Genomic DNA, 54,285 nt, shown 5'->3' with positions numbered 1-54,285 from the left:
AACGTGTCGTATCCTGCGTTTTCTGAGCTACAGAACATCACCCGTGGCGGTTCGATTGATCCTGAATCCATTTCCCATAATTCGGGTGATAAGTCAGTGCTATTCGGTACCGTAAAGGTGAAGTCATCTACTCGAGTTGGTGTGAGTAGCCCTACCGCACTGCCATCTTGTAACCGAAATAACACTCGCGGATTAGAGAATGTCCAGTCAAGGCGCTCCGATGTCTCAATCGTCACTAGTGAATCGGTATATTGCATACCGACCACTAAACAACTAATCGTATTACTACCGGGGATATCATCGGTCATTACCACCCTGTCACCGTAGCGATAACACAGCGCGTCGAGTTCAGTGGAGGTTGAATAGGTGCAACGCTGATAGATGTATTTCATCAAGCGGCGCATCCCAATACGATAAGCTCTGTCCGCAGTCACTACGCCATCAAGCTTATAGCTCTCAACTTTATTCGGAGTTGGATTATCCGAAGTACGGCACTGCACCGTTTCCTCAGCCCATGTTAATGAGCTGATATAGGTCACATCAACGCCGTCATAATCATCCGATGTAGATGCCTTGAATGCGGTAGTCAGCTCCTCGGTAGTTTCCTGAGGTGTGATAACGCCGCTCCAGTTCTTTACACCTTCACGCCCGACCGTTGCTAGCCCATCACTAAGATGAAAGTACCCCATCCCCGCAGTCGCAATCTTTTGCAAGATATCGAGCATAGAGGTGCTGTCACTATTAGTCGAGTAATCGAAGGACTCTTTACGAGGAGTCCAGCAATTGGCCTCCAGTGCATTGATTGCAGCGGTATCAATCTGCGCATCTGTCGTGGAGAGTAAATGGTTAAGCGCCCCGCTGATGCTTCTAGATGGGTAACCGTCATAAAGGCGTGTAGCAACTACGTTTACCCGTCGGTCAGATTGCGCTGCTAGCCGGGTGCCGGTGCGAACGGTCACTGCCATAGTGGTAATGTCTGCATAGCTATTAGGACGTGCGGTTAACTTGGCTCGCATGGCTTGCCACATAATCGAATCGCGATCGGAACCACCTGCCACCTCGCTGATACGCCGAACACGAAACTCGTGCTGACCTTTAGTGGGAAGTGTGAAAACCTCCGTAAAGCCAATCTCGTTAATCGTACTTGAGCTATACCGCTTAGTAATTTCAGTCCAGCTACCACCAGTGATGCGATACTGAATAGCAATGTCAACTGAGTTGCTTTTTATGTGTCCTTTTTTACTTATACTGGCCAAGCCATTAGGAAAGACAAAGTTCATCTCGACTGTTGACGTGGTCTCACCGTCTGGACAGCAAAGAAAAGGCCCCATCCAGTTATAATCGTCGTTGTCTCCGGTCACGCTTGAATCAAGTAGTGTGCGCTCAGTGAAACCGGGCCAATTGGCATCTACGACTAAGGAAATGGCATCACTGTTTTCGACTAGCCGCTCAACAGTAATGGTCAGACCATCAATCGCAGTGATGCGATATTTATTACCCCTAGCTCCGATTGATGCGCGAATGCTTCCCGTTGGCACACCGTTAAATGGTGTGCTTAGGTTACGATCGTAAGCTAGGGTGATTGATGGTAATACTTCTGGTGTGCCGCCTGATGAAGCAACACCGTTAACGATAACGGGTGAATTACCAAACAGTGATGCGGGCAAGACAGTGTACCCAATATTATTGCCGCTATAAGGGCTGCTTTTCTCTCTAATCGCGAGCAGTGTATTGTCGCCTGAAGCAATTAAACCCGAACCGGTCAATTGGTCGGTAATTTCGTCGGTCAGTCCCTGCATCGTTACATAGTTAGCCGTGAGGCTAATGACATAACTAGCCTCCGCCCAAGTAAGCGTGAAAGAGACTGCTTGTGAGCTAAAGTCATAGGTGGTCGGCGCTGAGTTACCAGTAATGCTAGCCGCATTGCCGCCCTCACCCGGCACGGCCGCAGAGCCTTTATTGTATGAAGCAACATAAAGGTCATACGAGTAATCATTCCACACCGCTGTCACAGGGAAGTTAACGTATGGCGCTAACTCGTTGAAGTCCCCATAAATCACAGAATGACCGCCCTCACTCGCTGCCGTATAAGTATCAGGTGCTTCAATAATAATGTCTGCGCCTACCTTCCAGCTATCTGGCACACTGCTGTCATCATTGGTGTCGTCATCGTCATCTGAGGTTTCACCGACCAATGTGATGGTGTTGCCCGACACGACAACAGCGTCAGAATTTATGCTGACACTGCTCGGCCCCGTAGAGGCTAAATCAAGGCCAGAGGTACCCGATGTGGTATTACCTACCTCTGTAGAGTTGTACCAGTTATCAGCCCTCACCTCGCCACTAATATCAGCACCAGGAGGATATATCTTTACAGAGATATCATCACCGAAACTCGCTATCGGCGTATTACCGATTTTGATATCGCTCTGACTGATTTGCAGGTTTCCAACCCCAAGGCTTAGAAACATTTGGGTGCGGTATATTTGCCTATCGTTGCTATCAAAGCGACTAACCGGCTGCACAAGATAATCAGGGTAAACTCGGTATTTACCGAATATTTCCCGTATCGGGTCGCCAAGTTTAGCCGTGTTCGCCTTGGCAGGATTTAGATCTAACTGGTCACCATTTGCTGAACTGCCCCCCATGGTATTCATCTGCGACATCATGTAAATCGAGTAAGCGGCGGAGGCGATCGCCACACCGACTGCAACCCATGCCGCGATTTCTAATCCGGTACCGTAGGGCTTTGGGTAGACGCAGACATTATCATCATGCGTAATTTCGAATTCAGGCCAATTATCACTCTGAACTGGATGCCCGTTCACCTCAATAACGATTGGATGCTCATCACGTTCACTAAACCCTGTGACATTTTGAGTCAGCCATTTATCTATCGTACAGTTTGAATGCTGATGAGTCTCAATCGGCTCACCGGGCAAGCGTGACGGATAAATACGAATCGTCATTTCCAATACTCCACGCGATGGTAAAGACCTTTTAAACGAGACAACGGCATAAAAGTGACATTACGCTTCGGATTACACTCGGCAATACTCAGCTCACCATCGATTAATACAACAATACCGACGTGGGTTACCAGCCTACCTGTAAAGCACGCAACCCCAGCCCCGACTTCCGGCTCACAACGCGTTAATGTCGTCATGAATTTTTTCGCTTCACTATCCAGACCATTATCGTCTTTGGTTATGCCCGCGAACTCAGGCCATTTAGGAAGTGATAGGTCGCTGCGAATTTCATTAATTAAGCCAAAGCAGTCAATTTCAGGGAATACGCGACCGCCCTTCAGCCATTTAGCCGAGAGGTATTTATCAGGAGTAAACATGAATTATCCTTATTGCAGGTGACGTAGTCCGGGATGATTAACGAGGTTATATCGGTTACGTGGCCACGCACTATCGAGCCAGTTCATGTAACCTGCGGTGATTTGTGCTTGTAGTGATGTCCACTGCCCTGACTTAATCGCCATGGTATAAGGCACTGACGAGGGACTGCTCAAATCAGTTGAGATGTACTGCCGATAGGTCACTGTAGCCCTCATTTTTGTGTTTACGGCCTTACGAATAGCCGTCGACACTAATCCGTCAACATTACTCAGCGCAAACTTAAGATCTTGAGTACCATCAGTGTTACGCTTAGGTAGTGCTATATCCATGGGGCAGGCTATAAAGGTTACCTTTTCGCCCGCTTCCGTGGTCGCGGTAATATCGTCATACCCTTGGCAAAGCAGGAACACATTATCACCAACATTAATCTGCAGTGTGTTGATGATAACCTCCGGACCAGAAGAAGCGTAAAGGCGATTTAACACTGTCATGCTTGTGGCCACTCCCTGTTAATAGCGATATCGATGATATCCGAACCGATAAGTAACTCTGGGTAATTACCCCAATCGACAGGCGGCAAAGGTCTTTCCCATAGCTCGATATTGGCTGAATAGCGCCAATAAATGCCTCCTTCGGGCGTGGGACCTTCGTAGATATCGGTAAAACGGCACAGATAGTTTTTATTACCAATAGGTGTGAGCAATGGCATATTGAACCAAATCGCACCGTCTTTCAGCGCATCACGGAACCAAGCTTCAAATACTTGCGACTGCTTATCATCAAATATCCATTGGATATCGGTAACCGTTGGTGTTGATGTGTACTTCCTGCGTTGCCTAGCTCGACCAGAGGTTAAGTCTGTTCTTCGTAAAGGTGAGACTGGCTTAAGCCCAAAACTATCTTTTAACGGGCAAGGTAGGTATTTAGTCGGGTAATAAACATTGCTGGTGATAGCCATTATGTCTTTTTAACCCCCGCATTAGTTTTAGCCATCATCGCTTTATGTAAACTTCCCGATTGAGTGGCGATTGAGTTAACTGACATCTGGTAGCCTTGCCTCGCGCCATCGGAAGCAGCTTTCTTCATCATCGCTATTTGAGCATCCGAAGGATTGCCATTAACATGAAAAGTCATGTTAGGAGAAAAAGTTGATGATGGCCTAGACTCTGAGGCTACACGATTTAAAGAATTAGAGACTCTGCCACTGCGCATAGCTTCAAGCGTTCCAACACCGATCCTACTCGTGCTAGCCGCGTCAAAAACGAACTCTTTACCGTGAACAATACCAGCCACCTGACTAGGATCCATTGATCCAGTAAATCCCCCATCAGAGAAACCGGGAAGATTTACACCTAAATCAAGAGAGCTGCCAATACTACTAACAGCTGTTCCAGAGTAACCAGCGGCAGCGCCACCACCAAACAATGAACCACCAATCCCCATTATTGCTTTGGTGATTAGCGCCTGAGTTGCCATTTGAATAAGCGTATGAATAACATTTTGCCCAAGCTCACTAATTAAACTGGACATTCCTTTTTTAAATGACTCAGTTCCATTAAGAATGCTTGTGAAATTATCAGTAATGCTTGAGGAGAGTCCGTTCAGAATATCGCTAGTAGCGTTGGTAGCCATCTGCATATAGTTAGAATTTTCATCAACAAAATTCTTTAACCCATCCGTTACGCCATCCTGCCAATTATCACTTAACTTATCGATGTTGTCGTAATAGTCTTGCTGATCTTGAAGTCTCTGCTCAAGAGCACTTTTAAGCGCAGCAGACTCTTTATCGTAGGCATCTTTATTTCCGTCCTCACTGTATTGCTTATTTAGCTCAAATTGCTGATTGGTGAAGTCCTGGCGAATTGAGGCTAATTGCTTAAGGCGATCACGTGTTTTATCACCCATTCCGGCACCAATAAAGTCAGCATCAAGCCCCTGCTTATTATTGGCGTTGCTTTCATTGAGCGTTGCTACATAGGCAGCAACCTTAGCATTATCCTCGTTGGCTTTTTTGACAGCATTAAGACGATCAACCTCTGCCGCTAATGACTGTAGCCGCTTTTGCTGAAGGTCATTAAGCCCAGCTAGCTTCCCGGTTGATAAATCAAAAGCTAATTTTTGCTGCTCGGTTACTACTGCTGATTTTTTCCCAGTGGTGTCGATAAGCGCTATCTGTTTGAGATAGGCTTGTTCAGTACTGGCGAATGAGTTGTCTAACTTTAGTGCTGCGTGGTCAACCTTAGGCTTTGGTGGTTTTGGTGGTTTACCGTTGGTATCGCCTTTTTTCAGCGAATATGGGTTATCATCATTAATCCCCATATCCTTTAGCATACTCTGTAGGCCCTTGGCCGCATGAGCTGCCTGATTAGCGTCTTTAATCTTACCAGGTAAAGCATTTAGGAAATTTAATCTATTTTTTAACCTATTTGCTTCGTCAGAGTCACCGCTTCCCGTTGCATCAAGAAACTCAATCCTTTGCGAGACTTGGCCTTTATCTGACTCATTAATTTTCCCAGATAGAGCTGCTGTTCTTTGACCTGTGAGTTGAGCTATGTTTCCTAGTCCCGCCGCAACCTTTGAGACAAAATTAGCTAAATCCAAAGCCCCGCTAACCAGATTTGACATTCCTTGTAACGTGGCAGGGTTTGTTAGAACACTCTCAATATTATTAAGCGATTCATTTATTGGAGATAAATCAATTTGGCTTAATGCAACAACGAATCTATTTTTAAATCCATCAATGCTATCCCCCCAATCCTGAAAAACTTTATTAACTGCCACAAGCTTTTCAATATCTGCATCATCAGGGGCTATACCCAAGTCTGTTGCTTTAGTCTTAAGATCATCAAGTCCTTTTGCTCCATCATTAAGTAACGGCATCAGTTTAGTTAAATCATTCCCTAAACTTTCGTAGATGTTCGTTTTTTCTGCTACATTCATGCCGTCCATTGCTTTCGCTATTGCTAGCAGTGCCTTATCTGGGCCGATATTTTGTAGCTTCTTTGCTGATAAACCAAGAGTGTCTAAGGCCTGAGCTGCTTCGCCTGATTTATTTAAAACTGCATCGCCAATTTTATCGTTAAGATCCTTGAATATATCGGCGATGTTATCGCCAGATAATCCCGCCTTCTCTGCTGCGTACTGCCACTGCATGAGGGCTGATGTTGATACGCCAAGCGATTTAGCCCAGCGGTCTGTTTCAGTAACATGATCGGATGTTGACTTTATAAGTGAGATCGTTCCGGCAGCGACTGCTGACACCGCCGCGCCAATGGCTGTTCCTACGATAGCGGCATCTTTAGAAATTTTCTTTTGCCAGGCATCAGATGCTCTTTCAGCTTTATCCATTCCTCTGACAAATCCACCAACCTCAGCAATGAGATCTATTGTCAGTGTTCCTAATGATTTGCCAGCCATCGGTTTACTCCAAAAAAAACCCGCTCAAGGCGGGTTAAAATTTACATATTTGCTCTATATCACTTAGACTTTCTGGGTCTAGTGAGTTCACAAATAGTGGGGATAATTCTTCGTGTTGTATGCCAAAGAATGGTATGTAATAAAGCGTTTTAGCTCTAACTAAAATGGCAAATTTCTGATAACCATCGTAGGCACCAAATCCATTTTTTCCATTTACCTCGCCACAGACAAACCCCTCTTTCTGGAGGTGTGCTTCACTTTTAAGTACGAACTTAACATTACGGAATTCTGCGCTACTTGGATCTTTTAAAGATGCCTCTACAGCATTCTGTCCCTGCCTTTTTAATTGGTTATCTAGAGGCTTACACCCAGACGCAATCAGTGTCACAAATAAAACGGTAAATATCTTTTTCATCACAATAACCTCGTTATTCAACTTGGTTAATCGTATCTGCAAAAGTATCCTAAAGAAAGCTAGTCCCAGTTTCGCTTAGCATCCCCTAGTGATATTTCTTCCGTTCCCTTATCGCCGCCAATATGAGGGGCAAAGTCAGTTAAGGAAAATGCGGGGGCCTTTTTATCTCGGTAGATATTTGCAATAACCGAAGACACCAACGCAGCCCCCCATTCGGTACGCATCACTGGATTAAGCCCACCATACTTCTGGCGGTACAATAGCCAGGTCTGGTATTCGGTAACCGACATTCGTTCCTGAGCTTCTGCAATGGTGCGGCCCCCAATGCCGTTCATGACGAACTCACACCATATTTCGTCTTCTGCAGTTAGCTCTTTGTCTTTCCCAGATCGTTGACCTGACTAATCGCGATCAGCAAAGCCACTGTTAAATTACCATCGAGAGCGCCGCGCTCTGGGTCAGCTTCACCGGTAATATCTTCAGCAGTAAAAACTGGATGGCCTTTTTCATCACAAATCGAGGCCGCAATACGGCCAGCCACATTATCCACTTTGCCATTACTGGACAGAATATCTGATTTAGCTGAGTGGTAACCAAGAGGACGGATATAGACGGTTGCTACAATGTCGTTCTCACCCTGCTTCCAAGTAATTTCTTTCTCTACCGGGCGGCCGGTGAACGCCCCTGTTTCTTTTAAGCTATCAAGAGTCAGTTTCATGAATTTATCCTAAGCCCGATCGCTCGGGCCTTTATTAAGCTGATTTAGTGAGCCAAGAACCTTTACCAGTGCGCTGGATACTTGCAGAGGTTGTTACTACAGCGTTCGCCTGGAAATCGAAGGGGAAATCTGCCGGGTAACCTTGGAAAACATAAAATGTACGATCAGTCGGGTAGACAATCCCGCCAATGGCGTTATTGGCATCTGCCGCGGCAACCGTTGGCAGCGATGTGCCGTCTGCCCATGCCACAATCCATGTTAATGGCGTATCGTCATCGGCCTCAGCCAGTTGACTCAACATAATGTGGCTTTTATTTTTAGGATCAGCATTCAGCGTTACTGTAGCTTGGCCGGGTGTTTTCAAACCTTTTTTGTAAGTTCGAGAGTCACGCACAGATAAGCAAGTGTCTTCAATTTGGTCTGCTGGGTTCCCACCGGGAGTAAAACCAGTAATACATTCAATTTCTGTGATCACGCCAGCGCTGAGAACTAAAAGCTGTGTCCCCTGGGTTAATACAGACATAGAGATTTCTCCAATAAAAAACCCGCCGTAGCGGGTTGTGTAAGAGTGAAGTGAAATTAACGATGAACAAGCCAATCAATATCGAATGAATAGCGGTACTTCTTAGTTTCACTGTCCATAGTTTGCTGGCCCCACCGAACGACATACGCGACAACTTCAAGTGCATCGCGGATTGCGCTGGCCACGGCTAAAACTTCAGAGTCGCTATTAGCATAAACATCGATCTGGATACTGAAGCGATCAATATCAGGACGATTACCCAGATAGTTCTCAGGCTCTCCACCCACGTTCTGCCATACTACGTAGGGGTAAACCACGTTGTCATAGTGCTGGCCAAAGGGATAGAGCCTGACTGGTGAGGTCCCTAATAACTGCTTAACAGTTGCGTCTTTACTGCAGACAGCAAATATTGGCGCAATCATGGGTCAACTCCCTTTTTCTGTGCTCGCTTAATCGCGCGATCGATGCCTTTTTCATACTCGGTGGTAAAGGTTGAAATAACCTCATTAACACTCGATTCGATGGCCGGGCGCATAATCGGCTGAGCTTTCATTTTCTCGGTACCAAACTCAAGTAATCGCCAGTGCGGTGTGGGTGCGTTCATCCCCTTATCAGGATGATTTTTCAGTACCGCGCCGTGCAATACGCCGACTCTGAAACCAAGGTTACCAGTACGCTTAAATAATCTACCGTTCCAGCGCAAAGCGATGTTATCGGCAATGCTACGACCCGTGTGAGGATCATCGACACGTAACGCATTACTTCTTGCTTTGGCAGCAATAACGTTAGCAGCCTTACGCAGCGCAGCTCTTCCGCTTTTTCTGCGTAAGTCGTCCGATATCTCGCTAAGTTTACCCTTTAGCGCTGCAAGCCCATCGATTTTAAGTTGAACACCATCAGCCATCACTCACGCCCTCCTTTATCGCCAAGGTGAGGTATTCGATGCCGCTTTCGGGATCAGGAAGTACACCAATAATGTCGTAAACTTTACCGCGATAAACAATACGGTATTTATTGGTGATATCGGGACGATAACGAAGCGTGATACGCCCTGTTACTTCGCTCTGCTCTGATTGTGCAGCAATAAACTCACGCACGGAGGATGGGACCACTTCAGCCCAGAGTTTAGCGACTGTACTAAACCCTCTAATGACAGCTCCCGTTTCAGGGTTTTGAGTTTCAATAAATCTCTGTAGCTCAACACGGTGACGGAGTTTTCCAGCGTTCATCTACCGACCTCCTAATGGCCTTTGGACGTGAAGGTAACCTTGTTGCGCTGCATCCGACGTGGCTTTTCTGATCTGAGAAAGTTGCTCTTCTGTTGGCTGACCGTTCAAATAAACCTGAACACGATTCGGTTCGTCTTCCACTACTTCAGAATCATCAATTAACAGGCCTATTAGTTGCTGGTTAGATTCAGCCAGTGCCAGTATTGCCTTTGTCTGAGCTTGCTGGGCTTTCGTCTGTTCGTTTATCGCTAGAATTAGCGCTTCGACCATGGAGTCGTTCATTAGCTAACCTCATCATTTCTTTAACCCACGCGCGGCGGCGCTCACAACCAGCACAAGCCATGAGCTACACTCCGTAAATACGATAGGGTTGGAGTAGTGAATCAACAGCGAGATCGACGGCTGAAGAGCTACCATTGGTGATAACTGCTTCTCTGTTTGCGTACCAGTGCCCCACCAGCATAAGCATTGCAGTCTCAATATCAGCATCATAGAGAAGGCGAAACGGTTCACTCAGATAGTTAACATCGTCTGCTGAGTCGAATAGCTTCCTGCGAGTGTAGGTTTCGACATAACGAGAGGCTGCCTTTATTCTTGCCGAGATCCATTCGTCTTCGTCAGTATCACTACCATCGATTCGGCAATGCAGCTTCACCTGCTCAACTTTCAGCATCATCTACCGCCTTTTTGACACGAACACGTTGTGATGGTTTTGTTACGGAGTCATTCTGGGTAACGATCTCGACCTTTTTGCTATCCGCTAGGGTTGCATAGCCGAGTAAAACAAGTTCACGTCCACGCTGTTCGGTAACTGTGAATAATTCACCTTCAGCGATAACGTCACCTGCTACTAACAGTGGTTTTTTCGCTAGTAGTTTCATAGACCCTCGCTTAAAAGGCGGCAGACTGCCGCCTATCTATCATTACTTCCCGGATGAATTACCAGAAGCTGCCGGTACGGTGAAGTCACCGTAAATGAATGCTTCAGGGCGCTTCACTGCAAGAGCCAAACGTTCTTCGCAACGAATCGAGATCATGTTTTTCTCGAAGTCGTCGGAGTTTTCGGTTGAGATAACGACATTCGCATCTTCACGGTCGAACAGTTGCGCTGCCGCGTTAAATGCACCGGTTAGGAACTTCCCTTGGAAAGCCGCAGCCTCGGTGGCGACAACAGGTAAGCCCCATAACGTTGGTCCGGTTAACGCGGATGGGTTAGCCAGAATGTAGCGACCTAAACTGTCTTTAGTCAGTTCGATTTTCGCCCAATCGATAAAGTGCAGTACATGACCCGAGGCAGGGAACCGTGCAAGCTGAGCTTGTAACATCGCAAGACGCAGATCATCGATACCATTCTGACTCGCAACGGTAAATTGCGCCGCAAACTTAGAGGCTTGCGGGACGATACCTTTTAAATGAGCGCCAGTACCGTCACCGAACAGAATCTCTTGCTCTTCAACATACTTCAGCCCGTACTGCATCTCAGCATCGACAGTTGACTGTAACTGCGCAAAATCATCAAGGATCTGCTTAGATGCTTTAAACATATGAGCGATGGTGGTGACTGGCGTAATCTGTGTTTCAAACTGGATGTCGCTGTACGGCTTAGTCGTACCCTCTGGTACAACTGCCGCTTTATTAGTAAAACCAGTTTGTTGGACCCAGAAGATAGCCGGTGCGCTGGTACGTCCTGGAGCGATAAGGTCGCGAATGAAGAGCCGCTGTTTAGGTGCAGTGTCGATACCAGGCAAACGTTGCGGCTGGACAACATCCTTCGCGACGTCAGTAGACAAAAGTGCTGCGTTAATCGGGACATTAACCCGCTTTCCACCTTCGATACTTGCTGCAAACGCCTTGAGTGCCTCAGAGCTAATGACCGTCTGGCCAACTGTCTGGACAACTTGCTGCGCGTTTGCAAGTGGCATCTGAGCCACATGCTGTTCTAAATCACCGACTGATGCCTTAAGCGTTTTATTCGCTTCTTTTAGTGCGTTAAATTCAGTCGCCATCTTATCCACGGCGTCTTTTGTCTCAGAAGATAATGTGCCAGAAGCTTGCGCTTCCTTCAGTGCTGCCTCTGCTTTTTTGCTATATTTTCCGTCAACTTCTTCCAGTTTTGCGGAAACTTTCTTCAGTAGTTCATTAATATCAGACATAGCTAATCCTTATTGACCAAACGCGGCTAGTGCGTTTTCAAGTTGTTCGATTGATTCGGGATTGATATTTTCGGTAGCGCTCGGCATACCCTCGGGAGTGGCAGCAGCGCCCGGCTTGCTGCCTGCTAAAGCTTTAAGAAGTTTTCGACGCTCAGATCGTGGTGTATCAGATTTAGCTAGCAACGCATCAATCTTGCGCAGTGCTGCACTCGGGCTATCGTCTCCATCGGAGATCTCATCGGCTGATAACAAGCGGTCAGCGAAACCTTTCTCAACTGCATCGCTGCCGCCGATATAGGTCTCTCCGTCCATCATGTTGGCAATATCCTGATTACTTAGGCCAGTGCGGGCAGAATAGATATCGGCCATTGCTTGGTCGAAAGGCTCCATATCGCTCGCAGCCTGAGATAAGTCATGCCTGTTACCCATAGCAATGACCCAGCAATTGTGGATCATCAAAAAAGCCCCTCGTCCAATTTGGATATCGTCACCAGCCATAGCGATCACCGATGCCGCGGATGCGGCTAGCCCCAATACCTTTATGGTGACTTTTCCTTGGTATTCACGAAGCAGGTTATATATGGCTAATCCCTCGAACATATCGCCACCGGGTGAATTGATATTTACCGTGACATCGGCTCCACCAAGCGATCGTAGTGCGCCAGCGATACGGCTAGCTGTTACACCGTCCCCCCAGTAGTCAGCACCAATCACATCGAAAATTGAAATACTGTTGTCATCAGTATTGGCAGCTTTAATCGAACCATCCCAACGCGCCAAAGTTGCAGCAGGTAGATCACGATTTTTAAGCGCAGCAGGTCGCCCCACCGGTGCAGCCGGTAGGCTTTTTATTGTCATGGGATTCGCTCCTATGCCGCTTTATTCAGCGGTGATTGCTCGAAGGGTATATCTGGAAAAAGATAACTGTGTAGTGCCTTAATTTGCTTTGCCTGAGCTGCCTGGCTGTTCTGCTTAAGATCTTCCAATGGCGTTAAGTTAAGCTGCACAGTATAAATATCGCCGCCTTCAATTGGCGGTAGGTTTTCAAGTCGGCGCACGTCGTTACGTGACATCCACCCATTTTGAAGGGCAGTAGTGTAGTAGGCAGAGCGCCCTGCACTATCAGCACGCAATAAACCTTCTACTGAAAACTCGGCAAACAAATCATCGTCACTATCTAGGAGGCAGCGAGAGATTTCTTGCTCAATATTTACTAGCATCGGGCGCAGTGTATTGGTGAGAAATTGTAGGTTCATACCTTCAACACTGGATGCCCAACTACTCTGTTTATCAGCGTGGCCAACCATAAAGGGGGGAACTCTGAACCAGCGGCAAATCTCTTCAATACTAAAGGCTCGTGACTCTAGCATCTGTGCATCTTCAGGATTCATCGTGACGTTTTGATACTTCAACCCACCTTCCAGTACCATTATCTTTCCGGCATTTTTCGACCCGGTAAATGATGCCATGTAACCGCGAAGTCTTTCTCTCTGATCTTCATTCAACGGCTGTTCGGAAGATAGAAAGCCAGAACTTTGCAACCCATTATCAAATATTTTAGCTGCTGATTCTTCTACAGCCATTGCAGAACCAATAACATCACGACCAGTCTTCATTGGCATCATTCCGCAGACGCCATCGAGCCCAAAACCACGAATGTGCATCAAGTTCTTAATAGGTATCACGCGTTCCCCATTACCATCGGTATAGGTATACTGCAATAACCCATTGTCCAGACGCTTTACCACCATATTTTGTGGCAACAGCGGGACAAGCGACACCAACTTAGCACCGATCATTTTCTTTTCGATGAAAGCATTACCTCTTAAACACAGGCTAGCGACTAACATCAACATGAAACGTGACGGTGTCATTTCTAAATTTGGTCGCCTGCAGAGGATTTTGTATGCTGGATGATCAAGAGCAACTTTACGCGAGCCATCAGCCTCTCGGTGGTAAATCTTTAGCGGCAATGTTGATATTGATTCACTGAGCAGTCGCACGCAGGCCCATACTGCAGAAAGATGGATAGCCTTCTCAGCCGATACAACCTTACCGCTACTACTCCTCCCCATCCATTCCTGCCAAAATGTACCGGTGGTTAACTCGATAGGAACCCCCAGCCAGTCCAGCAGTGCACTCTTTAATTTTCCGGGCTGTTTATGTGTTTTCATCAGAAACCTATCATTATCGGGTTATCAAAAAATCCGCTGAGATCAGGCTTATCGTCCCCGCCGTTCAGTATTAAACGGCTTAATCCTGTAAACATGGCCACAGGGCCGTCGATTTTAGCCTCCGGAGTCGACTTATTCGGGAATACGTTGTCGTTTTTATCTGTCTTCGCTGTCACGTTGCTCATCATCCAATTCATCACTGGGTGGTTATCGTGGTGAATTTTTCCAGAAAATGTTAGTGCTTCAACTTCTTTCATCGCTTCTGAGAGATTACGAACCGTCTGGGCAACTTCTACCATTGGTACACCTTCATCGGCCATCGAAAGGCTAAACTGCACGGCACCCCATGGGTCAAAACCGACCTCGCGAAGATTTTCGCCAGCAAGCCAAGCAATAAGGTCCTCTTTAATCACTGCGTGATCCACAACATCACCGTCGGTAAGAGTCAGTGCGCCGGTTTCACTCCAGTTACGATAAAGCTCAGCCATCTGTCGAGAGCACCGATCTAACCGCCCTTCCGGTAGCCAAAATTTAAAATCAGCGTGAACGTGTCCATCGGGTGATCGCCACGTTTTGACAGCCGCGCAAATATCGATTTTGTTTGCCAAGTCCACGCCGACCCACAGTGGATAGGATTTCAATTCATGTTCTGGTGCAAGAGGCGGGCATGCCTCCCACTTCATAATATCCATCCAGGTTGTTTCTGCCGTTACCCAGATATTTAAGTGCTTAGTTAAAAAGTTATTACGCGCTGAGACCTGTTCGCGGGCTTTTTTTGCCAGCCGACGCATATCATCCCAACGCTTACAGATACCTAGCCCTGGGTTAGCCTTAGGCCATAAGGTTTCATCGAAAGGATCATCCTCTTCGTCTAGCGTGTAGATAATCCCGAAAAAGGAGTCATCATCCACCAGCCCGCCAAGGACCTTGGTTGCATAGTCCCTAATTTCGTAACAAATGCCCTCTTTGTTAAAGCCTGAAGTAGTGATCCCAAATAATAATGGCTGTGAACGCGCACCAGTAGCCGTTTCAAGAACATCCCACACTGCCCGTGTTTTATGTGCATGAAGCTCATCAACAATCGCGCAGTGAATATTCAAGCCGTCGAGGTTATTTGCATCACTGGACAATGGTTCGAACTTGGATGCGGTACGCTCTTGGAATATCGCCAGTTTATTGAATTCAAAGAGCCGACCGAGCGCTGCTTTCGACTGCTTGATCATGTTTACCGCATCATTAAATACGATACGAGCCTGATCGCGCGTCGTCGCCGCTGAATAAACCTCTGCGCCACCTTCACCGTCTGCGCCAGCCATATAAAGCCCAATACCTGATGAGAGCGTAGATTTTGCATTTTTACGGGCAACTTCGCTGTAAGCTGTGCGAAAGCGACGAACCATTACCGGTTTACCGCGCTCGTTTACCACCTGCTTTCCTGTCTGCTCGTTAATCAGCGGCGTAATAAAGCCGAAAATATTGATCAGAATAAAAATATGCCAGTCCATCAGGTCTATGGGTCTTCCAGCCAGATCGCCCTTAACATGAGGTACAAATTTATAAAAATTAAGGATGTGTTGCGCACGGCTTTCACTAAAGAAAATATCTCGTTCTTCACCATGCTGGATATCGTTCAGAAAGCGTGAGCAGGCTTGTTTAACATATTTTCCAGCAACGATATCGCCCGCCACGACTCGTTCTGCGTAGCGTATTCCATCAGCAACTTTAGCCATTAGTCTCTCGCTTTAAGAAATTCTTCCAGAGGATCTACCTCACTCGGAGTATTAGCATTCACTTTACTACGCGCCGCTGGAGTCATGCCAAACTCTGACATCATCCCCCGCAACCGCTTCCAAGCATCCGCCATCATGCCGACCCGAGGATGAGCCTTAATCAACTTATCGCCTGTCATGGTGGTAGTTGTGTAAGTTTCGCCTTCCTCATCGAGCACATCGCGGTGTGTTCGCCACTCAACGTAGGCACCGATAAGTAACTCCAGCGCCATACCATCAAGCGTGGTGATAACCCCCATGCAATCAAGCTCCTCACCGAGTCGCTTGAACCAGTATTTTTCTTGTTTGCTGAAATGCTTCGGTGTTGGGGGTACCCCAGTCGGCGGTTTTGGTTCGCTTTTATTTATTGGGCGCTTTGATGGGTTACCATTAATCACCCTCAATGGTGTCGGGGTTTTCGGCGGTCCTGGCATAATCGAAAACTCCTATTAATGATTGATTGGGGATCCCCATAAAAAAGTTTTCTAACCTGCGGCGATGCGAAAAAAGGTTAGGCGGCGGTCCCAAAGGCCTAAAGCCCTGAACTTTCGACCCGCCCTCCCCCGCAGGCACCTAAATGATATTAATTATCATTTCTAATGTTTTTTCGATGTTTTTGCCCCCAACGATGATAATGATTATCATTTGATGGTGGTTTTCATCCTTTCGCGGCTGGTTTTCGCCTTGTGGCAAGGCACGCAGAGGCTTTCGAGGTTGTCCGGATGATCGGTACCCCCATGTGCTTTCGCCTTGATATGGTCAACGGTTGAGGCTGGTGATGGATGTCCATCACGCAAGCATTGCTGGCAGATATAACGATCACGCTTCAACGTTTCGGCTCGGAGTCTTGTCCAGGATGAGCCATAGCCACGCTGATGCCTTGATTGTCCACGTTGATGCTGTGACCAGCTCTCGCCTATATGTTCTGAGCAATAGCCTGAGCGGTCGGTAGTTGTACCTCGACAGCCACGCTTACGGCAGGCGCGTGGGATTAAAGCTGGCATTTAGACTTATATAGGTCGACTCGAACAGGATTCTCTGTCATCTCGGCATCAAGGTGGAACACTACAGTAGCCGTAGGTATCTGCTCTGGATTTGACGAGATATCTATAGATGCCTGCCCATCGATTACCTCACCATTAACTGCTAATCCATATCCCATAAATTGATTACCATCATAAAGATGTGCTACCTGTACTTTCATAATAAGACTCCGTGAATCAGTATTATCGAGCACTCAATTATGAATGCTCTGTAATATCAACTCGCTTGGCTGCTATCACTAGCGGTCGTCGTTGATGTTGTAGTCACTCCTAATGCGGCAAGGGATTCTTTGGACTCTTGCACTGCTTTAATAGTACGTGCAACAACGTCAGACTCAGCATAAACACGACCATATTGCTGAATGAACAGCTTATGTTTGAATGTGTCGTTCTGAGTAAAAGACAACGCCTCGGTTACTGCTGCTGTGTCGTAGTTCAACGTCTGCAGCAACTCTAGCTGATTCTGTTGAACAGTAGTGACTGTCGTGTCTGTCATCTGTTATTGGCCTTCTGTTTTGCTGGTGTCTTTGGCTGCGGCCTTGGCTGCAACCGCGCTTTCAAACTTCGCTGCGATAAAGTTACGGATCACTTTGTACCCGCCGCTAATCAATAACAGCGCAGATACAGCCGTACTAAAACACAGCATTAATAGCTGGATGCCGGTCATTATTGTTTCCCTTGTTCTTGAAGTTGCCGAATGGCAGAGAGTTGGTTGTTGGCCTGCTCAATAGCTGCCAGTAATGGATTAATCCAGAGCACAGCTTGGCAGTAAGTCATTTTGCCGGAGGCAGCGGGGCCAGTACCTGGTCCGTTAGGCTTGCTGGTAGGGCCTGACACTGCGCTGGCACGTAAACGGTTCGTGTACTGGAGCAACCCGTTAGCAATGCCAGCAGGCACAGCGTAATCACAGGTCTTTTCAAGTCGTAACGTGTCACGATATTTAACCACCACATTATCTGAATTAACCTTAACGGCTTGATTCTCGTTACTGGTCGTCTTGGCTTGCTCATTGAACAACACCTGCTGCGTTTGCTGGGCTTGAATCACCGTACCCTGTAGCGCTACTTGACCAACCGCCTCGTTTTTCTGGTCGACTGCTGCTTTATAACGATACGCAGCACCAGAGCAAACGAGGATAGCGATAACAATCAAAGCCATAATGGCTGCAGCGATCAGTGACTCAGTCTTCATAATTAAGCCAATACTGATTGGGCGATATTGAAACGCCGCTTGCGATCATCAATCCCGTTATGACCGCCATTAATGATAAGAGTCACTCGCTCAACATCGCCGCTATAAAGCATGCAACTCTCACTGGTAAAGAACCAGGCAGCAGATCGTGCCGCATTAATATCGCTCTCAAGTAATTGAGGTTCAGACAGTAAATCAGCTTTAATTCCAGCACCGCACTTGGCGTAATTCTCTAGCCCAGTAATCTGGATTAGACCCCGACCTCGATACTTCCAACCATCATCGCGAGCCTTATTACCCATGCGGTTGTAGTAAACAAGGTTAGCGATCGCTTCTTGCTTAGCTGGTTTGCCAGAAGAGCGGCCCAGTGCATAAGCTTGCTGATTGGTAATTCGTGAGCCGAATGTGGTTAATAAGGTTGCAGGCGTGTAATTAAAGCTCTCTTTTACTGCGGTAAATCCACCTGATTCATGCCCAACTTGAGCAATAAACATGGCCTTGTCAGTTCCTGCAGTAATCCCAAACTCGGCCATTGCATCAGTGATAGGTTGAAACCAACGCGTGGCTAATCCGGCGCTGATATTAGCCGCCTTCTGAAATTGTTGAATATTCATCTTAGATTCTCAGATCAACAATCCGCGCCAAGTTACCCCGTACCCTGAATACGGTGACACAGACTATTAAGTTTACGAGGACAATGGCCCAATGTGTGTGGTGGTACAAGCCAACCAAATAACGGATCGGCACGTTGCCGTAGATAACGACCACCAGCCAAGCCAGCCATGAGATATACGGGCGATGGTTAGCATCGCCGCGACGATAGAACGAGATGGCCAACACAATTAATAGGCTTAAGATCGCATTAACCATCGCTGGATAATCATTTATTGGCATTGCCACTTCCTCCGCGGAATCGCCCAAGGAAATTGGTAAGGTCGTAATTACTGATTGCCGTCAGTGCTTTGATTGCTAACGCTGAGACAATTACCGCTCCCAAGGCATCTAGCTTTTGATCGGTGTAACCTGTCCAGTGAGTGAGGTATGAGCCCACCAGCCCTGAACAAAGCACGCCAGATAAATACGAGACAAAGAAATAGGCGATGCGGCGTATATGGCTGAGATCAGTTGTTGATGCGATATAGTACGTCGCGCCAACAAAGGCCCCAAACAACACGCCGTAATCAGCGCCAGTAAGTAAGCCATAGAGACTTACCCCGGTAAGGGCTGTTGCAGCAGCTCCGGTACCGGATATAGGTTCGGACATTACGCCCCCTCAATGTGCGGTGTGTTCATCCCGCTCGGGTGAGGGGAATAATTACCCTTTGTCAGGGTGGAGTGTGGAGAGTAGGTCCTGAACTTCTTCAACCGTGGAGTTAAAGCGTTCTTCTTCAAGTTCAACGCCTATTACATTTCTTCCGGTAGAAAGAGCTGCCTTTAACGTTGATCCGGAACCCATGAAGAAATCTGCTACCAGGTCGCCGGGGCGGCTACTGGCTTCAATAATTTGTTTCAGCATGTCTGCTGGCTTTTCACAAGGGTGCTTGCCCGGGTAAAACTGGACGGGCTTGTGATGCCACACATCTGTATAGGGAACGTTTACGGTTACACCAAAATAGCGTCTTAGCTGTCGATATTCCTCAACTAGCTCACGATACTGTTTAGACAATGATTGATAACTCTCAAAGAGTGGGTCATGCGAAGAGTCTAAGGGGTTTTCAGTATTCCGTTTTGCCGCTAATTCGTTAAAGTAGGACTGCAGCTTTAAGTAATCTTCCTCGTTGGGTAGCTGCCACTGGCTTCCACTAAACCAATGTGAAGCCATATTCTTTTTACCTGTGACGGCTGCAATCTCTTTAGTGCTGATCCCTAATGACTGTTTAGCATTACGGAAGTAATCAATAAGAGGCGTTAAGATATGCCTCTTAAGGTCATCACACTTAGCTTGGTATTCATTATCTTTACCGCGATAAGGGCCGAGATAATGTTCAGCGAAGATAATACGTTCTGTTGCAGGGAAGTAACTCCTCAGGCTTTCTTTATTGCACCCATTCCAATGGCCACTGGGTTTAGCCCAGATGATATGGTTTAGGATATTAAAGCGAGATCTCATCATTATCTCTGTATCTGCCGATAGCCGGTGACCACAGAATAGATAAAGACTTCCTGCTGGTTTAAGAACGCGCCAGAACTCAGCAAGGCAGCTATCTAACCACTTTAGGTAATCTTCATCACCACGCCACTGGTTATCCCAGCCGTTAGGCTTAACTTTGAAGTAAGGGGGATCTGTAACTATCAGATCGACACAGTTATCAGGCAGAGATTGGAGAACTTCTAAGCAGTCAGCATTAAACAGCTTTCCACTGTTTATTTTTACAGTATTTTTCATAGATCAGTCAGCATCAACGTGATAGGCTCACTACGCTTTTGCGCGAAAGCAGTGGGCCTTGGTTTGCTTGTGATCCGACATTATGAGCAGATGGCTGGTTGAGTGCGTCAACACCCTTCCAGCCGCCCATTCCACAAAGATAAAGCCTTATTGGCAACGTATGAAACATCCTTCTTCTTTAACCACCAGCCCGGCCATTTCCATCTGAGTTAAAACCAAATCACAGTAAGGCTCACTAAAGCCTGTTAGCTTAGTCAGCTCAATAACAGTTATAGGGTTTTGGTTAATCTGGCAAAGTACAGAAATTGCCTCTTTTGTCATGCTTTGCGTAGTCATCATTTCATCACCTTTTAAATAAGTGACGTACAGATAACTCTGTTCTGGAAGCACAGCAAGATAAGAAGTAGATGTTGAAATTCAGAAGGCTAATAAGTGCCCTGGATGGTATTAATCAAAGTTTAGGTATAAAAAAAACCCGCAATGAGCGGGCTTTAGAATTTTGTTGCTTCAGCTAGATACAGCACTGCAAGCATACGTATATATGACCATTTCTTGGTTCAAATATCAAGCTTTATTTTTATCAAATGCATCAGATAAAGGCTGGAATAAAGCGTAGTCAGCAAACTTCAGCCAGGTATCTATTCTACGTCGGCAAGTCATGAAACTTAGTTCTGGGTGCTGTGTCTGCATTTCCTCAGCCAAACTACGAATGCTTCGGCCTTTACCCCTGTACTTCTCATGCAGTAAATGGATTAAATTACTAGACAATGTCTGCCCTACTACCTTATCAATCTTGCACGCTTCTTCGTCAGTACAGAATGCAAGGTAACTTTTATTGTTCCCGTCCAGCATTTCTTGGAAGAACTTCAACAAGTCCTCATGTGTAGTGCCTGATTTCTGCAACTCACGAATAATTTTGTTCAGTGCATCCTTAGATACCTTCTGCGTGGCTAATATCTGGTTAAACATATTCCCACAGCTACCGCCGCCTATAGTAGACCAGCGGACCCACATCTTGATCTTACCCTGTACCCAGATGCGGTCCAGCGTGTTTAAGTGGCAATGCTCGTTACTCGTTCCAACTTCTGATGGATATATCATTATAGGTCTCCACACCCAATAATTAACCAATCACACCGACTGCAATCGCGTGATCGAAGAATCGGAAAAACAGCTCAAGCTGTGTCCCGTATTTGTTTTCAAACTTACCCTGGTCTGCGTGTAATTCATCATGATGCTTTCTGCATAGAGGGATCACAAAAAGGTCATGTGCTTTGGTACCCATTCCGCCCTGCCCGTACCCGATGATATGGTGAGGATCGTCAGCTGGTTGGCCACAGCAAGCACAGGATTGAGATTTAACCCATCTGGTGTACTTCTCATTAACCCAACGCTTACGCTTAGGTCTGCGCATGAATGATTCTGGTGATTCCGGATCCACGCTTATAGCTAAGACTTGCTTAACAGCTACTGCGCCCTCCTCAATGATATGCCGACCAGAGTTATCGAACGGCAATATTGTTGATTCCTTTTGAGGTCCAGACAGTATCTTTGCTGGTGGTCGATTTAGGATGGCCCGCACTACATCTTCCGGTAGTAAGTGGACCAAGCCCCTTAAGAACGCCCAGCAGCATAGCTCTGGTAAGTTCAACTGGTGGCCCTCAGGAAGAGAGAGGTTATAAATTACTCTCCCGATCACCCAATTAGCTGTATTCAGCTTTGCAACCTCTTGGAGCGGTTGCGGGACATGAACATCGCGAAAATTATTATCGTGCGTGTAGCACAGAGAAACATAACCGGTACCGGACTTTAAAGTCGTGTAATGCTTATGGTGGTATTCCTCTGACTCAAACTGGCAGCAATGAAATCTCCTTACGTGATCTCGAAGCACTTCACTACCGCCAGCCGCAGCGATTACTTCATCCTGGCACATGAAATCAATAATTGATGGGTTATCCATGAGCGGTTGGTCTGAGTCACTTAGCCTTCCCGCTGGAGTATCTCGCAAATTTTCAGGAACGTTAGAGACCAACACCTTGCCGGAACGGAACAGAGAAAGCAGCTCATTGCCCGGCTTGAAAATTACGGTACCCGTCAGCGGCGCTACGTCTGGGGTTAATATTGCTCTCATCGGCTCTCCAGTGCTTTACGCAGAGCCTTTTTCACCTTTTTGTTACCTAGCAGGTGTAAGTAGCGTATTGATAAATCATCGTTGCAGAAGATCTCACCGTTATCACCCATGGATACCGAATCTGGATGCATCTTTATGTAGTCTTGGGTCTCTTTCAATTCCAAAAACTGTTCAGGGGTGAGGTCTGTCTTTGGCTGATCCACTCTTATTTTATGTTGGCTTGAGCAACCGAAGATATTAGCTTTAGATTGTCCTGACATTATGCCTCCCCAGCCAAATATCTATCATGCGTAAACTCACCATCCCACGTAACCTTCATCGGTAATTGGCCTTTGAGGTACTTGCGATAAAGCCACACAGCGCCAGATCTTAATAAAATAGGCTGATACGTAGTGAAACTAGCTGTCGACTTTGGTGTTATCGTCGAAGATTTTTCTGTCAGGTATTTGTCCCGCACAGCAGACCTAACGCGCCACTGAGCATGGGAGCCGTTGGAGTTATCATCATAGAGCCAGTTGGAGAACTGCAGGTAGCTGCTTATTTTGGTAGAGTTCACGCCATTCAGGCGCTTACAGAATTGAACCGGTGACAGTCCCTCAGCAAATAGATCTTCCAGATGCTCGATGTATTCGGCCTGTTTATGTGTAAGTTGTTCAGCTTGTTGCTTAGCCTCCATCGCATCCGCCCAAGCTCTAGCCAATTGAATCGGATCGTCAATATCGGGCAGCATAACGCCGTGCACTTCCCGCAAATTGAAATAGCTATCTTCCAGCTTCTCGAAGAAATCCCATGCCTGATTGGTATCAACAATCTTCGACATACGGGCTGCGCCCTTTTCTGTCCAAAGTGTTAGAGATCTTGCTTTACTTCCAACAGAGTTACTTTCAGTCACTCTGTTCTTAAACTGCTTAAGTTCTTGGCCGGTTAGGAGGAAATAGTGTGTTCCCTCCTCGAATCGATGGAGGTTTCTGGATAGATTTTGCCTGATATTGCCTTCATCAGTCCCATAGCCCTGGGCGAGCGTTTCGGTAGTGACAACACGGATATCTCGATAGGTCAAAATAGGAAATTTTTCTGATACGCCAGCAAGCGGAACAGATTGTAAACGGTTTTCGGACGTAATAGCCCTGTTTATTGGTAAGGACATAGTTTTCTCCACACGGTTTTTATATCGGCCCCGCCCCATCATCTGCAAATGAACGGGACCAACCTTAGCTGGTAAGTCATTACCCGCCAGCTTCAATAATATAATGGTTTTTACTGATCATGTAACCAGTGTATCGGATTATTTCGTAACTAATTTTCGTGTAGAGAAGACGAGGGTTTAAATTCGAATAGAGTTGGGATGGGGTTAAAATACTTGGAGAATATGTGATCTACAAAAGCTAAGGAGCGGATTAACCGCTCCTTTTATCAATCTTTGCTACCAAACAGATTTACAACTTTATCTGAATCATTCTGATATTGCGTTTTGTTTGTGCTTTTAATAGTGACCAAACTGTTCAAATTTTTTACAGAGCTATCCTTCAAGAAGGATCTAGGTAAAGAGAGTAAATCTTCAACGTCACTTCTAGCCATACCTAGCGTTTCTAGTAGTCCTGCTTTAGTAAATATACCTTCATCCAACAAAAGCTTTACACTTCTAGGTAACAACTTCACCGTTTCAGGAGCAGTCAAATCGTCAAGGGGCTCTCCCTTTCTCCAACCTCTTGCTGACACACTTTTATAAATACGCTGATATTCTAAAGGCGATATGAGCTCCAACGATTTAGCTCTATAAATCATAGCCTGCGCTGACATTCCCCAACGGCTTTTTAAAGATACAAAATCTTCGATTGTCGGATAAGGAGGTAATTCTACAGTAAAAGACTCCTCAGGTAGCATAAAACAAGCTGCAAATTTATTTGCCTGATCTTCAATACTTTTTAAGTTATTTAAATCAAGTTTATTAATATGCCTATGTAATACAATATGTCCGAGTTCGTGTGCAGCATCAAAACGGCTACGATAATAGTTATTTTTATCGGTAGCTAAAATGATATAAGGCTTATTTTCTATCTCATTCCATTGAGAATACCCATCCATAACTGCACTACCCTGCTCAAATTGAGAGCAGATAATTCCAGCATTCTCAATTGTTAACAATAGGTTTTTTATGGGACCTATGCCAAGATCCCATTTTTCACGGCACTTTTGAGCTACTTTTTCAATTAATTGATCATCTATAGCCCTGTGGTCGTCAACATCTATTGAGGGAATATTTAATTCAGGAAATTCTAAATACTCCTGAAGAAGAAAAGATGTTTCCTGCAACCACCCCATATATTGATCAGCTGTATTGATTAAATCCTTTGCTGTGCTAGCCAAAGTTCTAAAAAATACAGGTTTTGGATCTCTTGGCATCAAAGGCTTAGTAAACCAACTGATTGGACAATTAAGAGTTTCGCTGAGCACCATCAATGACTCGGCATCGGGAGAATGATTACCATTTTCCCACTTAGTTATAGTTGATGGAGAACGTTCAACCAAACGACCAAGGTTGATTTTAGACAATCCCCTCGCTTCTCTAATTTGTGTCAAACGTCCAGGCTCGAAGCCAGTTATGCCCACTCTCATAAGATCACCACATTAGCCTTCTTGTTCTTTCAAGCGCTTCCTCAATACAGGGATTGCTTTGTCAAGAACTACATTATCTCTTTCTATATTATAGAGTTCTAAAATTTCACTAACAGAACGACTGTAGTGTAAACCTTTAAGATTAGTGAAAGGTACTACTATCCTCAAATCCAGCATACGACTTTGATCGGAGAATAAAGGAGGATTTACATTAACGATAAAAACTCCTAACGAACCAGTACTCTCATTTTTTTCATTCAAATCAAAGAAATCAGGAGTGTAACCCTCATATTCATGATTAAGTTCCGCTAACAACGTTCGGTGCTTAGCCTTTTTTATATTAAAACTATCGTGAGAGGTTCCAATGCGGCTGATACGTACAAGGTTAGATTCAACCACAACATAAGACTCCCCCTTAGGATTAGTATTTTTATCAGAAACTACGTATCCCGAATATTCAGCCGCACGTTTCAAAGCCGCATTAAGCGTGTAATGTCTGATTTGCGGACGCAATCTTATAATTTCAGAATTACCAAGCCTCAGACCTGGCCCAATCGCTGTCTCATTCGCAGCCAAATAACTAGCTGATAGCTCTTCGTTTAGGCCTAGCCAAAACTCTCTTTTAAATGCTGTAGTAAGTACATCATCAATGTGCTTTCGTAGTTCATTCATTACAATTAGATACCCTTTTGCGCTAAGCGGATTTTATCATAGTTTTTTTTCGTTTTGAACGCAATAAACCAATTGTAAATAGTAACCAGCATTAAATTAATACCTTGAAAGGCTGGAGCATATTGTAGATGGCGTGAAGGTATGAACCCCTAACGCGTTTAATGCAGCGCAAACAGAGGGATCATCATCAACAGCAAATATAATATTATGGCCACCAGCAAGTATCTTTTTGACCACATCAGCTTTGTACTGTGATGGCGGGCAGGAAACGTCATGGGGACGCATGAATAGCTCGGTGGAAGGAACTTCACGGCCAACATTATCTGACAACCAGTTTACCGTGCTTTCCCTAAAATTTTCCTGACGACTCGTTAGGATCACTGTGTAGTGCGCCTTGTTCATCGCTTTATAAAATTCGACACCCGCAGCAATAGCTTTATCGTTAACGCATTCAGCAAAAAATTCATGCCAATACTCGTTAATATGCTGAACTTCGCGGGGCGGTACCAAGTGAGCTCGATGTGAGTTATCACAGATAACACCATCAAGATCGAAAATAATTACATCCATTGTTTACCTGCCTATTCTTAACATTGCATAACCAATTTGCGCCATTGCGCGCTGGCCTCGTATGGAGAAATTTACTCTTGAATGGAATACATTTTCATCATCTCGCTTGAAATTAAATTCCCTCAACCACACCACATCAATAAGCAAATCACATGGAACAGCAAATTCTATGTAGGACTCAGTTGCAGAAAACAGCCACTCCCTACTGGCGTAATCTATCGATTTCTTGAGTGCCTTAAAGACTTTGGCAAATTCATTAGCTCTCTTAATTACAGCTTCGACTCTTACCCTTTCTTCTTGTCGCTTTGCTATATCTTCTAGTTCAGACCGTTCCATTATTCATCACCTTTCTCTAAGCTTCGTTCCAATTATTTATTGCGCTATTAGCTGACTCCATAGCGTGTCCTCTCTTTGAGCACCCATAGCAAGCAACGTAATACCATCTGCCCCTTAGTCTTGTTTCGTGTGTCTCACGGAAGACAAAAGCATCAGCGCCACAGGTGCATTTTTTGATGTGCATTCCGCTCTCCTACTCATGAATAGCCATGAATGGTTGAATTGAGATCTCCGCTGCTCCGCCTTTAACGATATCGGACCAACCTATGTCCATATGCTTAATTTGGCTGTCGTCCTCCCATACCCCCGCGTGAGTCAGACTGTCGAAGATCGCTTTTAAGTAGTTATCCAAATCACGGCGGCGTTTGTCCGGAGGGCTCAACTTCAATGTAATTTGAACCGGTCCTGTCATAGGCTTAGGGATCTGCTTTAACTGCTCAACGACAGCTGCAATAGCGTTCGCTCGGAATATGCGCCCGGAGGCGCTGATTAAGACTCTCGTTTTAGTAAAACGCCAGTAGGTGTTCATCGTCGGTGGGAATGGTAAAACCAATCTCATTTGATAGACTCCATGAAAGCACCTATAAACTCGGCGGCAACCTGTGGAACTATGGCATTGCCGTAACCGCGCAATCGTCCCACTCTGGCGGAAATCCCATTAGCCAGCGGGAATGTGCCGGATTCAACTGGCCTGAACTTTCCATCCCTGCATCCGAGCCAGTCAGGATTTGACCAGAAGCCGTTATGCGGATTGGATAGTGAGGGGGTAGATGCGACTTCTCCCCCATAGCATTTATGACAACTGTCGTCATGCTCTCCTGACTCCCTTTCTTCCCATTTGAACGATTCTGATAACCCTGCCTTACCTCTGTCGCAGTTGGAGTTGGCCATGAGCATAGAACTGCTGCCCCTCCCAGTGTCGTTCCGCGTTTCGTTCCTTGCGCTTTCCCTTCCCCCCGAACCTGTCGATTGTCTATTGTGGTCGGTGTGGGCCAATATGTTAGGTGGCATGCCTGACCTGTTAAAGACTGTAACCCCCTTTTCGTGGCTGGCTGCATGTTGGTATTCGTTGTTGGCGTGTACCACCAACTGTGACCCGAAGAATAATCTGTCTCTTTTATGCGGGGCGCCGATGCTGCACGCTGGCAATACTGCCGCCCCGCAGGCGTAACCTTGTTTTTCCAGCTCAATGAATAAATCGTCGAGCCAGTTTTTTCCAATCGCTGCCGCAACTTGCTCGCCAAAGAGGATTGTAGGCCTGCACTCGTCAACGAGGCGCATAAAGGTTGGGGCGAGGTGCCTCTCATCAAGCTGTCCGAGTTGTTTACCAGCGACACTGAATGGCTGACATGGTGGGCTTCCTGTCCAGCACGGAAAGTCATCGGGGATTTCTGCAAGACGCAAGGCGTATGACCAACCGCCGATACCAGCGAAGAAATGACATTGGGTAAATCCTGCGAGGTCTTGTGGTTTAACATCAGTGATACTCCTATCGTCGACTACACCGTCAGCGATGTGTCCTTGTTTTATTAGCTCTCTTAGCCAGGCTGCTGCTTTAGGGTCGAATTCGTTGTAGTAAGCTGTCATTGAACAACCTCAAGAATTTCACCAGTTCTCACTTTTTTACCTATTTGCTCGAGCGTGTGTTTCGATACAGTGGTGATCAGTCGTCGTGGGTTAGTGAATGGCCGCCAGATTAATAGCATTGAGCCCTTGCTGTTGCCCTTCTTCTCTTTCCCGGTGCCCGCGTGAACGAAATTGACTCGACCATCGGTGATCACCCTTACCTCGTCCACCGTATCGAGGGCCTTACTGAACCAGCCCACCGACATATCCTCCAGTACCAAAAGCACTACCGCTTTGTGTTGCTTGCGTGACTGCTCCGCGGCTTTCTCTACCCATGGCAAGATTTTGCTATACGGCGGGTTACACCAGATCGCGCCATGGCTTTCCCAGTCACGTTCCAGTGCGTTGGCTTCTTCAGTAAAAAATTGCGTGCACAGCGCGTTATGCTTATTCGCTGCAACGTCCAACCAGAAACCAAACTCAATATCTAAAGCGTCGAATAACCACACTGGGGTTTGCCAGCAGTCCTTATCGTCAGCGTCAGTAGTAGATTTAAGTGTCACGTTTTATTCCTTAAAATTGACCTGGTCTAGAACCTAAGCAACTCGAAATGTCGTTCAGCACCATTCGCCCCGCCATCTCCCCCATGCTCTCGTAACACACCCGCTTTACCTTGCTCTCGCAGTTCTCAATGTGTTTAACCGCTTTGGTGCGAAGGTGAACCTCGCTGGTGCTATCGAACGCTGCTTGCCATGCTGTTTGTGCGGTACGGTACCGACCAGAACTTTCGTACTTCTCAGCAGCTTGAGCGTGTTTGTAAAACTCTGGGTTACTCAGTGCTAAATTTTCACCAAGTAAAAACGCCCAGCGCCCGGTGTAAATTTTTGCTTCGCCACTCTCGACCAAATCACTAATAAACTTGCTAACTTCTCTGCGTCCGATCCCTGTCTTTTCGCTAATTTCAATCGCAGTTAGCGGCTGGTCAGGGCTTAAAACTTTCAGTATCTCGGATTTTCTATCCATCACGCCCCCCTGAAACCAGCTGGTGTGGATTGGTCTGGAGTATCGATCTCGGTGATAACTCGCTCCCCCGGTTTCGACCAGCGTCCGTTGATACGTTGTGGCCTGCCTGCTTTGTCCCAATTGCCAGCTCTCTGCAGGTAGCCTGCAAAGTTTGTTGGGATGAAAAGCGTCTTGGGACGGATGTATTGCTCTTGCTCAGTTCCCCGCCATTCCTCGGTCTTGTAGTCGATAACGAGTTTTAATTCCGCAACGGTGAAGGCTTCACGAAGCCGAGCGCGGATATGCTCCAGTGAGGTTTTATTCGTCGTGAAACGTGATCCCGTGGTCTGGTTCAGGTGGGTTAACACGTCACGAGCCTGTTCGGTAAGAACCACCTCGGGGTCGGGTTGCCCAGCAACCTGACAAAGGGGTTTTGATTTTACTGATGGTTCTTGTTTTGAAGTTACTGACGGATCCCCCCCAGATTCTGGCGGGTGAAACTCCTGTTTTTTGCTCGATTCCGACGCGTCAGATTTTGACCCGTCGAATTTTGAGGCGTCAGATTTTGAGGGGTCAGAATCTGACTCATGAGATAAAGCGGCTTTACGCAGCTTCGCGACATTTAGACGGTAGATATTTGATGCGTTACGATTACCAGAACGGCGCTGTTGTCTTGTAAGCCAGCCCTCTTGCTCTAACTTTCCAATAGCTGAACGAATCGTCGATTCACCGGCACCAAGCTGACGAGCTATAGTTTCAGTGCTAGGCCAGCAGACGCCTTCATCGTTACTGAAGTCAGCAAGGCGAGCCATGATCGCAACGCTCGTCAGCTTCATACCTGCTGAGGCGCAACCATCCCAAACGTAAGAACTTAATTTGACACTCATGACTCTACCTTCCTGAACTTCTTAGACCAATCACGTCTCGGGCATACACACTCATTTGCGTAGCCTGGTCGACGGTAAATAACTCGGTTGTTAGCGACATCGACGCCAACGGTTTCTACCTCAATACCGTTGCTGTCTTTATAGCGAGCGACCCAAGGTTTAATGTGTTCTGCTTCCATGGGAAGCCTCCTTAGAAGTCAGTGCTACATCACCCACAAGCCATTCAGCAAAGCTGTGGTTAACTGGGACCCATTCACCGTGTACCATTACTACATAGCACCAGAGCCCCGGAGATTTACCGCCATTGACTGGCAAAGCCCGCAGTTGCGGTAATTTCCTTTCTGCTGTTACAATGCTCATGCGATTAACTCTCCACACAAATTGATTTGGTCGCAATCGAACGCCCTGAGCTGCAACTTGGGGCGTTCACCTTTTCTGGCTTACAAAAATCTCTGCTTACTAAATTCAGGTGCTGCTGCATCTTTACGGTTGAACGGTCAAGGCTGGCTTTAAGTGCTTCAAATTCCTCTCTATCAACTTCACCATCTTCAATCGCATCTCTTACCTGCTGTGAATAGCTACTAACTTCCTCGAACACCTCAAGGAGTTTCTGGTTGATATCAGTAATTCCAACCATGTCCGGCTCAGGAAGAGGAACGTTAATGCAACCAACAGCCCTAGACATGTAGTCCGATACATAGTGAGTACCACCAGCATTTTGGAGAACATTAGCCCAGCCAACTGGAAAAACCTGATCGCCATCAGCACGCAGGCGGTTGAATAATGCATTCTCTGTAACGCCAAGCCATTCAGCAGCTTCTGCATAACCACCAGGCAAGTCAGTGATCGTCTTTTTTACTGCCTTGATGTAGCCCTCTGTTTGTTTTTCTACTTTCCAGTGTTTCTGATCCACGGTTACTACCTCTCTTCTGTGGTTATATTCAATTTTTAGTCTTTTAGAATTGCTTCGGAGAATCTCTCTGGGTAAAGAACTTCTAATTCTGTAATTTCGCCATCAAACAATTGGCAGATTCTTTCGGCTACAACGGCAGATACTGAATGCTCATTTCGTTCTATCCGGCTAAGTGTTGCAGGATCGATGTTAAGAGCTTCAGCTACCTGAGAAAGCGTCTTACCTTGCGCTTTTCTCAATTTCCTTAAAGGGGTTTGCATATTTCACCTTATTTTTGCGTTTTATGCATTTTATTGGCGACTTACGTAATGCGCAAGTTACTTTGCATATCTTGCAAAAAAAACTTTTAATTAGAGTAATTCGTTGAAAATCTGCATACAGAGAGAACTGAACTGTGACGGTTGATATTGGGAAAAGAGTTCGTGAAATAAGAACTCAAAAAGATATGAAAATCGAAGATCTTGCCGACAAGGTAGGACTTGATGCGTCGAGCATATCTAGACTGGAAACAGGAAAACAGAAATCTTTTACTGCTCAATCACTTGGAAATATTGCAACTGCTTTAAATATAAGCGTATCTGAATTATTTTCTTCGACTTCTCGCGAAACCACTGTATATAATAACAGTAACTCCACTCGCGATGATGCCGAGGTAAACGACGTGTACCACATAGCAATAATGGATTTAGCAGCAAGTGCTGGTAACGGTACCTATAACCAGAATGAAGTTGTAGATATAGTGAGATCTATTGAATACAGTAATGAACATGCCCGAGCTGTATTCGGTAGCAAGCCAGAATCTGCGGTGAAAGTAATAACCGTCAAGGGTGATAGTATGTCTGGTACTATAGAGCCTGGTGATCTAATTTTCGTCGATATATCTGTGACTAACTATGACGGTGACGGAGTATACGTTTTTGGCTTTGATGAAAAAATACACGTTAAACGGCTACAGATGGTCCCAGATAAACTAATCGTTATTTCAGACAACCCACATTATCGAGATTGGAGCATATCCTCTGAAAACGAACACCGATTCCATATCTTTGGTAAAGTCATGATTAGTCAGTCGCAAGAATTCAAAAGACATGGATAAAAATTAATACCGCCTTGTGCGGTATTTTTTTACCTCATTACTTGCATGTAGTGCAATTTATGTTTGCGTTATATGCAATTTAATATTAGAGTGTGTTTAACAAGTTAATCCATGCACCCAGCCGGCGGTGGTGAGAAACACCGGCAGTGACAGCAGAACGTGTGACCTAACCGGTTTTATGTTTTTTCCGGAGCTGGGCGACTCCACACAAGGTTGTTTATCTGAGATGTCACCGACTTGCCAGCGTTACTGGCAACACAACGATGAGAGTTCTTAGGGGACGGATTTCTGCTTTGCAGGCTGGCGAATGAATCGGAGATAGAGCTCTCTTCGTTGTGGTGAATGCGCAGGTCGATGCGCTAAAGGTAGCGGTTCAATACTTTGGAAATTGTCGCCGAGTAAATTTGACGGAATATGGTTAGGTATTGCGGCCGATCCCGACAGCCTAACAAAATGACCTCCAAAGACGCTGGTATTCTCGACACCAGCCATCACAACATCCTCCATGTGTGGAGACCCGCAGGCTGTGGGCTTTTGCAGTAGGTCCACCAGCCAATTTATCCAAATTTAATTATTGCCATCACGGCAAGGGCTTCCTGTAGCCTGAAATTGGAGAGTTAATCGTGAAGATACCAAGTTTTAAGAACGCTATCGTTTACAAAGCCACACTTCCTAGCCAGGAACCTTTGGCCAAGCACCTAGAAGAAATGCCCTACTCCCCAGTTGGCGAAACTGAGTTCTCTCGCTCATCGTTCGTACCACATCCTGTCACCGGTGAGCTAGTAACGCCGATCACTGGTGGTTTCATGTTTGTAGTGCGCGTGGATCAAAAAATTATCCCCACCGACGTGATTAACGAAGAAGTAAACAAGCGTATATCGGCAATTGAAGAGCGACAAGAAGCTAAGCTTACCAAAGACGAGAAAGCGTCAATTAAAGACAACGTGACTGTGGATCTTCGCCGTCAGGCTTTCGTTAAATCCACTCTAATCTTGGCGCTTTACCACGAAGAATCAAGGCTGCTATTCGTTAATACAACCAGTAAAAAATTAGCGTCATTGACCTGCTCGATGCTAGTTAAAGTCGTGGGATCTATTAAGACAGAAACAATCCATATCAGCGATATCAAAAATGGCCTTACTACCCGCTTAAAAAATCATTTATCCGGCGACGAGGATGCTTTCAGTGGATTCGCCATTGGTAACTACATTCGCTTATCACGCCTAGCCGACGGCAAAGAAGTGATCACCTATTCTGCTGATCTTAATTCTGTGTCAGAAGAAGTCAATGACAGCCTTAATACCGGCTTCATAGTCGAGAGCATGCAGTTGAGTCTCAATGAGGCCAGTTTCTTACTAACCGATAAATTTCACTTCAAGCAAATTTCTACCGGTAGCGAATACTCGCCAAGAGATGAAGACGATAAAGCGGGTGCATACCGTAATGCCGCTAGTGCCGATCTGTTCATCATGACTAAAGCCGTTGAAGGTCTCTGTAGTCTACTTGAATACAAAGGGCCTGAAGAAGCTAGCGAATAATTTACCCATGGCGCTCATCGAGGGCGCTTATATAAATTGAAGTCTATTGGAGTAATAAGAATGGCTACTTTATCTGATGCCCAGCTTATTGAAGATGTTATAGGAACGCTCAAGCACCATGGTTGGAACGTAGATAGAAAATCGTTACCAATGATACTCCCGGTGATTATGACCAAGCTCAAAGCTCATAACGCGGTTGCAGAGTGCTTGACCCGTTATCTAAACGACCCCGAATTATTTTTCATTGATATGGCGGCAGATAGAAATGAATAAGCAAATTAAAGAACGCGGCATTATCTTCAATGGTGAAATGGTTAGAGCCATTCTTTCTGGGCGTAAAACGCAGACAAGAAGGATTATTACTCCTCAGCCTGAGCTTACAGTAGGGTCTGGATTTTCTTGGAAAGGCGCGATTTTTGGTGCAGGTAGTGACGACAGAGAAACTAATCGTAACTTTGCTCACGTTAGATGCCCTTTCGGTAAGGTAGGTGATCGCCTATGGGTGCGTGAGACATTCACTTTCGGAATGTGTACAGAAAGTACCTTAGCCTATCGAGCGACACATAAGCCCTCTGATTTACAGGAAGGTTGGTACGAAACTATAAAGTGGAGGCCATCGATCCACATGCCCCGATGGGCTTCCCGTATAACGCTTGAGATTACTGATATTCGGGTAGAGCGGTTACAGGATATTAGTACACGCGATGCTTTGGCTGAGGGGTTACACCAACTTCCCGCATCCGGCCGATATTGCCTTGCCCCTGGTATGCAATATTTTGGTGAAGTAAGCCATAGCTCGAAAGAAGTTTACTCTTGGTTATGGGAATCAATTTACGGCCAAGATAGCTGGCAGTCTAACCCGTTCGTATGGGTCGTCGAGTTTAAGCGAGTGGAGGCATCATGATTGCATTAACAAAAGAGAAGCGTGAAGAGTTGGCTAAGTTCGCAAAGGCAACGCTTAATTCATTAAATGGTATAGAACCCGAAAATCCTAACCAGTACGACGATTATCTATCTGAATACACACAGGTGTGCATGGAAATAGCCCTAGAATCACTAACGGCAGAGCCAGTGGCATACATGACTTATAAAGGTTACTTACTTCACGCCGCTGACCCAAAAGTTTCGGAATATAGTGACCCTGAGCCATTGTATGACGCCCCTCCAGTGCCGGAGATTAACAAGGATGACTACATCGGTTTGCAGGTGTCAGTGGATGTGAGTACCAGTGATTATGATGCGGATCATCGATACTTCGGCAAGGTATCGGCTCTTAGCGAAAGTAACGGAAAGATTGTTCTGGTTATAGAAGAGCCGAAGAAGAATTTTACAGTCTCGCCAGTGCCGGAGATTAAGTTGCCTAGCGATAGCGATTTTGATTCATGGTTTAAGTCAATAGAGGCTGGTGATGATGGTAATTGGCAAGAGCCAGCTTATCAATCTGTAGAGTGGTACCAATATCTAAGTCGCAGGCAATTGGCTCAGGGTGCATTTAATTTTTATGCAGATGAACTCAAATACCTAAACGGATTGGGGGAGTGATATGTCATCTCAAATTTTAGACATGTGCTGCGGCTCCCGCATGTTCTGGTTCGATAAGAAGGATGATAGAGCAACGTTCTGTGATATCAGAGAGGTGGAGCATATTTTATGTGATGGCCGTCATTTAGTAATTAGTCCTGACGTCGTGGCCGACTTTCGCAATTTACCATTTGAAAATGAATTATTCTCGCAAGTTGTATTCGACCCGCCCCACCTAGTCCGTGCTGGCGAAAATAGCTGGATGCGTAAAAAGTATGGTTGTCTCAACAAGGAAACGTGGCGAGATGATATTGCCGCTGGATTCAAAGAGGCATTTAGGGTGTTGCGGCCACACGGAACTTTAATTTTCAAATGGAATGAAACCCAGATACCGGTTAGCCAGATTATTGAGCTTACGGACCAAAAGCCAACTATCAGGCAGCGTGCCGGAAAGGGGGATAAAACGCACTGGATTATATTCCTAAAGTCAGAATGCAAGGGGGACAAATGAAACACCTAATGGTAGACATCGAAACAATGGGAACCGCTCCTGGTTCCCCTATCCTCACGATCGGCGCCGTATTCTTTGAGCCGTCGACTGGTGAGCTTGGTCCACAGTTTTATCAAGTTGCAACGTTGCGCAGTGAGATGGACAACGGCGCGGTACCGGATGCAGATACCATCATGTGGTGGTTGCAGCAAAGCGAGGAAGCTAGAAAAGCTTTATCAAGCAATCCCAGAAATATCAATGAAGTTCTGTTAGCTCTATCGTCGTTTGCGCTTTCAACGAGCACAGCGAGAAATATCCAGCTTTGGGGCAACGGCGCCAACTTCGATAATGTACTACTGCGTGATGCTTATCGACGAGCGCAGCTACCACCATTCTGGAATTTCTGGAACGACCGGGATGTGAGAACCATCGTTGAACTCGGTAGACAACTTGGCTGTGACCCAAAGCGAGATATGCCATTTGTCGGAGATCAGCATAACGCTTTAGATGATGCTGTTCATCAAGCTAAGTATGTGTCAGCTATTTGGCAAAAGTTGGTACCGACCACCAGCGACTAATCAAAACCGTTGCAGCGGATAATGTGGAGAGAATATGAATACTATGTTTTTACTTATGGCAGAGTTTGAAACGACTACGATCCTGCTTTCCGATGTTTCAGAAAAATATCTTGGCATGCGCCCATCCACTGCTGACAAAAAAGCCATATTGGGTGAGTTACCTTTTCCAACTTTTAGGGTAGGAGTTGGGCAAAAGTCACCTAGAGTCATTCATGTAAATGATTTAGCTGAATACATTGATCTGAAAAGAAAGGAAGCGAAAGAAGATCTTCTAAGGATTAAATAAAAATCAACGGCACCCCTATAGCACCCCATAGATTTTTAACATCATGATTTTATTGGGGTGTCTATCCCATCCAACATCGGAGCAACGGAAAAACGGTTACTGGGGTATATTGGCGCTATGCCGCTGTTTACGCGGCTCTCAGTAGGTTTATTCAATTCTCTATTTTCGTGCATTTTGTTTCATTTTATCGTATTTTTTCTTTGTCAGCCCCCCACCAGCACTCCTAATGAATGGGGTGCTGAATGAAGGCGGAGGAAAATCATCGCTTACTATAGCATAGAAAAACGTCAACGCGCCGACGGTACTTTGAGGTACCGCTGTACCGTAGGTGTTAAAGAAAGTGGCGAATATCTATACAGAGAGAATCGCACATATAGCAAACAGGCTCATGCAAAAACGTGGAGTGCTAGCAGGGTTACTGAGCTGGAAAGAAATGGGGTGCCGATTACCAGCGATTTGAACAAAATGACTGTTGGAGATTTGCTAAGGCGCTACATCAATGATCCCAATCTCGGTGGGAAATCAGGTAGAACAAAACGGTATATACAGGATAGGTTGCTGAACTGCGATATTGCTGAAATCAAGCTTACTGAATTTTCAGCCAACCATGTTATTGATCACTGTCGATATAGAAGCTCCGCCGGTGCGGGCCCATCTACGGTTAATCACGATGTAAGTTATCTATCTTCTGTTCTGGCGTCTGAGGTACAGGCCCACCTGCGTGAAGGTAAGCTGACCTTTACCTTCAAGCTCATCAACCCGGAGCGCATGATCGAAGATGCTTTTAACTTTGTCGTTGAGAGTGTTAAAGCCGGTGTGACCGAAGCAACCGTCTACGATGCGCAAGCCTAATCTGATTATGGCAAACGCCCCTTTTACAAAGGGGCGTAAAACGAAAAGCGTTTAGTTCAACTATCCTTTCGTTGTATTAATGACGTACCAGTATTTATTTATTCTGAACTCGAAACGATATTTCTTTGAATTAATTTCATACAGAAGCGTATAATCTTCACTGGGTTTTAAATCCGCTGTTATGCATGTGTCAGGAAATTTCTTCGCTATGCCTGATTCAGCGACAAGAGGTTTAGAGTAACCATTAACAGATGAACTTAAATTATAATAATTCAAAATGTCACTGGATGATGCTTTGATACAAATAGAGTTTTTACTAACAATAGCATCGCCTTTTTCACGAAATACCAGACGATCACCTTCGCATCCCGAAAGAACAATAAATATCAAAAATGAGCATATAAATCTGGTCATCCAGGGAATCCCCCTAGTACGTTTTTGTATTTATCTGCGAGCTCTTTTTCTGAATGCTTAGAATTGTATTTTTTATAGCGAACCAGGCTTTCATTGTACTTAAATCCATGTCGGATAAGCAACCAATAATCAGATACAATACAAGCCTGCTGTTCCATCGGGTATTGGGATAACTTCCCCTTATCCAGATCATATTTATAGGTCACCGCCCATGAAACTAAACCGCGCATCCGAACATTCATTCCTCGCTGATGCTGTCTGACGTGCATCATCTCATGCAGAAATAAATGCTTCAATTCAATTGTCCCTAATGAGTAATCATCCCTGTATACGTTAGTTTCAAACCATATTTCGCCGTTCGGGGTCATCGCAGTGTTATTTTCCTGCATACCAAATGGCAAGTAGCTACCGTGATGAATCCATACCCGATTGTACTGGATGCTGTTACGGTATAGCTCAGTTGCCAGACGAATTTCACCTGAAGTTAATAATCGCAAACCACCTCTTTTAAGCATGAGGAATCCTTTCCACATAACCTCTATTCATTTCAGGTTAACCCTATAACACAAGGCAATTTTATGTCCACGATATTATGGCTTGATATAGAAACTTTCAGCGAAGTGCCCATAAAAAAAGTACCCATGCCTACGCCGAAAATATTGAGATCATGCTGTTTGCCTGGGCGATTGATAGGGGAAACGGCGATGTACAGGGTCAAACAGTTGTTGGGAGGTTCACTGACGCGGCGAGATTATAACGGACAGGTAGCGGAGGCCATGGTACTTGCACTGAACAACATGACAAAGGTAGGAATGCCAGAAAGCGTGCGTATCGCCTTAAACACAACCAACAACAGGGATACTTACCGGATATCTCATTTATACAACAAAGCCATGTGTGAGATAGAAATCGACGATAACCCTTTCAGCTAGAATAGCTTTTTCAAAATGGTTAACACGTCAAGAATGCCAATATCGATCATTTTCACTGGTTACTGAGCAGTGGAAAAGACGCTTAAACCACACAGCGAGTCAATTTCGCTATGACTCAAACCTGGCGTTTTCATTAACTCACAGAAAATTAATAAACGGCTTGGATGACTGGTCTATTTTAAAAAGAATAGTGCTTCATTCGCACGCTGAAGTTCATCACTAAGGTCATGCATGATCGGTAACTTCCTCGCTAGGAGCGATAATAATTTCTATAGGTCATTATAACTTAGTATACCGTAAGTTATTAATGGATAACCGGATCCCTTAACTGTTCGGGGTGGACTGCATGTTCTGCGCTTCATCAAAGATATGTGGTAGAATCTAGTCAACGAATTTAACGATTGAGGCGTTTTATGCAGCCATGTTCTGCTAAGAAAATAATCGCTGATGCTGAAAAACTGTGTATTCAGCGCGGTGTCCGATTAACCGCGCAACGCGCGGAAGTTTTGCGTTTGATGATTGAGCATCCTCACGCAATTAGCGCTTACGATCTACTTGATAAATTACGCATAAGTGAACCTCAAGCAAAACCACCAACCGTCTACAGAGCCTTGGATTTTTTGCTGGAGCAGGCCTTTATTCACCGTGTTGAATCAAATAATAGCTATGTGGTGTGTCCTCATTTCGATCACCCTTCACATACCTCAATGCTGTTAGTCTGCGATCAATGTGCATCAGTGACTGAAAGACCTGCGGAAGGAGTTGAAAAATGGATTAGGGAACAATCTACCGAGTCTGGATTCACTCTTCGTCATAGCATTATTGAAGCCCATGGATTGTGTCAGCAGTGTAGCGCCATTTTACAGTGTGAAGATCCAGAACATTGTCATCATGATCACCACAACATTGTAGAACCCAAACGCAAAGTAGGCCGAGCTTAGATTAGCGACTGAGATCGAACCAGCTATCTTGTCGCTGGTGTTGGAGCCATACATACCCTAGAGTCAGCCCACGCAGCGCTAAAAACACCATCAATGCTAACCAAAGACCATGGTTACCAATAATCGGCACAGATAAGAGTGTCAGCGCAAAACCAATGGCCGCAATCAACATGCTATTCCTCATTTCTCGGCCGCGCGTCGCGCCAACAAACAAGCCATCCAGTAGGTAACACCCAACACCCACCAGCGGGCAAATCGCCTGCCAAAACAGGTAATGGTTAGCCTCTTGCTGCAGTAAAGGGATCGAGGTCAGAAGGTTAACGATGCTTTGCCCCATGACGGCGTAAATACCACTCAATAGCAAAGCCACTGCAACTGCTTGCTTACAGGCTGAGTGCCATATTGCCTTTAATGAATCAGCATCCCTCGCGCCAAAGGCTTCACCAGAAACGGATTCGACTGCGTACGCAAAACCATCTAGCGCATAGGAAGTGAACGTCAAAAACATCAATAAAATAGCATTGACTGCTACGACATTCGTCCCCAATCGCGCCCCAATAATCGTAAAGCTAATGAGACAGAGTTGGAGTAGCAACGAGCGTAATAAAATATCGCGGTTAAGGCGGAAAAGTCGTGCTAGTCCCTGACCTAATTGCGACATTTGGGGTCTTAAAGAAAGGTTTCGCTGTTGAGCCGCTCGCCACACTAAATAAAGCCCTAATAGTAGGCTCGAGTATTCAGCGACCACTGTTGCCCACGCTGCACCGCTAACCGCATAGTGCCAGTGAAGGACCAACAGTAATTCCAAGATAATATTTACAGTGTTGCCACCGATCAGGAGTATTAACGGGGCTTTTGCGTACTGTACTCCTAACAGCCAGCCGAGAATCACCATATTTGCCAGGGTTGCAGGCGCGCTGAGCAAGCGAATGGAGAGAAAGAGAGCCGCTGGGTGGTGTGCTGCGTGTTGAGTTCCCATCACGCTAAGTATTAGCTTAGTGATTGGCTGATGAAATAGTGCGAAAACAATGCCTACCCCTACAGCTAGGATTAAGGGCTGGAAAAGGGCTTGTACTAATTTTTGCTGGTTTTTTTTGCCCCAAGCCTGCGCAGTTACCCCTGTAGTGCCCATTCTCAGAAATAGAAACAACATGAAAACGAAGCTGGTCACACTACTCCCAATCGCCACGCCCGCTAAGAAGACTTCGCTACTTAAGTGCCCGATGACCATGGTATCGACCAGCCCCAGTAGCGGCACTGAGATATTGGAAAGGATCATCGGCACCGCGAGTTGCCACAGTTTTTTATCCGTTACCGTCAATCGTCTCAGCATAAGGTCTTATCTATAGCCATTCGCCGTTACGAATAATCCCTACAGCTAATCCTTCAACCATTAAACTCTGTTGATGGGTATCGACAACAATCGGGCTGAAATCACTATTTTCGGGTAAAAGGTGTACCGTGCTACCCTCTTTTTTCCAACGTTTTACCGTCACTTCGTCGTCGATACGGGCAACCACAACTTGTCCATTGCGTACTTCTTGTGTCTTATGGACAGCGAGTAGATCTCCATCCATGATTCCGATATCTTTCATCGACATCCCACTCACTCGAAGCAAAAAGTCTGCATTCGGTTTAAATAGTGCCGGATCGACTTGGTAATGACTTTCAATATGTTCTTGCGCAAGGATAGGTTCACCCGCCGCAACGCGACCAATTAAGGGGAGACCTTCAAGTTCCGGCTCTTCCAGTAATAAGCGTAGGCCCCGTGAGGCTCCGGATACAATTTCAATCACACCTTTACGAGCGAGTGCTTTTAAGTGTTCTTCTGCCGCGTTAGGCGAGCGGAAACCTAGTTGCGAAGCAATCTCAGCTCGGGTCGGAGGCATGCCAGTCTGGTTAATATGATCACGAATCAGGTCATAAACCTGCTGTTGCCTTACTGTTAACGCTTTCATCCGACCCCCTGGTTGTTTATACAGTCTCTGTGAGTATATACAGGTATTTTATAAATAGAAACTAGCATCAAGGATAAATCGGTGGGGTTTATGGGAAATAATAGTGCCAACTCTCAATGAGTAAGACTATCCACACCGCCAATGACCAAAGTAGCGCCAGAAGAACTGCAGCAGACCCCATATCTTTAGCGCGTCCGGAAAGTGTGTGCCACTCTCCCCCAAAGCGATCCACAACCGCTTCGATCGCACTGTTTAGCAGTTCAACAATAATCACTAATACCATTGAGCCGATAAGTACTAGTTTGGCTAGAATGGATACCGGGAGAGCTAGCGCTATAAGCGTGCCAATTACTCCAAGAAGTGCTTCTTGCCGAAAGGCCGCCTCGTGCTGCCATGCGGCTTTAAAACCTTTCCATGAATAACCTGCTGCGTTAAAAATACGACGCAGCCCGGTAACTTGGTTAGTCATTAATCCTTTTCTCCCTTAAGAGCTGTGATACAGCCCGATATTACATTTCTACTGGACAGATCTTCGGAAACGTTTCTGTTATGATGATCGCGCTTTGCTCATTTAAGAGGCTATGAATTCATATATGTCAGGTTGGCGTGATTTACTTTATAAATTATTAAACTTACCCCTCTCTTTTATCGTTAAAAGTCGGGTAATTCCTGGAGATCCAGTCACTGAATTGGGTCTCGATTCAACGCGTCCTATTATGTACGTTTTCCCCTACGATTCCAAAACGGATTTGCTCGCATTGCGGACGCAATGCTTGAAGCATGACCTCCCCGATCCGTTAATTCCGATAGAGATAGATGGCGTACTATTACCTCGCTACGTGTTCATGCATGATGGACCACGCGTATTCCCCTCTTTTACACCAAATCAAGAGTCAGTGAAAATTTTCCATGACTATCTTGATCTGCATAAAAATAATCCTGCATTAGATGTCCAGTTAGTTCCTGTTTCAGTGATGTTTGGCCGTGCACCAGCCCGTGAAATTAACGGTGAACCGGGACCTTCTTTGCGTGAACTGAATGGATTACAAAAACTGTTTGCGGTGCTGTGGCTGGGCCGTGATAGCTTTGTGCGCTTCTCTGCAAAAGTCTCAATGCGCCAAATGGCCGACGAGCATGGTACCGATAAGTCGATTGCACAAAAATTAGCGCGAGTTGCACACATCCATTTTTCACGCCAACGGTTAGCAGCAGTAGGTCCAAGTTTACCCGCTCGCCAACAACTGTTTAATAAGCTTCTTCAATCCCCTGCCATTGCGAAAGCGGTCGAAGATGAAGCGCGTTCTAAAAAAATCACTCATGATGAAGCGCAGAAGAATGCGGTCGAGATGATGGAAGAGATTGCTGCTGACTTTACCTACGAGGCCATTCGGATTACTGACCGTATAATGAGCTGGTTATGGAGCCGTTTGTATAAAGGCATTACAGTAAATGGGGGCGAACGTATTCGCCAATTGGCTCAAGATGGGCATGAACTGGTTTATGTACCTTGCCATCGCAGTCATATGGATTACCTTCTACTTTCCTATGTACTGTACCACCAAGGCTTAGTACCGCCACATATCGCAGCCGGGATTAACCTTAACTTTTGGCCAGCCGGCCCTATCTTCCGTCATCTTGGGGCTTTCTTTATTCGTCGGACCTTTAAGGGAAATAAGCTCTATTCCACGGTTTTCCGTGAATATTTAGGCGAGTTATTTAGCCGCGGGTATTCGGTTGAGTATTTCGTTGAAGGGGGACGTTCTCGTACCGGTCGCTTACTGGACCCTAAGACGGGTACCCTAACCATGACATTACAGGCTATGTTACGCGGTACCAATCGCCCTATTACCTTAGTCCCGATTTATATTGGCTATGAGCATGTTATGGAAGTCGCTACCTACGCCAAAGAATTAAGAGGAGCGACCAAGGAAAAAGAAGGCTTCTTACAAATGATCCGTGGGTTAAGAAAACTGCGTAATCTCGGTGAAGGCTTTGTTAACTTCGGTGAACCGCTACCTCTCAATACCTATCTTAACCAGCATGTTCCAAACTGGCGTGATGATATTGACCCCATTGAAGTTCAGCGCCCAACATGGTTGACCCCAGCAGTAAACGATATTGCGGAACAGGTAATGACCCGTATTAACAACGCAGGGGCGGCGAATGCGATGAATCTATGCGTGACGGCGTTATTAGCTTCACGTCAACGCTCCCTAACCCGTGAGCAGCTACTTGATCAGCTTACCTGTTACAGCGAATTATTGCGTAATGTTCCTTACTCTTCGGAATCTACCCTGCCTGACATGACTCCGCAGGAGCTTCTTGATCATGCTCTTGAGATGAATAAGTTCTCAATTGAGCAAGATACATTGGGCGAGATCATTGTACTGCCTAGAGAGCAAGCAGTACTAATGACCTATTACCGTAATAATATTCATCACCTTTTAGTTTTACCTTCTTTGTTGGCCAGCATCATTCTGCAGCATAAGTCGCTGACTTATGATGAGTTATTTAAGCAAGTTAAACTGATTTATCCAATGCTTAAGCGTGAGCTGTTCTTACATTGGAGCGATGAGCAACTAGAGCCAACCATCAAGCTATTGCTTAATGAATTGTGTCGTCAGGCGCTGATTACAGAATCCGAAAATATTGTTGCCGCCACCTCAGCACAGAGGTATCGCACTCTACAGCTTCTCGCAGCAGGTGTGCGTGAAACGCTGCAGCGTTATGCCATAACCTTTACGATTCTTAGCGCTAAACCTGCCATTAACCGCGGCACCCTCGAAAAAGAGAGTCGAACGCTCGCCCAGCGCTTATCCGTTCTACATGGTATTAATGCACCGGAGTTTTTCGATAAAGCGGTGTTCACGGGCTTGGTTTTAACTTTACGTGACGAAGGCTATATCAGCGATCGTGATGATGCAGATATCGATAAATCAATTGTGATGCGTAACCTACTGCTGAATTTGATGAATCGCGATGTTAGGCAGACGATTGAAAATTCAGATAATATTCTGCCTGATAATAGCTAAAAATCAGACACAAAAAAGGCGACCTCACTCTTGGTCGCCTTTTTTTATCAATACCTGGTTTACATCAGATTAATAAAAGGCAGGATATTTAAAATCACTCCGGCAAAAATCACTAACCCGACATAATTATTATTTAAGAAAGCTTGGAAACAGGCTCCACGCTCACGATGGTAGATAAGCTTCTGCTGCCATACAAAGAGTATTGCCGCTACCACTAATCCACCGTAATAAAAGACATTGAGCTGGAGCAACCGACCCACTAATACCAGCAAAAAGAGTGTACTGAACTGCAACAACCCAATAATAGTACGATCATGCCGACCAAAAAGAATGGCTGTTGATTTTACCCCAATCTTAAGATCATCGTTACGATCCACCATCGCGTATTGAGTATCATAGGCGACAGTCCAGCAGATATTGGCAAAAAAGAGCAGCCAACACACGCTAGGTAAGGTTTCCGTTACTGCTGCCCACGACATCGGTATCGCCCACCCAAAAGCCGCACCTAACACAACTTGCGGTAAGTGGGTATAGCGCTTCATGAAGGGATAAATTGATGCAAGAATAACACCTCCAATAGAGAGGGCGATCGTCATACCATTCATGGTCAGTACTAATAAGAATGAGCAAAGTACCAAGACTAAAAATAATACTTTAGCTTCTTTAGCCGTCACTCGACCACTGGCTAGGGGGCGATGCTTAGTCCGCTCTACGTGTCCATCAATATGACGATCGGCATAGTCATTCACCACACACCCAGCCGCCCGCATAAAGATGACGCCTAAGGTAAATACAATGAGTACCGAGAGTGGTGGAAATGACATACCCGATAGCCATAAGGCCCAAAACGTTGGCCAAAGTAAAAGAAGTGTGCCGATTGGCTTATCTAGCCGCATTAATTGCAGGTAAGCTTTTATTTTTGATGAGGTTACAGAGCGCACGGTAAAGATCCTGTTGCCAATAGCGGGTAAAGTGGTGACGCGGGTAAAAACATTTCTGTCACTAATAGCGGTTTTCCTGCGAGGCGTAACAGTGAGCGTCTAGCCCATAACCCACTAATCATGCCGGGTGTCAGAAAATCTCGGCATAATGATGATGTTTGAAATAAATAATGTCCTAGCGGTCGTGTGCCTAAGGCCATTAATGCGGCTTCAGGGCCTTGTAAGGTGCTTTCAGGAATAACAGTTCTGCCCGCTAACCAAGGTTTACCGTCCACTATAAGTTGTACTTCTCGCAACCAAAAACGCTGTTTCCCCGCTTGGTCGACGACTAAACAATACTCTTCGGCCGTCAGCGCATGCTCAGGAAAGAATCCTTCTTTGACGACCCTAACCTCTAGTTTCTGACAATAGGCTTCTAATCGTGCTGTCATAGAAGATTCATCCACCAGCCATGAATGAATATCTGGCGTACATTCGCCGTCGATAAGGGCGCGAAAGTTATGGGTCATTAATTGCTGCATTGAGTGGTCATGCATGAAATGCTTCCAAATTAACCTAGGAATGTCGTTAATCATAACAGAGTATCCGTTAATCTTCTGCCGACTCGCGTGGCTTTACGGCTACTCTCTTTTTAGTCGTCGGCTATTCGCTAACCAAAGCGTCACCACCAAAACCAAGATTGCCGCAGAATAGATCAGGGTATCCAATGGGTTTTTGTGATCAACAATAATTAAGCGAACAATTGCGGTAATACCAATGTAGATAAAGTAGCGTAATGGAAAGTGATACCCAGATAAGAAGTACTTGATTATTAGCGCGATAAACTCAAAATAGAGAAAATAGATGACAATCCCTTCAATCAATAAGTAGGCAGATTGCTCTTCGCCTCGGTGAAACAGTACTGCCACTAGGTTAACCGTCTCTTTGCCTAAAAACACAGCCAAAATCCCAGCTAACACGATGAGGCCGATATTCAATACCCACTGTAAAAAGTTTGCAATCGCTCGCGGAACTCTTGGTGTAACAACTTGATCATTCATTATTTTTACTCATTTTTATGATAGGAGAGCTAAAATAATAATGCTTTAATGTGACAGATATCTCAATAAATACCGTTTTTTATCAGTAAATAAAAAAGCGGCTCAATAGCCGCTTTTATGCTTCTTAGCCCAAAACTTAACGCCAAGATTTATATTGGTTGATTAGCCCATTTGTCGAACTATCATGGGAGTCAATCCTATCCTCGACTTTCAACTCAGGAAGGATGCGGTTCGCCAGTTGTTTCCCTAACTCAACGCCCCACTGATCGAAGGTGAAAATGTTGAGTATTGCGCCTTGGGTGAAGATTTTATGCTCATACATCGCAATGAGAGCACCAAGGCTGTAAGGCGTAATTTCTTTGAGCAAGATGGAGTTAGTCGGACGATTCCCCTCAAAGACTTTAAACGGCACGATGTGCGCAACGTCTTGCGCAGATTTCCCTGCGTCAGCGAACTCTTTCTCCACCGCCTCTTTAGATTTACCAAAGGCGAGTGCCTCAGTTTGAGCAAAGAAGTTAGAGAGTAGCTTGTCGTGGTGATCGCTCAGGGGATTATGCGTAACGGCAGGTGCGATAAAATCGCAAGGGATCATTTTGGTCCCTTGATGGATCAATTGGTAGAAAGCGTGCTGGCCATTGGTACCCGGCTCCCCCCAAATAATCGGGCCAGTTTGGTAATCAACAGGATGCCCATCGCGGTCGACATATTTGCCGTTCGATTCCATATTACCTTGCTGGAAATAGGCGGCAAAACGGTGAAGATACTGATCATAAGGAAGGATAGCCTCCGTTTCAGCACCAAAGAAGTTGTTATACCACAGACCAATCAGTGCCAAGGTAACCGGTAAGTTCTTCTCTACTGGCGTTTGGGCGAAGTAATTATCCATCGCATGTGCACCAGACAAGAGCTGCTCAAAGTTTTCAAAACCAATAGAGAGCGCGATTGACAGACCAATCGCGGACCAGAGTGAATAACGTCCACCTACCCAGTCCCAAAACTCAAACATGTTATCGGTATCAATTCCGAACTCACTGACTGCTGAACTGTTGGTCGAAAGCGCGGCAAAGTGTTTCGCGACGTGCTGATCATCACCGGCTTTAGCCAAAAACCAGTCACGCGCACTATGCGCATTAGTCATAGTCTCTTGAGTAGTGAATGTTTTGGACGCTACAAGGAAAAGTGTGGTTTCTGGGTTAAGTGGTTTTAACGTCTCGGCAATATGTGTCCCATCAACATTCGAGACAAAGTGCATCGATAGGTGATTTTTATAGGGTTTTAATGCTTCAGTTACCATATAAGGACCTAGGTCGGAACCGCCGATACCGATGTTGACTACATCAGTAATCGCTTTTCCAGTATAACCTTTCCATTCGCCGCTGATAATACGCGCTGAAAATTGTTTCATTTTTTCCAGTACCGCGTTGACTTCTGGCATCACATCTTTGCCATCCACCCTAATTGGCGTGTTACTACGGTTACGTAGCGCAATATGAAGAACGGCACGATCTTCTGTACGGTTAATTTTCTCACCAGCGAACATGGACTTGATCGCGCCGGATAAATCACACTCCTTAGCCAAGCTCAATAGCTTGTCCAAGGTTTCTTGGGTGATACGGTTTTTAGAGTAGTCGACGAGAATTTTATCTTCGAAGGTTGTCGAAAAATGAGCAAAACGCTGGGGATCTTGAGCAAATAGTGAGGCAATGTCCGTTTCGTTAATTGTTTGAAAATGCTGTTCTAAGGCTTTCCATGCTGCTGTTTGTGTAGGGTTAATATTTTTCATAACAACACTCTTAGTTAGTTAATAAACTGTCGACAGAAACACAACACACACTGTATACCAGTATCGCGTCAATGCTTGGGTTGAAATTTCACACTCCGGTGCAACCGTTCCCATCTTGAACGAAAATGAATGAGATAACCATAGTCTTACCACTCGGATGCCACCTGATTATCACCTACTCTAGAACTTCCGACCCTGGGAGATTTGCTAGGAGGTGCTATTTAGTTATGGAGAGAATAGCGAGCAACCGAGTAATAATGAAACTTTACTAATTAATTTCTGTGATAGACGATTTAGCGTTGACAGTATCGATATTAAACGATATTTCTACTTAGCGGCGTTCTATCGTTGCATCAGAAGAGGCGCGTCACCCAGGCAGTATGTCAGAGAATCCGTGTTCAATGACGACATATCAGGGGGAGTGACGCCGAGACGGTAAACATGCGGGCTGTTTATTTGTCGGCTACGGGGGCTGAATCCCTTGAGTTGTCACCAATACATCAATTGATGTGAATGACGTTAGGTGGGGGGCTTCTGAGTAGAGAACAGGTAGACTGTATCTTTATCCCTCACCTAAAATGAAATGTTTATTTATTTTTTAGAATCGAGGGTGTTAAGCATGTCCCAATCCACATTCATTGTGGCAAAATTCGGTGGTACCAGCGTTGCTGATTTCGAAGCAATGTCCCGCAGTGCCGATATTGTTCTCAGTCATCCAGACGTTAAACTCGTTGTACTCTCTGCATCTGCCGGGATTACCAATATTCTGGTTGAACTCGCCTCAGGTCAAGAAACCGCTCGCCGTGCTTTTTTACTTGATGAAGTGCGACGTATTCAGTATGCGATTGTCGATAATCTGAGTAGCGCCGATGTTGTCCGTGATGAAATTGATCGCATCCTCGAAAGCATCACAACGTTATCTGAAGCCGCATCACTCGCGACATCCTTAGCACTTACCGATGAACTCGTTAGCCACGGTGAGCTGATGTCGACACTGTTGTTTACCGAGCTTATTCGTGAGAGAAACGTCGCCGTGAAGTGGTTTGATGTACGTAAAGTGATGCGTACTAGTGACCGTTTTGGCAGTGCAGAACCTGAACTTAAAATCTTGGGGGAGCTCGCTACCCAATACCTTGCTCCACTCCTGAATGATAATCTCGTCATCACTCAAGGTTTCATTGGCAGTGAAGGAAAAGGGCGAACGACTACGTTAGGCCGCGGGGGAAGTGATTATACTGCAGCCTTACTTGGTGAGGCCTTACAAGCAAGCCGTATCGATATTTGGACGGATGTTACAGGAATTTTCTCTACCGATCCGCGAGTGGTTCCCACCGCAAAACGTATTGCAGAAATCTCATTTGAAGAGGCCGCTGAAATGGCGACCTTTGGCGCAAAAGTTCTACATCCCGCCACACTGCTTCCCGCAGTACGCAACAATATCCCGGTCTTTGTTGGCTCGAGTAAAGCCCCTGATGATGGCGGCACTTTCGTCTATCATGAAACTAACGAGAAGCCTCTTTTTAGAGCCCTCACATTGCGCCGACGCCAAACATTATTAACTCTACATAGTTTGAAGATGCTGCACGCCCGTGGGTTCTTAGCGGAAGTGTTCGCCGTACTTGCTCGCCATAATATTTCGGTTGATTTGATTACCACCTCAGAAGTCAGTATTGCCTTAACCCTAGATACCACTGATACCAGTAGCCAAGCCCGTGGTTTATTAACTCAAGCGTTACTGACTGAATTATCGGCATTATGCCGTGTGGAGGTTGAGGAAAATTTATCTTTAGTGGCGCTGATCGGTAATAAACTGTCGCAATCTCCTGGAGTGGGAAAAGAGGTATTTGGTGTACTATCCGCCTTTAATCTGCGTTTAATTTGCTATGGTGCAAGCGAACATAACCTCTGTTTCTTGCTACCCAGTAACGATGCAGAAGCCGCGGTACAAACGCTTCACCGACATCTCTTTGAATAAGGAATTTTAGTGATGTTAGCCATGGTGACACGGTTGTTCCCCTTATGGGCAGTAGCGTTATCTGCGGTCGCCTATTGGCGGCCGATAGGCTTTACTGCAATAGGTCCTTGGGTCAGCGAACTATTAATGCTTATTATGTTTGGTATGGGTGTTACGTTAAGTTTCGATGACTTTCGTCGGGTACTGAACCGGCCCGCGCCGGTTTTGGCAGGGACATTTCTACACTATCTTGTTATGCCGGCTGCCGCTTATGGGTTATCTAAGATAATGCATATGCCTGCTGATCTCGCCGCAGGAATGATATTGGTCGGCAGTGTAGCCAGTGGTACAGCGTCAAATGTGATGATTTATCTGGCTAAGGGCGATGTCGCCTTATCGGTAACGATTTCTTCGGTATCGGCATTAGTCGGGGTAGTCGCGACCCCATTGCTGACCCGTTTATATGTCGACACCCATATTCAAGTCGATATTACCGGTATGTTGTGGAGTATCATAAAGATAGTCCTAATTCCCATTGGTCTCGGGTTGATTGTGCATCATCGCTGCAAAAAATTCGTTGACCGGATTGAGCCTTATTTACCCACCCTGTCAATGGTCGCGATTTTACTAATCATTGCTGCGGTGGTCGCTGGAAGCCAACACTATATCTCCAGTGTTGGCTTCACCGTGGTTATCGCCGTGACCCTGCATAATGCCATTGGGCTGATAGCAGGATATTGGGGCGGTAAACTGTTTGGCTTTAATGAGTCCGTTTGTCGTACCCTTGCCCTTGAAGTGGGGATGCAAAACTCTGGACTTGCAGCAACCTTAGGTAAACTCTATTTCTCGCCTCTGGCTGCACTACCTGGCGCGCTTTTCTCAGTCTGGCATAACATTTCCGGATCACTATTGTCCGGTTATTGGTCAGGAAAGAAAACCTCCTAGGGCGTTCTCAGGCTCGACAACCTTTTGCTGTCGAGCCTTCGCTTTATTCTTCATCCGCCTCACGGTGGTCCAGTACTCCGTATGCCACCGAGCAAAATAGAGAATTCAATCTTTTCATTTCTCCCAGTAACCCCAAATGCAGGGAACTGGTCTCAAGGCTTTGTTTATTTTGGTGCGATAATCGCTCAACATGAGTCAATGAGTAACGCTGAGTCAGTCGACGAAAATGATGTTTAGAACGGCGTAAACGTCGGGCAGCGTCAAGATCCTGCGAAATAAAGACAGAGAGACTGAGCTGTAAATTTTCCAGCAGATTATCGTATAAGATTTTTAGCTCTTCTAAACCCTCAGTGGAAAATGGTTTCTGGTTCGCCAGTGATTTTGCAGCGACATCCACAGTCATCGTCTCAAGAATATCCCCTGCCTGTTCTAAATTAACTGCCGTATTAAAGATCTCCGCCCAACGTTCAGATTCTTGCTGCTGAAGGTCCTCTTTGGGAATTTGTGCCAAATAGAGTTTAATTCCGGTATACAAGGCATCGACCTCGTCGTCATAACGCGTAACTATCTTCTCTTCGCCTTGCTGCCCCTGAAAAGCACGCTTGAGGCTAACCATCATCTTTTCAATGATGTCCCCCATACGCAGTGTTTCTCTGGCAGCATTAACGAGTGCTAAGGAGGGAGTATCAAGCGCCGCCCGGTCTAAATATCTTGTGGTACATTTTTCTGAATCGTGATGACCTGTCGGGATCCAGCGCTGACATAAACTCGCCATTTTTTCTGTCAGAGGCAGTAGCAGCAAACAACGAACCACATTATAAAAAACATGAAATAAGATCACTAAATTCGCACTGGAAACAGTTAACTTATCGAGTTGGTGTGCAAAGATACCAATAAAAGGTAATACGACCACGGCTCCCATCAGCTTGAAGAGTAGGCTACCCAATGCGACTTGTTTACTTTCTACACTCGCTTTACCACTATTCAGTAACGCTAAAATGCCACTACCAATGTTAGCGCCAACCACTAAGCAAAGTGCGACTTTCAGTGCAATCACCTCTGTTGTCGTCAGCGTTGCGGTGATCAGTACCGCAGCAAGGCTGGAGTAACTGACCATAGCGAAGAAGGCACCGACCAGTGCATCCAACAATATATCCCCAGTCAGGGAGGAGAATAGGATCTGTACCCCCGCGGCATGAGTGATAGGTCGAGAGGCTTCGACAATCAGCTGTAAAGCGAGAAGTATGAGTCCAAGACCAATACAGGTATGGCCAATTTGTCCCGCTCGGCTCTGTTTACGACTAATAAAAAGTATGACACCAATAAAAATAAACAATGGGGAAAGCCATGAGAGATCGTAGGTCAGCACGCGAGCCATCAGCGCAGTACCGACATCCGCCCCAAGAATCACAGTTAATGCTGGAGTTAAGGTCATCAGATTCTGTGCGACAAAGGAGGTAACCAGTAACGTCGTGGCATTACTGCTTTGTACTAAAGCTGTGACACCTATCCCGGCCAAAAAAGCAAAAGGCTTTTTTTCCACGCTACGGCTCAATACGCGTCGTAAGTCTGCGCCAAACACACGCATTATGCCTGAGCGTACGATCTGAGTTCCCCATACTAATAGGGCTATCGCGGCCAATAAATTGAGTAATATAAGCATTTCGCCCCGCTTTATCGTTACTATTATGCGTAAAAGCGTAGACGAAAATTACGATCAAACAACCTTAAGAGCGCGTCGCGTTAACCCATTATTCTAAAGTGGGATTCATCTCTCGAAGGTCGAAAGGCGTGATTTGGTATACGTAATAATTGAGCCAGTTAGCGAAAAGTAAGTGCCCGTGACTTCTCCATGTCGCTTTAGGTTTATTGGCGGGATTATTATCTGGAAAATAATTATCAGGCAAGATCGGTAATAGTCCGGCTTCGCTATCGCGAAAAAATTCTGAAGCCAAGGTACCAGCATCATATTCAGGATGACCCGTCACTAGTACCAATCGCTTATCTCGGGATGCCATGAGATAAGCCCCGGCTTGTTCAGAGCTGGCTAAGATATCTAAATCAGTGTGTGTTTCAATCATATCGACTGGAAAGGCGGCATAGCGGGAATGCGGAGCAAGAAAGATTTCATCAAACCCCCGAGTTAGCAAGGCATGAGGCTCTAAATTCAGATGCTCATAAACGCCTGATATTTTTTCTTCTAAGGTTTTTTTAGGGACATTATAAAGAATATTTAAAGCCGCTTGCACTGCCCAGCATACACACAGCGTTGAAGTAACGTGCTTTTTCGCCCAGCTCAATACCTCACTGATCTGTGGCCAATAGGCAACATCATCGAAATCGACTAAGCCTAATGGTGCCCCCGTAATAATAAGTCCATCGTAATTCTCATCCTTGATGTCTTCAAAGTTACGATAAAAGGTATTGAGGTGCTCTGTTGGCGTATTACGTGATGCTCTATTATCAATACGCAAAAGTTGAATATCGAGTTGCAACGGAGAATTAGATAATAGACGCAGAAATTGATTTTCCGTCTCAATTTTTTTTGGCATTAAGTTTAGGATCAGTACCTTTAATGGGCGAATATTTTGGAGATGTGCGCGTGTATCAGTCATAACAAACACATTTTCATTACGCAAAAGATTCACTGCAGGAAGCTCATCAGGGACTTTAATCGGCATAACCCTTAATCCTCAAAACTCAATTTAGACGTCCAGATAGCCAATATATCGCGGTAGCGATAACCTGTCGAGTAATGGAAGAGGTAGGTGAAATAATTTCAGCTTAGCTTAGAATAAAAAGAGAAAAGCAAAAAGGCCACCTATAAAGGTGGCCTTTTTTAAAAGGATCCTGGCAGTTCCCTACTCTCGCATGGGGAGACCCCACACTACCATCGGCGCTACGGCGTTTCACTTCTGAGTTCGGC

General features: G+C 45.6%; 72 protein-coding genes, 1 rRNA gene, 1 pseudogene and 1 riboswitch (1 of these 75 only partly in view). Of the genes and pseudogenes, 14 read left to right on the top strand and 60 right to left on the bottom strand.

The features are described 5' to 3' along the window. From HH682_RS12205 to HH682_RS11975, 47 genes are all read right to left on the bottom strand, one after another. Window positions 1–2,969, bottom strand: partial view of a host specificity factor TipJ family phage tail protein gene (locus tag HH682_RS12205; RefSeq protein ID WP_214237818.1) — the 5' portion only. Its footprint begins 112 nt before the window's first position; only the first 2,969 of its 3,081 coding nucleotides appear in the window; it begins with the start codon at window positions 2,967–2,969; its stop codon lies beyond the left edge, outside the window. Further along, a complete protein-coding gene (locus tag HH682_RS12200) occupies window positions 2,966–3,346 on the bottom strand; it encodes a nitrite transporter (RefSeq protein ID WP_214237817.1) in 381 nt (126 codons plus the stop codon). Before HH682_RS12200 ends, HH682_RS12205 begins: the two co-directional genes overlap by 4 nt. 9 nt (window positions 3,347–3,355) lie before the next feature. Next, window positions 3,356–3,838: a DUF1833 family protein gene (locus tag HH682_RS12195; RefSeq protein ID WP_214237816.1), complete on the bottom strand. Its 483-nt coding sequence runs from the start codon at window positions 3,836–3,838 to the stop codon at window positions 3,356–3,358. After that, window positions 3,835–4,305: a hypothetical protein gene (locus HH682_RS12190; protein WP_214237815.1), complete on the bottom strand. Its 471-nt coding sequence runs from the start codon at window positions 4,303–4,305 to the stop codon at window positions 3,835–3,837. The genes HH682_RS12195 and HH682_RS12190 overlap by 4 nt, the downstream gene beginning before the upstream one ends. Next, window positions 4,305–6,764: a phage tail tape measure protein gene (locus HH682_RS12185; protein WP_214237814.1), complete on the bottom strand. Its 2,460-nt coding sequence runs from the start codon at window positions 6,762–6,764 to the stop codon at window positions 4,305–4,307. The genes HH682_RS12190 and HH682_RS12185 overlap by 1 nt, the downstream gene beginning before the upstream one ends. A gap of 34 nt (window positions 6,765–6,798) precedes the next feature. Further along, window positions 6,799–7,179 carry a hypothetical protein gene (locus tag HH682_RS12180; RefSeq protein ID WP_214237813.1) on the bottom strand — a complete coding sequence of 127 codons (381 nt, stop codon included), beginning with the start codon at window positions 7,177–7,179 and terminating at the stop codon, window positions 6,799–6,801. Between the two features lie 59 nt (window positions 7,180–7,238). Continuing rightward, window positions 7,239–7,514, bottom strand: coding sequence for a phage tail assembly protein T (locus tag HH682_RS12175; RefSeq protein WP_214237812.1), 276 nt, complete (start codon window positions 7,512–7,514; stop codon window positions 7,239–7,241). A 32-nt stretch (window positions 7,515–7,546) separates the two neighbouring features. After that, a complete protein-coding gene (locus HH682_RS12170) occupies window positions 7,547–7,897 on the bottom strand; it encodes a phage tail assembly chaperone family protein, TAC (protein WP_214237811.1) in 351 nt (116 codons plus the stop codon). A 34-nt stretch (window positions 7,898–7,931) separates the two neighbouring features. After that, window positions 7,932–8,420: a phage tail tube protein gene (locus HH682_RS12165; protein ID WP_214237810.1), complete on the bottom strand. Its 489-nt coding sequence runs from the start codon at window positions 8,418–8,420 to the stop codon at window positions 7,932–7,934. A gap of 56 nt (window positions 8,421–8,476) precedes the next feature. Continuing rightward, window positions 8,477–8,842 (bottom strand): DUF3168 domain-containing protein, encoded by a 366-nt coding sequence (locus HH682_RS12160; protein WP_214237809.1) that lies wholly within the window; start codon window positions 8,840–8,842, stop codon window positions 8,477–8,479. Next, on the bottom strand, window positions 8,839–9,324 hold the full coding sequence (locus HH682_RS12155) for an HK97-gp10 family putative phage morphogenesis protein (protein WP_214237808.1): 486 nt from the start codon (window positions 9,322–9,324) through the stop codon (window positions 8,839–8,841). The genes HH682_RS12160 and HH682_RS12155 overlap by 4 nt, the downstream gene beginning before the upstream one ends. Next, window positions 9,317–9,649: a phage head closure protein gene (locus HH682_RS12150; RefSeq protein ID WP_214237807.1), complete on the bottom strand. Its 333-nt coding sequence runs from the start codon at window positions 9,647–9,649 to the stop codon at window positions 9,317–9,319. The genes HH682_RS12155 and HH682_RS12150 overlap by 8 nt, the downstream gene beginning before the upstream one ends. Beyond that, complete coding sequence (locus HH682_RS12145; RefSeq protein WP_214237806.1) at window positions 9,650–9,931, bottom strand: hypothetical protein; 282 nt, start codon at window positions 9,929–9,931, stop codon at window positions 9,650–9,652. Between the two features lie 64 nt (window positions 9,932–9,995). Further along, window positions 9,996–10,322 (bottom strand): head-tail connector protein, encoded by a 327-nt coding sequence (locus HH682_RS12140; RefSeq protein WP_214237833.1) that lies wholly within the window; start codon window positions 10,320–10,322, stop codon window positions 9,996–9,998. Next, complete coding sequence (locus tag HH682_RS12135) at window positions 10,309–10,530, bottom strand: hypothetical protein (protein WP_214237805.1); 222 nt, start codon at window positions 10,528–10,530, stop codon at window positions 10,309–10,311. The genes HH682_RS12140 and HH682_RS12135 overlap by 14 nt, the downstream gene beginning before the upstream one ends. A 42-nt stretch (window positions 10,531–10,572) precedes the next feature. Beyond that, window positions 10,573–11,802, bottom strand: coding sequence for a phage major capsid protein (locus HH682_RS12130; protein WP_214237804.1), 1,230 nt, complete (start codon window positions 11,800–11,802; stop codon window positions 10,573–10,575). Window positions 11,803–11,811: 9 nt separating this feature from the next. Further along, window positions 11,812–12,660, bottom strand: a complete 849-nt coding sequence (locus HH682_RS12125) for a head maturation protease, ClpP-related (RefSeq protein WP_214237803.1) — start codon at window positions 12,658–12,660, stop codon at window positions 11,812–11,814. A gap of 11 nt (window positions 12,661–12,671) precedes the next feature. Then, complete coding sequence (locus HH682_RS12120; protein ID WP_214237802.1) at window positions 12,672–13,976, bottom strand: phage portal protein; 1,305 nt, start codon at window positions 13,974–13,976, stop codon at window positions 12,672–12,674. Then, on the bottom strand, window positions 13,976–15,706 hold the full coding sequence (locus tag HH682_RS12115) for a terminase large subunit (protein ID WP_214237801.1): 1,731 nt from the start codon (window positions 15,704–15,706) through the stop codon (window positions 13,976–13,978). Before HH682_RS12115 ends, HH682_RS12120 begins: the two co-directional genes overlap by 1 nt. Continuing rightward, a complete protein-coding gene (locus tag HH682_RS12110) occupies window positions 15,706–16,179 on the bottom strand; it encodes a phage terminase small subunit P27 family (protein WP_214237800.1) in 474 nt (157 codons plus the stop codon). Before HH682_RS12110 ends, HH682_RS12115 begins: the two co-directional genes overlap by 1 nt. A gap of 207 nt (window positions 16,180–16,386) precedes the next feature. Next, entirely contained in the window at window positions 16,387–16,749 is a 363-nt protein-coding gene (locus HH682_RS12105; RefSeq protein ID WP_214237799.1) for an HNH endonuclease, read from the bottom strand. Beyond that, window positions 16,737–16,949 carry a hypothetical protein gene (locus HH682_RS12100; protein ID WP_214237798.1) on the bottom strand — a complete coding sequence of 71 codons (213 nt, stop codon included), beginning with the start codon at window positions 16,947–16,949 and terminating at the stop codon, window positions 16,737–16,739. The genes HH682_RS12105 and HH682_RS12100 overlap by 13 nt, the downstream gene beginning before the upstream one ends. A 56-nt stretch (window positions 16,950–17,005) precedes the next feature. Then, complete coding sequence (locus tag HH682_RS12095; protein ID WP_214237797.1) at window positions 17,006–17,284, bottom strand: DUF2560 family protein; 279 nt, start codon at window positions 17,282–17,284, stop codon at window positions 17,006–17,008. Window positions 17,285–17,287: 3 nt separating this feature from the next. Further along, a complete protein-coding gene (locus HH682_RS12090; RefSeq protein WP_157725269.1) occupies window positions 17,288–17,455 on the bottom strand; it encodes a DUF1378 family protein in 168 nt (55 codons plus the stop codon). Beyond that, window positions 17,455–17,979: a hypothetical protein gene (locus HH682_RS12085; RefSeq protein WP_214237796.1), complete on the bottom strand. Its 525-nt coding sequence runs from the start codon at window positions 17,977–17,979 to the stop codon at window positions 17,455–17,457. Before HH682_RS12085 ends, HH682_RS12090 begins: the two co-directional genes overlap by 1 nt. Window positions 17,980–17,981: 2 nt before the next feature. After that, window positions 17,982–18,593 carry a glycoside hydrolase family 19 protein gene (locus HH682_RS12080; protein WP_214237795.1) on the bottom strand — a complete coding sequence of 204 codons (612 nt, stop codon included), beginning with the start codon at window positions 18,591–18,593 and terminating at the stop codon, window positions 17,982–17,984. A 1-nt stretch (window position 18,594) separates the two neighbouring features. Then, entirely contained in the window at window positions 18,595–18,873 is a 279-nt protein-coding gene (locus HH682_RS12075; RefSeq protein WP_214237794.1) for a phage holin family protein, read from the bottom strand. Then, window positions 18,860–19,243, bottom strand: a complete 384-nt coding sequence (locus HH682_RS12070; RefSeq protein ID WP_214237793.1) for a phage holin family protein — start codon at window positions 19,241–19,243, stop codon at window positions 18,860–18,862. Before HH682_RS12070 ends, HH682_RS12075 begins: the two co-directional genes overlap by 14 nt. A 51-nt stretch (window positions 19,244–19,294) precedes the next feature. After that, on the bottom strand, window positions 19,295–20,365 hold the full coding sequence (locus HH682_RS12065) for a DNA-methyltransferase (protein ID WP_214237792.1): 1,071 nt from the start codon (window positions 20,363–20,365) through the stop codon (window positions 19,295–19,297). A gap of 147 nt (window positions 20,366–20,512) precedes the next feature. Next, on the bottom strand, window positions 20,513–20,704 hold the full coding sequence (locus HH682_RS12060) for a hypothetical protein (RefSeq protein ID WP_214237791.1): 192 nt from the start codon (window positions 20,702–20,704) through the stop codon (window positions 20,513–20,515). Window positions 20,705–20,929: 225 nt separating this feature from the next. Continuing rightward, on the bottom strand, window positions 20,930–21,466 hold the full coding sequence (locus tag HH682_RS12055) for a DUF1133 family protein (protein WP_214237790.1): 537 nt from the start codon (window positions 21,464–21,466) through the stop codon (window positions 20,930–20,932). Between the two features lie 22 nt (window positions 21,467–21,488). Beyond that, complete coding sequence (locus tag HH682_RS12050; protein WP_214237789.1) at window positions 21,489–22,496, bottom strand: DUF968 domain-containing protein; 1,008 nt, start codon at window positions 22,494–22,496, stop codon at window positions 21,489–21,491. Then, the gene (locus tag HH682_RS12045; RefSeq protein WP_214237788.1) at window positions 22,493–22,756 is read right to left on the bottom strand and encodes a hypothetical protein; all 264 of its coding nucleotides are present in this window, start codon (window positions 22,754–22,756) and stop codon (window positions 22,493–22,495) included. The genes HH682_RS12050 and HH682_RS12045 overlap by 4 nt, the downstream gene beginning before the upstream one ends. Beyond that, on the bottom strand, window positions 22,756–23,643 hold the full coding sequence (locus tag HH682_RS12040) for an ORF6N domain-containing protein (RefSeq protein ID WP_214237787.1): 888 nt from the start codon (window positions 23,641–23,643) through the stop codon (window positions 22,756–22,758). The genes HH682_RS12045 and HH682_RS12040 overlap by 1 nt, the downstream gene beginning before the upstream one ends. 266 nt (window positions 23,644–23,909) lie before the next feature. Then, a complete protein-coding gene (locus tag HH682_RS12035) occupies window positions 23,910–25,112 on the bottom strand; it encodes a helix-turn-helix domain-containing protein (RefSeq protein ID WP_214237786.1) in 1,203 nt (400 codons plus the stop codon). Between the two features lie 12 nt (window positions 25,113–25,124). After that, window positions 25,125–25,784 carry a hypothetical protein gene (locus HH682_RS12030; RefSeq protein ID WP_214237785.1) on the bottom strand — a complete coding sequence of 220 codons (660 nt, stop codon included), beginning with the start codon at window positions 25,782–25,784 and terminating at the stop codon, window positions 25,125–25,127. Window positions 25,785–25,880: 96 nt separating this feature from the next. Further along, the gene (locus tag HH682_RS12025) at window positions 25,881–26,354 is read right to left on the bottom strand and encodes a phosphatase domain-containing protein (protein WP_214237784.1); all 474 of its coding nucleotides are present in this window, start codon (window positions 26,352–26,354) and stop codon (window positions 25,881–25,883) included. 3 nt (window positions 26,355–26,357) lie between these two features. Beyond that, window positions 26,358–26,690: a hypothetical protein gene (locus HH682_RS12020; protein ID WP_214237783.1), complete on the bottom strand. Its 333-nt coding sequence runs from the start codon at window positions 26,688–26,690 to the stop codon at window positions 26,358–26,360. Window positions 26,691–26,883: 193 nt separating this feature from the next. Next, window positions 26,884–27,249, bottom strand: a complete 366-nt coding sequence (locus tag HH682_RS12015) for a RusA family crossover junction endodeoxyribonuclease (protein WP_214237782.1) — start codon at window positions 27,247–27,249, stop codon at window positions 26,884–26,886. Continuing rightward, window positions 27,246–28,277, bottom strand: a complete 1,032-nt coding sequence (locus tag HH682_RS12010; RefSeq protein WP_214237781.1) for a DNA cytosine methyltransferase — start codon at window positions 28,275–28,277, stop codon at window positions 27,246–27,248. Before HH682_RS12010 ends, HH682_RS12015 begins: the two co-directional genes overlap by 4 nt. Next, on the bottom strand, window positions 28,274–28,819 hold the full coding sequence (locus HH682_RS12005) for a phage N-6-adenine-methyltransferase (protein WP_214237780.1): 546 nt from the start codon (window positions 28,817–28,819) through the stop codon (window positions 28,274–28,276). The genes HH682_RS12010 and HH682_RS12005 overlap by 4 nt, the downstream gene beginning before the upstream one ends. A gap of 10 nt (window positions 28,820–28,829) precedes the next feature. Continuing rightward, window positions 28,830–29,279: a hypothetical protein gene (locus tag HH682_RS12000; protein WP_214237779.1), complete on the bottom strand. Its 450-nt coding sequence runs from the start codon at window positions 29,277–29,279 to the stop codon at window positions 28,830–28,832. Further along, a complete protein-coding gene (locus HH682_RS11995; RefSeq protein WP_214237778.1) occupies window positions 29,279–30,145 on the bottom strand; it encodes a conserved phage C-terminal domain-containing protein in 867 nt (288 codons plus the stop codon). The genes HH682_RS12000 and HH682_RS11995 overlap by 1 nt, the downstream gene beginning before the upstream one ends. Then, window positions 30,142–30,324 carry a DUF4222 domain-containing protein gene (locus tag HH682_RS11990; protein WP_214237777.1) on the bottom strand — a complete coding sequence of 61 codons (183 nt, stop codon included), beginning with the start codon at window positions 30,322–30,324 and terminating at the stop codon, window positions 30,142–30,144. The genes HH682_RS11995 and HH682_RS11990 overlap by 4 nt, the downstream gene beginning before the upstream one ends. Next, entirely contained in the window at window positions 30,305–30,505 is a 201-nt protein-coding gene (locus HH682_RS11985) for a hypothetical protein (RefSeq protein WP_214237776.1), read from the bottom strand. Before HH682_RS11985 ends, HH682_RS11990 begins: the two co-directional genes overlap by 20 nt. 4 nt (window positions 30,506–30,509) lie before the next feature. Beyond that, a complete protein-coding gene (locus HH682_RS11980) occupies window positions 30,510–31,058 on the bottom strand; it encodes a YmfL family putative regulatory protein (protein WP_214237775.1) in 549 nt (182 codons plus the stop codon). 35 nt (window positions 31,059–31,093) lie between these two features. Continuing rightward, entirely contained in the window at window positions 31,094–31,318 is a 225-nt protein-coding gene (locus HH682_RS11975; RefSeq protein WP_214237774.1) for a helix-turn-helix domain-containing protein, read from the bottom strand. 185 nt (window positions 31,319–31,503) lie between these two features. Between HH682_RS11975 and HH682_RS11970 the strand changes: the two genes are divergently transcribed. Then, window positions 31,504–32,154, top strand: a complete 651-nt coding sequence (locus HH682_RS11970) for an XRE family transcriptional regulator (protein ID WP_250318684.1) — start codon at window positions 31,504–31,506, stop codon at window positions 32,152–32,154. 273 nt (window positions 32,155–32,427) lie between these two features. Here HH682_RS11970 and HH682_RS11965 read toward each other — a convergent pair whose 3' ends face one another. Then, complete coding sequence (locus tag HH682_RS11965; RefSeq protein WP_214237772.1) at window positions 32,428–32,646, bottom strand: hypothetical protein; 219 nt, start codon at window positions 32,644–32,646, stop codon at window positions 32,428–32,430. A gap of 131 nt (window positions 32,647–32,777) precedes the next feature. Between HH682_RS11965 and rdgC the strand changes: the two genes are divergently transcribed. From rdgC to HH682_RS16045, 8 genes are all read left to right on the top strand, one after another. After that, window positions 32,778–33,692 carry a recombination-associated protein RdgC gene (gene rdgC, locus HH682_RS11960; RefSeq protein WP_214237771.1) on the top strand — a complete coding sequence of 305 codons (915 nt, stop codon included), beginning with the start codon at window positions 32,778–32,780 and terminating at the stop codon, window positions 33,690–33,692. A 60-nt stretch (window positions 33,693–33,752) separates the two neighbouring features. After that, window positions 33,753–33,965, top strand: a complete 213-nt coding sequence (locus HH682_RS11955; protein ID WP_214237770.1) for a hypothetical protein — start codon at window positions 33,753–33,755, stop codon at window positions 33,963–33,965. Beyond that, window positions 33,958–34,596 carry a hypothetical protein gene (locus HH682_RS11950; protein WP_250318681.1) on the top strand — a complete coding sequence of 213 codons (639 nt, stop codon included), beginning with the start codon at window positions 33,958–33,960 and terminating at the stop codon, window positions 34,594–34,596. Before HH682_RS11955 ends, HH682_RS11950 begins: the two co-directional genes overlap by 8 nt. After that, window positions 34,593–35,234, top strand: a complete 642-nt coding sequence (locus HH682_RS11945) for a hypothetical protein (RefSeq protein WP_214237769.1) — start codon at window positions 34,593–34,595, stop codon at window positions 35,232–35,234. Before HH682_RS11950 ends, HH682_RS11945 begins: the two co-directional genes overlap by 4 nt. A 1-nt stretch (window position 35,235) precedes the next feature. Beyond that, window positions 35,236–35,724, top strand: coding sequence for a class I SAM-dependent methyltransferase (locus HH682_RS11940; RefSeq protein WP_214237768.1), 489 nt, complete (start codon window positions 35,236–35,238; stop codon window positions 35,722–35,724). Beyond that, window positions 35,721–36,281: a 3'-5' exonuclease gene (locus tag HH682_RS11935; RefSeq protein WP_214237767.1), complete on the top strand. Its 561-nt coding sequence runs from the start codon at window positions 35,721–35,723 to the stop codon at window positions 36,279–36,281. Before HH682_RS11940 ends, HH682_RS11935 begins: the two co-directional genes overlap by 4 nt. A gap of 34 nt (window positions 36,282–36,315) precedes the next feature. Beyond that, window positions 36,316–36,567 carry a pyocin activator PrtN family protein gene (locus HH682_RS11930; protein WP_214237766.1) on the top strand — a complete coding sequence of 84 codons (252 nt, stop codon included), beginning with the start codon at window positions 36,316–36,318 and terminating at the stop codon, window positions 36,565–36,567. Between the two features lie 438 nt (window positions 36,568–37,005). Beyond that, window positions 37,006–37,419 (top strand): hypothetical protein, encoded by a 414-nt coding sequence (locus HH682_RS16045; RefSeq protein WP_338049342.1) that lies wholly within the window; start codon window positions 37,006–37,008, stop codon window positions 37,417–37,419. Between the two features lie 60 nt (window positions 37,420–37,479). On the opposite strand, the gene HH682_RS11920 is transcribed toward HH682_RS16045, so the two are convergent. Together HH682_RS11920 and HH682_RS11915 are read right to left on the bottom strand one after the other, a co-directional pair. After that, complete coding sequence (locus HH682_RS11920) at window positions 37,480–37,833, bottom strand: putative T6SS immunity periplasmic lipoprotein (protein WP_214237765.1); 354 nt, start codon at window positions 37,831–37,833, stop codon at window positions 37,480–37,482. Then, window positions 37,830–38,348, bottom strand: coding sequence for a type IV secretion protein Rhs (locus tag HH682_RS11915; RefSeq protein WP_214237764.1), 519 nt, complete (start codon window positions 38,346–38,348; stop codon window positions 37,830–37,832). The genes HH682_RS11920 and HH682_RS11915 overlap by 4 nt, the downstream gene beginning before the upstream one ends. 168 nt (window positions 38,349–38,516) lie before the next feature. On the opposite strand from HH682_RS11915, the pseudogene HH682_RS11910 reads away from it, so the two are divergent. Together HH682_RS11910 and zur are read left to right on the top strand one after the other, a co-directional pair. Further along, window positions 38,517–38,669: pseudogene (locus HH682_RS11910) on the top strand (IS5/IS1182 family transposase); the annotation flags it as partial. A gap of 509 nt (window positions 38,670–39,178) precedes the next feature. Beyond that, window positions 39,179–39,706 carry a zinc uptake transcriptional repressor Zur gene (gene zur, locus HH682_RS11905; protein ID WP_214237763.1) on the top strand — a complete coding sequence of 176 codons (528 nt, stop codon included), beginning with the start codon at window positions 39,179–39,181 and terminating at the stop codon, window positions 39,704–39,706. Between the two features lies 1 nt (window position 39,707). Here zur and dinF read toward each other — a convergent pair whose 3' ends face one another. The 3 genes from dinF to HH682_RS11890 all read right to left on the bottom strand — a co-directional run bounded on the left by dinF (window position 39,708) and on the right by HH682_RS11890 (window position 42,133). Beyond that, the gene (gene dinF / locus HH682_RS11900) at window positions 39,708–41,039 is read right to left on the bottom strand and encodes an MATE family efflux transporter DinF (protein ID WP_420826213.1); all 1,332 of its coding nucleotides are present in this window, start codon (window positions 41,037–41,039) and stop codon (window positions 39,708–39,710) included. Between the two features lie 10 nt (window positions 41,040–41,049). Continuing rightward, complete coding sequence (gene lexA, locus HH682_RS11895; protein WP_214237762.1) at window positions 41,050–41,664, bottom strand: transcriptional repressor LexA; 615 nt, start codon at window positions 41,662–41,664, stop codon at window positions 41,050–41,052. A gap of 88 nt (window positions 41,665–41,752) precedes the next feature. Further along, on the bottom strand, window positions 41,753–42,133 hold the full coding sequence (locus HH682_RS11890) for a diacylglycerol kinase (protein ID WP_214237761.1): 381 nt from the start codon (window positions 42,131–42,133) through the stop codon (window positions 41,753–41,755). 124 nt (window positions 42,134–42,257) lie between these two features. Here HH682_RS11890 and plsB point away from each other — a divergent pair, with 124 nt between their 5' ends. Then, window positions 42,258–44,696, top strand: coding sequence for a glycerol-3-phosphate 1-O-acyltransferase PlsB (plsB, locus tag HH682_RS11885; RefSeq protein WP_214237830.1), 2,439 nt, complete (start codon window positions 42,258–42,260; stop codon window positions 44,694–44,696). 59 nt (window positions 44,697–44,755) lie between these two features. Here plsB and ubiA read toward each other — a convergent pair whose 3' ends face one another. From ubiA to pgi, 4 genes are all read right to left on the bottom strand, one after another. Next, the gene (gene ubiA, locus HH682_RS11880; protein WP_338049341.1) at window positions 44,756–45,637 is read right to left on the bottom strand and encodes a 4-hydroxybenzoate octaprenyltransferase; all 882 of its coding nucleotides are present in this window, start codon (window positions 45,635–45,637) and stop codon (window positions 44,756–44,758) included. Continuing rightward, complete coding sequence (ubiC, locus tag HH682_RS11875; protein ID WP_214237760.1) at window positions 45,625–46,173, bottom strand: chorismate lyase; 549 nt, start codon at window positions 46,171–46,173, stop codon at window positions 45,625–45,627. The genes ubiA and ubiC overlap by 13 nt, the downstream gene beginning before the upstream one ends. 84 nt (window positions 46,174–46,257) lie before the next feature. Then, the gene (psiE, locus tag HH682_RS11870) at window positions 46,258–46,677 is read right to left on the bottom strand and encodes a phosphate-starvation-inducible protein PsiE (RefSeq protein ID WP_214237759.1); all 420 of its coding nucleotides are present in this window, start codon (window positions 46,675–46,677) and stop codon (window positions 46,258–46,260) included. Window positions 46,678–46,813: 136 nt separating this feature from the next. After that, the gene (pgi, locus tag HH682_RS11865; protein WP_214237758.1) at window positions 46,814–48,460 is read right to left on the bottom strand and encodes a glucose-6-phosphate isomerase; all 1,647 of its coding nucleotides are present in this window, start codon (window positions 48,458–48,460) and stop codon (window positions 46,814–46,816) included. Between the two features lie 349 nt (window positions 48,461–48,809). After that, window positions 48,810–49,002, top strand: a riboswitch (Lysine riboswitch). 77 nt (window positions 49,003–49,079) lie between these two features. Between pgi and lysC the strand changes: the two genes are divergently transcribed. Further along, window positions 49,080–50,435: a lysine-sensitive aspartokinase 3 gene (gene lysC, locus HH682_RS11860; RefSeq protein ID WP_214237757.1), complete on the top strand. Its 1,356-nt coding sequence runs from the start codon at window positions 49,080–49,082 to the stop codon at window positions 50,433–50,435. A gap of 12 nt (window positions 50,436–50,447) precedes the next feature. After that, window positions 50,448–51,359: a ketopantoate/pantoate/pantothenate transporter PanS gene (gene panS, locus HH682_RS11855; protein ID WP_214237828.1), complete on the top strand. Its 912-nt coding sequence runs from the start codon at window positions 50,448–50,450 to the stop codon at window positions 51,357–51,359. Window positions 51,360–51,402: 43 nt separating this feature from the next. Here panS and HH682_RS11850 read toward each other — a convergent pair whose 3' ends face one another. From HH682_RS11850 to rrf, 3 genes are all read right to left on the bottom strand, one after another. Continuing rightward, a complete protein-coding gene (locus HH682_RS11850) occupies window positions 51,403–53,022 on the bottom strand; it encodes a Na/Pi cotransporter family protein (RefSeq protein WP_214237756.1) in 1,620 nt (539 codons plus the stop codon). Window positions 53,023–53,110: 88 nt separating this feature from the next. Continuing rightward, a complete protein-coding gene (gene metA, locus HH682_RS11845; RefSeq protein WP_214237755.1) occupies window positions 53,111–54,040 on the bottom strand; it encodes a homoserine O-acetyltransferase MetA in 930 nt (309 codons plus the stop codon). Between the two features lie 167 nt (window positions 54,041–54,207). Further along, a 5S ribosomal RNA gene (gene rrf / locus HH682_RS16215) occupies window positions 54,208–54,285 on the bottom strand; the annotation flags it as partial.

The sequence above is a fragment of the Rosenbergiella gaditana genome (assembly GCF_018494065.1).
Lineage (GTDB): Bacteria > Pseudomonadota > Gammaproteobacteria > Enterobacterales > Enterobacteriaceae > Rosenbergiella > Rosenbergiella gaditana.
This window is presented reverse-complemented; position numbering and strand designations above follow the sequence as displayed.

Bases quoted from the DNA above. Each gene is read 5' to 3' on its own strand.
- HH682_RS12040 (WP_214237787.1), bottom strand. From the start codon at position 23,643: ATGTCCTTACCAATAAACAGGGCTATTACGTCCGAAAACCGTTTACAA.
- HH682_RS12015 (WP_214237782.1), bottom strand. From the start codon at position 27,249: ATGAGATTGGTTTTACCATTCCCACCGACGATGAACACCTACTGGCGT.
- HH682_RS11935 (WP_214237767.1), top strand. From the start codon at position 35,721: ATGAAACACCTAATGGTAGACATCGAAACAATGGGAACCGCTCCTGGT.
- HH682_RS12100 (WP_214237798.1), bottom strand. From the start codon at position 16,949: ATGAAAGTACAGGTAGCACATCTTTATGATGGTAATCAATTTATGGGA.
- HH682_RS12175 (WP_214237812.1), bottom strand. From the start codon at position 7,514: ATGAACGGCATTGGGGGCCGCACCATTGCAGAAGCTCAGGAACGAATG.
- HH682_RS12130 (WP_214237804.1), bottom strand. From the start codon at position 11,802: ATGTCTGATATTAATGAACTACTGAAGAAAGTTTCCGCAAAACTGGAA.
- HH682_RS12115 (WP_214237801.1), bottom strand. From the start codon at position 15,706: ATGGCTAAAGTTGCTGATGGAATACGCTACGCAGAACGAGTCGTGGCG.
- HH682_RS12020 (WP_214237783.1), bottom strand. From the start codon at position 26,690: ATGGAACGGTCTGAACTAGAAGATATAGCAAAGCGACAAGAAGAAAGG.
- panS (WP_214237828.1), top strand. From the start codon at position 50,448: ATGTTAGCCATGGTGACACGGTTGTTCCCCTTATGGGCAGTAGCGTTA.
- HH682_RS12170 (WP_214237811.1), bottom strand. From the start codon at position 7,897: ATGAAACTGACTCTTGATAGCTTAAAAGAAACAGGGGCGTTCACCGGC.
- HH682_RS11965 (WP_214237772.1), bottom strand. From the start codon at position 32,646: ATGGCTGGTGTCGAGAATACCAGCGTCTTTGGAGGTCATTTTGTTAGG.
- HH682_RS11945 (WP_214237769.1), top strand. From the start codon at position 34,593: ATGATTGCATTAACAAAAGAGAAGCGTGAAGAGTTGGCTAAGTTCGCA.
- HH682_RS12065 (WP_214237792.1), bottom strand. From the start codon at position 20,365: ATGAAAAATACTGTAAAAATAAACAGTGGAAAGCTGTTTAATGCTGAC.
- HH682_RS11915 (WP_214237764.1), bottom strand. From the start codon at position 38,348: ATGCTTAAAAGAGGTGGTTTGCGATTATTAACTTCAGGTGAAATTCGT.
- psiE (WP_214237759.1), bottom strand. From the start codon at position 46,677: ATGAATGATCAAGTTGTTACACCAAGAGTTCCGCGAGCGATTGCAAAC.
- HH682_RS12165 (WP_214237810.1), bottom strand. From the start codon at position 8,420: ATGTCTGTATTAACCCAGGGGACACAGCTTTTAGTTCTCAGCGCTGGC.
- HH682_RS12025 (WP_214237784.1), bottom strand. From the start codon at position 26,354: ATGGATGTAATTATTTTCGATCTTGATGGTGTTATCTGTGATAACTCA.
- ubiC (WP_214237760.1), bottom strand. From the start codon at position 46,173: ATGCATGACCACTCAATGCAGCAATTAATGACCCATAACTTTCGCGCC.
- HH682_RS12075 (WP_214237794.1), bottom strand. From the start codon at position 18,873: ATGCCAATAAATGATTATCCAGCGATGGTTAATGCGATCTTAAGCCTA.
- HH682_RS11955 (WP_214237770.1), top strand. From the start codon at position 33,753: ATGGCTACTTTATCTGATGCCCAGCTTATTGAAGATGTTATAGGAACG.
- HH682_RS12150 (WP_214237807.1), bottom strand. From the start codon at position 9,649: ATGAACGCTGGAAAACTCCGTCACCGTGTTGAGCTACAGAGATTTATT.
- HH682_RS12190 (WP_214237815.1), bottom strand. From the start codon at position 4,305: ATGGCTATCACCAGCAATGTTTATTACCCGACTAAATACCTACCTTGC.
- HH682_RS11950 (WP_250318681.1), top strand. From the start codon at position 33,958: ATGAATAAGCAAATTAAAGAACGCGGCATTATCTTCAATGGTGAAATG.
- HH682_RS12055 (WP_214237790.1), bottom strand. From the start codon at position 21,466: ATGATATATCCATCAGAAGTTGGAACGAGTAACGAGCATTGCCACTTA.
- HH682_RS12110 (WP_214237800.1), bottom strand. From the start codon at position 16,179: ATGCCAGGACCGCCGAAAACCCCGACACCATTGAGGGTGATTAATGGT.
- HH682_RS12105 (WP_214237799.1), bottom strand. From the start codon at position 16,749: ATGCCAGCTTTAATCCCACGCGCCTGCCGTAAGCGTGGCTGTCGAGGT.
- dinF (WP_420826213.1), bottom strand. From the start codon at position 41,039: ATGCTGAGACGATTGACGGTAACGGATAAAAAACTGTGGCAACTCGCG.
- lexA (WP_214237762.1), bottom strand. From the start codon at position 41,664: ATGAAAGCGTTAACAGTAAGGCAACAGCAGGTTTATGACCTGATTCGT.
- HH682_RS11850 (WP_214237756.1), bottom strand. From the start codon at position 53,022: ATGCTTATATTACTCAATTTATTGGCCGCGATAGCCCTATTAGTATGG.
- plsB (WP_214237830.1), top strand. From the start codon at position 42,258: ATGTCAGGTTGGCGTGATTTACTTTATAAATTATTAAACTTACCCCTC.
- HH682_RS12120 (WP_214237802.1), bottom strand. From the start codon at position 13,976: ATGAAAACACATAAACAGCCCGGAAAATTAAAGAGTGCACTGCTGGAC.
- HH682_RS12135 (WP_214237805.1), bottom strand. From the start codon at position 10,530: ATGAAACTACTAGCGAAAAAACCACTGTTAGTAGCAGGTGACGTTATC.
- HH682_RS11890 (WP_214237761.1), bottom strand. From the start codon at position 42,133: ATGACTAACCAAGTTACCGGGCTGCGTCGTATTTTTAACGCAGCAGGT.
- HH682_RS12080 (WP_214237795.1), bottom strand. From the start codon at position 18,593: ATGAATATTCAACAATTTCAGAAGGCGGCTAATATCAGCGCCGGATTA.
- HH682_RS11940 (WP_214237768.1), top strand. From the start codon at position 35,236: ATGTCATCTCAAATTTTAGACATGTGCTGCGGCTCCCGCATGTTCTGG.
- HH682_RS12000 (WP_214237779.1), bottom strand. From the start codon at position 29,279: ATGGATAGAAAATCCGAGATACTGAAAGTTTTAAGCCCTGACCAGCCG.
- HH682_RS11985 (WP_214237776.1), bottom strand. From the start codon at position 30,505: ATGAGCATTGTAACAGCAGAAAGGAAATTACCGCAACTGCGGGCTTTG.
- HH682_RS12145 (WP_214237806.1), bottom strand. From the start codon at position 9,931: ATGAACGACTCCATGGTCGAAGCGCTAATTCTAGCGATAAACGAACAG.
- lysC (WP_214237757.1), top strand. From the start codon at position 49,080: ATGTCCCAATCCACATTCATTGTGGCAAAATTCGGTGGTACCAGCGTT.
- HH682_RS12035 (WP_214237786.1), bottom strand. From the start codon at position 25,112: ATGAGAGTGGGCATAACTGGCTTCGAGCCTGGACGTTTGACACAAATT.
- HH682_RS12155 (WP_214237808.1), bottom strand. From the start codon at position 9,324: ATGGCTGATGGTGTTCAACTTAAAATCGATGGGCTTGCAGCGCTAAAG.
- zur (WP_214237763.1), top strand. From the start codon at position 39,179: ATGCAGCCATGTTCTGCTAAGAAAATAATCGCTGATGCTGAAAAACTG.
- HH682_RS12125 (WP_214237803.1), bottom strand. From the start codon at position 12,660: ATGACAATAAAAAGCCTACCGGCTGCACCGGTGGGGCGACCTGCTGCG.
- HH682_RS12085 (WP_214237796.1), bottom strand. From the start codon at position 17,979: ATGAAGACTGAGTCACTGATCGCTGCAGCCATTATGGCTTTGATTGTT.
- HH682_RS11970 (WP_250318684.1), top strand. From the start codon at position 31,504: ATGAAAATCGAAGATCTTGCCGACAAGGTAGGACTTGATGCGTCGAGC.
- HH682_RS11990 (WP_214237777.1), bottom strand. From the start codon at position 30,324: ATGGAAGCAGAACACATTAAACCTTGGGTCGCTCGCTATAAAGACAGC.
- HH682_RS12200 (WP_214237817.1), bottom strand. From the start codon at position 3,346: ATGTTTACTCCTGATAAATACCTCTCGGCTAAATGGCTGAAGGGCGGT.
- HH682_RS12195 (WP_214237816.1), bottom strand. From the start codon at position 3,838: ATGACAGTGTTAAATCGCCTTTACGCTTCTTCTGGTCCGGAGGTTATC.
- metA (WP_214237755.1), bottom strand. From the start codon at position 54,040: ATGCCGATTAAAGTCCCTGATGAGCTTCCTGCAGTGAATCTTTTGCGT.
- HH682_RS12045 (WP_214237788.1), bottom strand. From the start codon at position 22,756: ATGTCAGGACAATCTAAAGCTAATATCTTCGGTTGCTCAAGCCAACAT.
- HH682_RS12030 (WP_214237785.1), bottom strand. From the start codon at position 25,784: ATGAATGAACTACGAAAGCACATTGATGATGTACTTACTACAGCATTT.
- HH682_RS12070 (WP_214237793.1), bottom strand. From the start codon at position 19,243: ATGTCCGAACCTATATCCGGTACCGGAGCTGCTGCAACAGCCCTTACC.
- HH682_RS12010 (WP_214237781.1), bottom strand. From the start codon at position 28,277: ATGACAGCTTACTACAACGAATTCGACCCTAAAGCAGCAGCCTGGCTA.
- HH682_RS11930 (WP_214237766.1), top strand. From the start codon at position 36,316: ATGAATACTATGTTTTTACTTATGGCAGAGTTTGAAACGACTACGATC.
- pgi (WP_214237758.1), bottom strand. From the start codon at position 48,460: ATGAAAAATATTAACCCTACACAAACAGCAGCATGGAAAGCCTTAGAA.
- HH682_RS12160 (WP_214237809.1), bottom strand. From the start codon at position 8,842: ATGATTGCGCCAATATTTGCTGTCTGCAGTAAAGACGCAACTGTTAAG.
- HH682_RS11975 (WP_214237774.1), bottom strand. From the start codon at position 31,318: ATGCAAACCCCTTTAAGGAAATTGAGAAAAGCGCAAGGTAAGACGCTT.
- HH682_RS12140 (WP_214237833.1), bottom strand. From the start codon at position 10,322: ATGCTGAAAGTTGAGCAGGTGAAGCTGCATTGCCGAATCGATGGTAGT.
- HH682_RS12180 (WP_214237813.1), bottom strand. From the start codon at position 7,179: ATGAAAAAGATATTTACCGTTTTATTTGTGACACTGATTGCGTCTGGG.
- HH682_RS12090 (WP_157725269.1), bottom strand. From the start codon at position 17,455: ATGACCGGCATCCAGCTATTAATGCTGTGTTTTAGTACGGCTGTATCT.
- HH682_RS12095 (WP_214237797.1), bottom strand. From the start codon at position 17,284: ATGACAGACACGACAGTCACTACTGTTCAACAGAATCAGCTAGAGTTG.
- HH682_RS11920 (WP_214237765.1), bottom strand. From the start codon at position 37,833: ATGACCAGATTTATATGCTCATTTTTGATATTTATTGTTCTTTCGGGA.
- HH682_RS11995 (WP_214237778.1), bottom strand. From the start codon at position 30,145: ATGAGTGTCAAATTAAGTTCTTACGTTTGGGATGGTTGCGCCTCAGCA.
- HH682_RS12060 (WP_214237791.1), bottom strand. From the start codon at position 20,704: ATGATGACTACGCAAAGCATGACAAAAGAGGCAATTTCTGTACTTTGC.
- HH682_RS12050 (WP_214237789.1), bottom strand. From the start codon at position 22,496: ATGAGAGCAATATTAACCCCAGACGTAGCGCCGCTGACGGGTACCGTA.
- HH682_RS12185 (WP_214237814.1), bottom strand. From the start codon at position 6,764: ATGGCTGGCAAATCATTAGGAACACTGACAATAGATCTCATTGCTGAG.